The 55,121-nt window shown below is 70.0% G+C and carries 54 protein-coding genes, 5 tRNA genes and 2 pseudogenes (1 of these 61 running past the window's edge); 21 read left to right on the top strand and 40 right to left on the bottom strand.

The features are described 5' to 3' along the window. On the top strand, positions 1–265 hold the end of the coding sequence (locus ACFU5K_RS09755) for a CAP domain-containing protein (RefSeq protein ID WP_384058651.1). The gene continues 665 nt to the left of window position 1, outside the view; the window shows 265 of its 930 coding nt (coding positions 666–930); its start codon lies beyond the left edge, outside the window; it ends in the stop codon at positions 263–265. 154 nt (positions 266–419) lie between these two features. On the opposite strand, the gene mutM is transcribed toward ACFU5K_RS09755, so the two are convergent. From mutM to ACFU5K_RS09710, 9 genes are all read right to left on the bottom strand, one after another. Further along, positions 420–1,274, bottom strand: coding sequence for a bifunctional DNA-formamidopyrimidine glycosylase/DNA-(apurinic or apyrimidinic site) lyase (gene mutM / locus ACFU5K_RS09750; RefSeq protein ID WP_384058649.1), 855 nt, complete (start codon positions 1,272–1,274; stop codon positions 420–422). A gap of 76 nt (positions 1,275–1,350) precedes the next feature. Continuing rightward, on the bottom strand, positions 1,351–2,175 hold the full coding sequence (rnc, locus tag ACFU5K_RS09745; protein ID WP_384058648.1) for a ribonuclease III: 825 nt from the start codon (positions 2,173–2,175) through the stop codon (positions 1,351–1,353). A 19-nt stretch (positions 2,176–2,194) separates the two neighbouring features. Next, on the bottom strand, positions 2,195–2,368 hold the full coding sequence (gene rpmF / locus ACFU5K_RS09740; protein ID WP_003965982.1) for a 50S ribosomal protein L32: 174 nt from the start codon (positions 2,366–2,368) through the stop codon (positions 2,195–2,197). 2 nt (positions 2,369–2,370) lie between these two features. Next, positions 2,371–3,036 carry a YceD family protein gene (locus ACFU5K_RS09735; protein ID WP_384058646.1) on the bottom strand — a complete coding sequence of 222 codons (666 nt, stop codon included), beginning with the start codon at positions 3,034–3,036 and terminating at the stop codon, positions 2,371–2,373. Positions 3,037–3,171: 135 nt separating this feature from the next. Next, the gene (locus ACFU5K_RS09730) at positions 3,172–4,326 is read right to left on the bottom strand and encodes a cell division initiation protein (RefSeq protein WP_384058644.1); all 1,155 of its coding nucleotides are present in this window, start codon (positions 4,324–4,326) and stop codon (positions 3,172–3,174) included. A gap of 97 nt (positions 4,327–4,423) precedes the next feature. Then, positions 4,424–4,903, bottom strand: coding sequence for a pantetheine-phosphate adenylyltransferase (gene coaD / locus ACFU5K_RS09725; RefSeq protein ID WP_384058703.1), 480 nt, complete (start codon positions 4,901–4,903; stop codon positions 4,424–4,426). Between the two features lie 26 nt (positions 4,904–4,929). Next, a complete protein-coding gene (gene rsmD / locus ACFU5K_RS09720) occupies positions 4,930–5,514 on the bottom strand; it encodes a 16S rRNA (guanine(966)-N(2))-methyltransferase RsmD (RefSeq protein ID WP_384058642.1) in 585 nt (194 codons plus the stop codon). Positions 5,515–5,612: 98 nt separating this feature from the next. After that, positions 5,613–7,841, bottom strand: coding sequence for an ATP-dependent DNA helicase RecG (gene recG / locus ACFU5K_RS09715; protein WP_384058640.1), 2,229 nt, complete (start codon positions 7,839–7,841; stop codon positions 5,613–5,615). Between the two features lie 51 nt (positions 7,842–7,892). Then, a complete protein-coding gene (locus ACFU5K_RS09710) occupies positions 7,893–9,518 on the bottom strand; it encodes a DAK2 domain-containing protein (protein ID WP_384058639.1) in 1,626 nt (541 codons plus the stop codon). 256 nt (positions 9,519–9,774) lie between these two features. On the opposite strand from ACFU5K_RS09710, the gene rpmB reads away from it, so the two are divergent. Beyond that, positions 9,775–9,960 carry a 50S ribosomal protein L28 gene (rpmB, locus tag ACFU5K_RS09705; protein WP_003965989.1) on the top strand — a complete coding sequence of 62 codons (186 nt, stop codon included), beginning with the start codon at positions 9,775–9,777 and terminating at the stop codon, positions 9,958–9,960. Positions 9,961–10,035: 75 nt separating this feature from the next. Here the strand turns inward: rpmB and thiD are convergent, their stop codons facing one another. Together thiD and ACFU5K_RS09695 are read right to left on the bottom strand one after the other, a co-directional pair. Continuing rightward, positions 10,036–10,845: a bifunctional hydroxymethylpyrimidine kinase/phosphomethylpyrimidine kinase gene (gene thiD, locus ACFU5K_RS09700; RefSeq protein ID WP_384058638.1), complete on the bottom strand. Its 810-nt coding sequence runs from the start codon at positions 10,843–10,845 to the stop codon at positions 10,036–10,038. 10 nt (positions 10,846–10,855) lie between these two features. Further along, entirely contained in the window at positions 10,856–11,827 is a 972-nt protein-coding gene (locus ACFU5K_RS09695; RefSeq protein ID WP_384058636.1) for a thiamine-phosphate kinase, read from the bottom strand. A gap of 320 nt (positions 11,828–12,147) precedes the next feature. Between ACFU5K_RS09695 and ACFU5K_RS09690 the strand changes: the two genes are divergently transcribed. Both ACFU5K_RS09690 and ACFU5K_RS09685 read left to right on the top strand, forming a co-directional pair. Continuing rightward, positions 12,148–12,381 carry an Lrp/AsnC family transcriptional regulator gene (locus ACFU5K_RS09690; protein ID WP_056791028.1) on the top strand — a complete coding sequence of 78 codons (234 nt, stop codon included), beginning with the start codon at positions 12,148–12,150 and terminating at the stop codon, positions 12,379–12,381. A gap of 20 nt (positions 12,382–12,401) precedes the next feature. After that, entirely contained in the window at positions 12,402–12,890 is a 489-nt protein-coding gene (locus ACFU5K_RS09685) for a DUF3515 domain-containing protein (RefSeq protein WP_384058634.1), read from the top strand. 45 nt (positions 12,891–12,935) lie between these two features. Here the strand turns inward: ACFU5K_RS09685 and ACFU5K_RS09680 are convergent, their stop codons facing one another. The 3 genes from ACFU5K_RS09680 to ACFU5K_RS09670 are packed head-to-tail and all read right to left on the bottom strand — an operon-like array spanning position 12,936 to position 15,902. Further along, complete coding sequence (locus ACFU5K_RS09680) at positions 12,936–14,108, bottom strand: D-alanine--D-alanine ligase family protein (protein WP_384058632.1); 1,173 nt, start codon at positions 14,106–14,108, stop codon at positions 12,936–12,938. 34 nt (positions 14,109–14,142) lie between these two features. Further along, entirely contained in the window at positions 14,143–15,153 is a 1,011-nt protein-coding gene (locus ACFU5K_RS09675; RefSeq protein ID WP_384058630.1) for an NAD(P)H-dependent glycerol-3-phosphate dehydrogenase, read from the bottom strand. Further along, positions 15,150–15,902: a lysophospholipid acyltransferase family protein gene (locus tag ACFU5K_RS09670; RefSeq protein ID WP_384058628.1), complete on the bottom strand. Its 753-nt coding sequence runs from the start codon at positions 15,900–15,902 to the stop codon at positions 15,150–15,152. The genes ACFU5K_RS09675 and ACFU5K_RS09670 overlap by 4 nt, the downstream gene beginning before the upstream one ends. Positions 15,903–16,049: 147 nt before the next feature. On the opposite strand from ACFU5K_RS09670, the gene cofC reads away from it, so the two are divergent. Together cofC and ACFU5K_RS09660 are read left to right on the top strand one after the other, a co-directional pair. Next, on the top strand, positions 16,050–16,733 hold the full coding sequence (gene cofC / locus ACFU5K_RS09665; RefSeq protein ID WP_384058627.1) for a 2-phospho-L-lactate guanylyltransferase: 684 nt from the start codon (positions 16,050–16,052) through the stop codon (positions 16,731–16,733). A 10-nt stretch (positions 16,734–16,743) separates the two neighbouring features. Continuing rightward, a complete protein-coding gene (locus tag ACFU5K_RS09660) occupies positions 16,744–16,947 on the top strand; it encodes a hypothetical protein (RefSeq protein ID WP_384058626.1) in 204 nt (67 codons plus the stop codon). Between the two features lie 84 nt (positions 16,948–17,031). On the opposite strand, the gene ACFU5K_RS09655 is transcribed toward ACFU5K_RS09660, so the two are convergent. The 4 genes from ACFU5K_RS09655 to leuC form a co-directional block, all read right to left on the bottom strand. Continuing rightward, positions 17,032–17,694 carry an HU family DNA-binding protein gene (locus tag ACFU5K_RS09655; RefSeq protein WP_384058624.1) on the bottom strand — a complete coding sequence of 221 codons (663 nt, stop codon included), beginning with the start codon at positions 17,692–17,694 and terminating at the stop codon, positions 17,032–17,034. Positions 17,695–17,836: 142 nt separating this feature from the next. Beyond that, positions 17,837–18,064: a hypothetical protein gene (locus ACFU5K_RS09650; protein WP_384058622.1), complete on the bottom strand. Its 228-nt coding sequence runs from the start codon at positions 18,062–18,064 to the stop codon at positions 17,837–17,839. 104 nt (positions 18,065–18,168) lie between these two features. Beyond that, positions 18,169–18,762, bottom strand: a complete 594-nt coding sequence (gene leuD / locus ACFU5K_RS09645; protein WP_384058621.1) for a 3-isopropylmalate dehydratase small subunit — start codon at positions 18,760–18,762, stop codon at positions 18,169–18,171. A 5-nt stretch (positions 18,763–18,767) separates the two neighbouring features. Further along, a complete protein-coding gene (gene leuC, locus ACFU5K_RS09640; RefSeq protein ID WP_384058619.1) occupies positions 18,768–20,192 on the bottom strand; it encodes a 3-isopropylmalate dehydratase large subunit in 1,425 nt (474 codons plus the stop codon). A gap of 173 nt (positions 20,193–20,365) precedes the next feature. Here leuC and ndgR point away from each other — a divergent pair, with 173 nt between their 5' ends. Continuing rightward, positions 20,366–21,082, top strand: coding sequence for an IclR family transcriptional regulator NdgR (gene ndgR / locus ACFU5K_RS09635; RefSeq protein ID WP_003966003.1), 717 nt, complete (start codon positions 20,366–20,368; stop codon positions 21,080–21,082). 409 nt (positions 21,083–21,491) lie between these two features. Here ndgR and ACFU5K_RS09630 read toward each other — a convergent pair. The 9 genes from ACFU5K_RS09630 to ACFU5K_RS09590 all read right to left on the bottom strand — a co-directional run bounded on the left by ACFU5K_RS09630 (position 21,492) and on the right by ACFU5K_RS09590 (position 25,580). Then, a tRNA-Glu gene (locus tag ACFU5K_RS09630) sits at positions 21,492–21,564 on the bottom strand. A gap of 20 nt (positions 21,565–21,584) precedes the next feature. Beyond that, positions 21,585–21,656: transfer RNA gene (locus tag ACFU5K_RS09625), tRNA-Gln, on the bottom strand. A 12-nt stretch (positions 21,657–21,668) separates the two neighbouring features. Further along, positions 21,669–21,741 (bottom strand) — tRNA-Glu (locus tag ACFU5K_RS09620). A gap of 86 nt (positions 21,742–21,827) precedes the next feature. Beyond that, positions 21,828–21,900: transfer RNA gene (locus tag ACFU5K_RS09615), tRNA-Glu, on the bottom strand. Between the two features lie 18 nt (positions 21,901–21,918). Further along, positions 21,919–21,990: transfer RNA gene (locus ACFU5K_RS09610), tRNA-Gln, on the bottom strand. Between the two features lie 85 nt (positions 21,991–22,075). Further along, on the bottom strand, positions 22,076–22,786 hold the full coding sequence (locus ACFU5K_RS09605) for an HAD family hydrolase (protein ID WP_384058617.1): 711 nt from the start codon (positions 22,784–22,786) through the stop codon (positions 22,076–22,078). Positions 22,787–22,924: 138 nt separating this feature from the next. After that, the gene (gltX, locus tag ACFU5K_RS09600) at positions 22,925–24,397 is read right to left on the bottom strand and encodes a glutamate--tRNA ligase (protein ID WP_384058615.1); all 1,473 of its coding nucleotides are present in this window, start codon (positions 24,395–24,397) and stop codon (positions 22,925–22,927) included. Then, a complete protein-coding gene (locus tag ACFU5K_RS09595) occupies positions 24,390–25,166 on the bottom strand; it encodes a fumarylacetoacetate hydrolase family protein (RefSeq protein ID WP_327114127.1) in 777 nt (258 codons plus the stop codon). Before ACFU5K_RS09595 ends, gltX begins: the two co-directional genes overlap by 8 nt. A gap of 231 nt (positions 25,167–25,397) precedes the next feature. Further along, the gene (locus tag ACFU5K_RS09590) at positions 25,398–25,580 is read right to left on the bottom strand and encodes a hypothetical protein (RefSeq protein WP_384058613.1); all 183 of its coding nucleotides are present in this window, start codon (positions 25,578–25,580) and stop codon (positions 25,398–25,400) included. A 608-nt stretch (positions 25,581–26,188) separates the two neighbouring features. Here ACFU5K_RS09590 and ACFU5K_RS09585 point away from each other — a divergent pair. The 8 genes from ACFU5K_RS09585 to ACFU5K_RS09550 all read left to right on the top strand — a co-directional run bounded on the left by ACFU5K_RS09585 (position 26,189) and on the right by ACFU5K_RS09550 (position 36,648). Further along, complete coding sequence (locus ACFU5K_RS09585; RefSeq protein WP_384058611.1) at positions 26,189–29,836, top strand: nitrate- and nitrite sensing domain-containing protein; 3,648 nt, start codon at positions 26,189–26,191, stop codon at positions 29,834–29,836. Positions 29,837–29,845: 9 nt separating this feature from the next. Beyond that, positions 29,846–30,259 (top strand): roadblock/LC7 domain-containing protein, encoded by a 414-nt coding sequence (locus ACFU5K_RS09580; protein ID WP_006127850.1) that lies wholly within the window; start codon positions 29,846–29,848, stop codon positions 30,257–30,259. A 135-nt stretch (positions 30,260–30,394) separates the two neighbouring features. After that, complete coding sequence (locus ACFU5K_RS09575) at positions 30,395–30,802, top strand: DUF742 domain-containing protein (protein WP_003966010.1); 408 nt, start codon at positions 30,395–30,397, stop codon at positions 30,800–30,802. After that, positions 30,783–31,370: an ATP/GTP-binding protein gene (locus ACFU5K_RS09570; RefSeq protein WP_351276111.1), complete on the top strand. Its 588-nt coding sequence runs from the start codon at positions 30,783–30,785 to the stop codon at positions 31,368–31,370. The genes ACFU5K_RS09575 and ACFU5K_RS09570 overlap by 20 nt, the downstream gene beginning before the upstream one ends. Before the next feature lie 348 nt (positions 31,371–31,718). After that, entirely contained in the window at positions 31,719–34,916 is a 3,198-nt protein-coding gene (locus tag ACFU5K_RS09565; protein WP_384058610.1) for a nitrate- and nitrite sensing domain-containing protein, read from the top strand. A 10-nt stretch (positions 34,917–34,926) separates the two neighbouring features. Continuing rightward, positions 34,927–35,340, top strand: a complete 414-nt coding sequence (locus tag ACFU5K_RS09560) for a roadblock/LC7 domain-containing protein (RefSeq protein WP_327114137.1) — start codon at positions 34,927–34,929, stop codon at positions 35,338–35,340. Between the two features lie 89 nt (positions 35,341–35,429). After that, a complete protein-coding gene (locus ACFU5K_RS09555; RefSeq protein ID WP_384058608.1) occupies positions 35,430–36,086 on the top strand; it encodes a DUF742 domain-containing protein in 657 nt (218 codons plus the stop codon). Further along, positions 36,067–36,648 carry an ATP/GTP-binding protein gene (locus tag ACFU5K_RS09550; RefSeq protein ID WP_014048542.1) on the top strand — a complete coding sequence of 194 codons (582 nt, stop codon included), beginning with the start codon at positions 36,067–36,069 and terminating at the stop codon, positions 36,646–36,648. The genes ACFU5K_RS09555 and ACFU5K_RS09550 overlap by 20 nt, the downstream gene beginning before the upstream one ends. A gap of 103 nt (positions 36,649–36,751) precedes the next feature. Here ACFU5K_RS09550 and ACFU5K_RS09545 read toward each other — a convergent pair whose 3' ends face one another. Both ACFU5K_RS09545 and ACFU5K_RS09540 read right to left on the bottom strand, forming a co-directional pair. Further along, complete coding sequence (locus ACFU5K_RS09545) at positions 36,752–36,955, bottom strand: acyl-CoA carboxylase subunit epsilon (RefSeq protein ID WP_384058606.1); 204 nt, start codon at positions 36,953–36,955, stop codon at positions 36,752–36,754. Positions 36,956–37,018: 63 nt separating this feature from the next. Beyond that, positions 37,019–38,602, bottom strand: a complete 1,584-nt coding sequence (locus ACFU5K_RS09540) for an acyl-CoA carboxylase subunit beta (protein ID WP_384058604.1) — start codon at positions 38,600–38,602, stop codon at positions 37,019–37,021. Positions 38,603–39,318: 716 nt separating this feature from the next. Between ACFU5K_RS09540 and ACFU5K_RS09535 the strand changes: the two genes are divergently transcribed. Both ACFU5K_RS09535 and ACFU5K_RS09530 read left to right on the top strand, forming a co-directional pair. After that, complete coding sequence (locus ACFU5K_RS09535; protein WP_384058602.1) at positions 39,319–40,545, top strand: glycoside hydrolase family 64 protein; 1,227 nt, start codon at positions 39,319–39,321, stop codon at positions 40,543–40,545. A 123-nt stretch (positions 40,546–40,668) separates the two neighbouring features. After that, positions 40,669–41,991, top strand: coding sequence for an amidohydrolase family protein (locus ACFU5K_RS09530; protein ID WP_384058600.1), 1,323 nt, complete (start codon positions 40,669–40,671; stop codon positions 41,989–41,991). A gap of 101 nt (positions 41,992–42,092) precedes the next feature. Here the strand turns inward: ACFU5K_RS09530 and ACFU5K_RS09525 are convergent, their stop codons facing one another. Next, a complete protein-coding gene (locus tag ACFU5K_RS09525) occupies positions 42,093–42,617 on the bottom strand; it encodes a hypothetical protein (RefSeq protein WP_384058598.1) in 525 nt (174 codons plus the stop codon). Between the two features lie 237 nt (positions 42,618–42,854). Between ACFU5K_RS09525 and ACFU5K_RS09520 the strand changes: the two are divergent. Continuing rightward, positions 42,855–43,454: pseudogene (locus ACFU5K_RS09520) on the top strand (YceI family protein); the annotation flags it as partial. Between the two features lie 110 nt (positions 43,455–43,564). Here the strand turns inward: ACFU5K_RS09520 and ACFU5K_RS09515 are convergent. Genes ACFU5K_RS09515 through ACFU5K_RS09505 form a run of 3 tightly spaced genes read right to left on the bottom strand, consistent with a single transcriptional unit; the run spans position 43,565 to position 45,693 of the window. Next, a complete protein-coding gene (locus tag ACFU5K_RS09515) occupies positions 43,565–44,197 on the bottom strand; it encodes an SAM-dependent methyltransferase (RefSeq protein WP_384058596.1) in 633 nt (210 codons plus the stop codon). After that, complete coding sequence (locus tag ACFU5K_RS09510; RefSeq protein ID WP_384058594.1) at positions 44,194–45,231, bottom strand: NAD(P)/FAD-dependent oxidoreductase; 1,038 nt, start codon at positions 45,229–45,231, stop codon at positions 44,194–44,196. The genes ACFU5K_RS09515 and ACFU5K_RS09510 overlap by 4 nt, the downstream gene beginning before the upstream one ends. A 15-nt stretch (positions 45,232–45,246) precedes the next feature. Continuing rightward, positions 45,247–45,693: an ATP-binding protein gene (locus tag ACFU5K_RS09505; RefSeq protein ID WP_384058592.1), complete on the bottom strand. Its 447-nt coding sequence runs from the start codon at positions 45,691–45,693 to the stop codon at positions 45,247–45,249. 112 nt (positions 45,694–45,805) lie between these two features. Between ACFU5K_RS09505 and ACFU5K_RS09500 the strand changes: the two genes are divergently transcribed. Genes ACFU5K_RS09500 through ACFU5K_RS09490 form a run of 3 tightly spaced genes read left to right on the top strand, consistent with a single transcriptional unit; the run spans position 45,806 to position 46,889 of the window. Then, the gene (locus ACFU5K_RS09500; protein ID WP_384058591.1) at positions 45,806–46,279 is read left to right on the top strand and encodes a Scr1 family TA system antitoxin-like transcriptional regulator; all 474 of its coding nucleotides are present in this window, start codon (positions 45,806–45,808) and stop codon (positions 46,277–46,279) included. After that, positions 46,279–46,629, top strand: coding sequence for a DUF5753 domain-containing protein (locus tag ACFU5K_RS09495; RefSeq protein WP_384058589.1), 351 nt, complete (start codon positions 46,279–46,281; stop codon positions 46,627–46,629). The genes ACFU5K_RS09500 and ACFU5K_RS09495 overlap by 1 nt, the downstream gene beginning before the upstream one ends. Further along, positions 46,626–46,889, top strand: coding sequence for a DUF397 domain-containing protein (locus ACFU5K_RS09490; protein ID WP_384058587.1), 264 nt, complete (start codon positions 46,626–46,628; stop codon positions 46,887–46,889). Before ACFU5K_RS09495 ends, ACFU5K_RS09490 begins: the two co-directional genes overlap by 4 nt. 76 nt (positions 46,890–46,965) lie before the next feature. Here the strand turns inward: ACFU5K_RS09490 and ppk2 are convergent, their stop codons facing one another. The 7 genes and pseudogenes from ppk2 to ACFU5K_RS09455 form a co-directional block, all read right to left on the bottom strand. After that, entirely contained in the window at positions 46,966–47,916 is a 951-nt protein-coding gene (gene ppk2 / locus ACFU5K_RS09485) for a polyphosphate kinase 2 (protein WP_384058585.1), read from the bottom strand. Between the two features lie 164 nt (positions 47,917–48,080). Beyond that, positions 48,081–49,487 (bottom strand): hypothetical protein, encoded by a 1,407-nt coding sequence (locus tag ACFU5K_RS09480; protein WP_384058583.1) that lies wholly within the window; start codon positions 49,485–49,487, stop codon positions 48,081–48,083. A gap of 260 nt (positions 49,488–49,747) precedes the next feature. Continuing rightward, positions 49,748–51,355: a citramalate synthase gene (cimA, locus tag ACFU5K_RS09475; protein ID WP_384058582.1), complete on the bottom strand. Its 1,608-nt coding sequence runs from the start codon at positions 51,353–51,355 to the stop codon at positions 49,748–49,750. 452 nt (positions 51,356–51,807) lie between these two features. Next, complete coding sequence (locus tag ACFU5K_RS09470; protein WP_384058580.1) at positions 51,808–52,911, bottom strand: branched-chain amino acid aminotransferase; 1,104 nt, start codon at positions 52,909–52,911, stop codon at positions 51,808–51,810. A gap of 292 nt (positions 52,912–53,203) precedes the next feature. Continuing rightward, positions 53,204–54,247, bottom strand: coding sequence for a 3-isopropylmalate dehydrogenase (locus ACFU5K_RS09465; RefSeq protein WP_384058578.1), 1,044 nt, complete (start codon positions 54,245–54,247; stop codon positions 53,204–53,206). Positions 54,248–54,351: 104 nt separating this feature from the next. Next, positions 54,352–54,480 carry a hypothetical protein gene (locus ACFU5K_RS09460; RefSeq protein WP_384058576.1) on the bottom strand — a complete coding sequence of 43 codons (129 nt, stop codon included), beginning with the start codon at positions 54,478–54,480 and terminating at the stop codon, positions 54,352–54,354. 279 nt (positions 54,481–54,759) lie between these two features. Next, positions 54,760–55,009, bottom strand: a pseudogene (locus ACFU5K_RS09455) (hypothetical protein); the annotation flags it as partial. Between the last annotated feature and the right edge of the window lie 112 nt (positions 55,010–55,121).

The following is a 55,121-nucleotide window of genomic DNA, read 5'->3' as shown; positions in this document are numbered from 1 at the left end:
CGAGGACATGGCCGCGCGGGACTTCTTCGGCCATACCGACCCGGACGGGGCCACCCCCTGGGACCGCGCCGCGGCAGCCGGGGTCGAGGGTCTCGGCGGCGAGAACATCGCGCGGGGCCAAGCCGACGCGCAGGCAGTGATGGATGCCTGGATGAGCAGCGACGGCCACCGCGCGAACATTCTCAACTGCGACTACACGACGCTCGGCGTCGGTGTGCACCTCGGTGCCGGCGGCCCTTGGTGGACACAGGACTTCGGCTTCTGATCCGAGTCCGCGCACAGCGGGACCACGTGCGCGCCCGCCCCTGTGGCCTGCGGGGGCGGGCGCAGCGAGATCATCGAGGCCCGGGACCGGTACGACGCGGCGCGAGGGGTCTGAATCCCGCCGCTCGCCCGGGAAATCCACGGCCCACGGTGGCTCAGACCCGCGGCGGGCGCTGGCAGCGGGGACAGAAGTAGCTTGAGCGGTTCATCCACGGCCTGCGGCGGATCGGCGTCCCGCACCGGTGGCAGGGTTCCTCCTCGCGTCCGTACGCGTCCAGTGACCGGTCGAAGTAGCCGGACTGGCCGTTCACGTTGACGTAGAGACTGTCGAAGCTGGTCCCGCCCTGCGCCAGGGCCTCCCGCATCACATCGCGGACATGGCCGAGCAGCTCCGCCGTCCTCGGCCGGGTCAGGGTCGCCGTCGGCCGCTCGTAGTGGAGCCGGCTGCGCCAGAGCGCCTCGTCGGCGTAGATGTTGCCGACCCCGCTGATCAGGGACTGGTCGAGCAGTGCCCGCTTGACCGTCGTGCGGCGCAGGCGCAGTGCCGCGTGGAAGGCCGTGTCGTCGAAGGCCGGGTCGAGAGGGTCCCGGGCGATGTGCGCGATGACGTCGGGCAGCCCGTCCGGGGTGTTCCCGTGGAGCGACAGCCCACCGAAGGTCCGCTGGTCGACGAAGCGCAGCTCGGTGCCGAGGTCGTCGTCGAAGCCGATGCGGATCCGCAGGTGCTTCTCGTCCGCCGCCTCGGTGGGCTGCACGAGGAGCTGACCGCTCATGCCGAGGTGGCCGAGCATCGACGAGTCCGCCTCGTCGAGAGGGACCCAGAGGTATTTCCCACGTCGCAGCGCCGTGCCGAAACGCAGACCGCGGAGCCGCGCGGAGAAATCGGCTCCGCCCGCGAGGTGCCGGCGGACCGCACGCGGATGCAGCACCTCGACGTCCTCGACGGTTCGACCGGACACCCAGCGCTCCAGACCGCGCCGTACGACTTCGACCTCGGGCAGTTCAGGCACGGCGGGCACTCCTTCGCGGGGAACGGGACAGCGAAAACCCCCCGGTGCACATGGCACCGAGGGGCTCCCGGACGGGTCAGGCCGGAGCGGCGTCCGAATGCGGCGACGGGTCGGCAGGGGTGTCGGCGACCCCTCCGTCGGCAGCCGCCTTCGCCGCTGCCTCCCGTGCTTCCGCGGCGGCGCTGATCTCGCGCCAGGCGGACTCCGCCGCCTGCTGCTCCGCTTCCTTCTTGCTACGGCCGGTGCCGGTGCCGTACGAGACACCACCGACGCGAGCAGCAGCAGTGAAGGTCTTCTCGTGATCGGGGCCGGTCTCCGTGACGAGGTACTCGGGGACGCCGAGGCTCTCGCTCGCGGTGAGCTCCTGGAGACTGGTCTTCCAGTCCAGGCCGGCTCCGAGGCTCGAGGACCTGTCGATCAGCGGGTCGAAGAGCCGGTGTACCAGCTCCGAGGCCGCGCCGAGGCCCTGGTCGATATAGACGGCGCCGATCACCGCTTCGAGGGTGTCGGCGAGGATGGAAGCCTTGTCCCGGCCACCCGTGCCCTCTTCACCGCGGCCGAGCCGGATGAAGGAGCCGAGTTCGAGGCCGCGGCCCACTTCCGCAAGTGCACGCGAGTTGACCACCGCGGCCCGCAACTTGGCCAACTGGCCTTCGGGCAGATCGGGGTGGGTGCGGTACAGCGTGTCCGTGACCACCAGGCCGAGCACGGAATCCCCGAGGAACTCCAGCCGCTCGTTGGTGGGCAGACCGCCGTTCTCGTATGCGTACGAGCGATGGGTCAGCGCACGCACCAGAAGGGCGGACTCGAGGTGATACCCGAGCCGCCCTTCCAGAAGCGTGTGGGACGAGGCTGTGTTGATGTTGTCTGCCTGCTTCTTGGCGCTGGACAACTCAGACATCGGGCCTCTCACCAGCCGCTCAGACCTCGAGGACCTGGCGCTTGTTGTAGGTGCCGCAGCTCGGGCACGCAATGTGCTGGAGCTTCGGCTCCTGGCAACGCTCGCACGAAACCAGGGTGGGGACCGCAGCCTTCCACTGCGACCGGCGGTGGCGCGTGTTGCTGCGCGACATCTTCCGCTTCGGAACAGCCACGGCTACTTCTCCTGCTTCTCGTCGACGCCAGGTTCGGCGCCGCCCATGTTGTCCTTCTCGCCGTCCTGAACGGTCTCGGCGAGTCCTTGCAGTGCCGCCCAACGCATGTCGACGGCATCGTGGTGGTGGCCCGGATTCTCGTCCAGCCTGACTCCGCATTCGGAGCACAGACCGGCACAGGACTCCTTGCACACCGGCTGCAGCGGCAGTGCGAGCACCACCGCGTCACGCAGCACAGACTCGAGGTCGAACAGGCCGTCCTCGAGGAAGAACCTGTCCTCGTCGTCCTCGGCGTCGTCGACCGGGTCCGCGGTCCTGCTGCGGTTCCGGTCATCGGCGTCAGGGTACGAGAACATCTCCTGGAAGTCCGCTTCGACCTCGAAGGCCAGCGGCTCCAGACACCTTACGCACTCCCCCTCGGCCGTCGCACGGGCGGTGCCTGTGACGAGCACCCCTTCCATGACCGATTCGAGGCGGAGGTCCAGCGCCACCGGCGCCTTCTCCGGCACGCCGACGACCCCGTCGATACCTAGGTCCTTCGGTGCTTCCGCCGTGCGGGTCAGCCGCTTCTGGGTACCCGGACGCCGGCCCAGCTCGCGCGTATCGAACACGAGAGGGCTGCGGTGGTCGAGGTGGCCGTTCAGGGCTTTTCCTGCTTTCGAGATCATGTGCGTGGTGCGGTTCGGGAGGGCCACCCCTCTCCGGACGGAAAGAGGGCAGCCTGGATCGCGGACATACGCGCGACCGAACAGCCAGGATACTGGACGTACCGCCCAGCTCCCAATCCGGTCCGGTCCACCCCCTCAGTGGCCCTGTTCGTACCGGCGCAGCTGCTCCAGGTCGATCATGCTCGTGTCGAAGAGGCTGGTCTCGTCCAGCTCGCTCTCGCCCTGCTGCGCGGGCACCTGGCCCTGCTGGGGCCAGTACTCCTGCTGCTGGTTCGGGTCGTACGCCTGCTGGTACGCGTACGGGTCGGGCTGCTGCTGATAGCCGTAGCCGTCCTGGGGCTGCTGCTGGTCCTGGTAGCCGTACGTCTGCGCGTACTGCGGCTCGGATCCGGCCTGGGCGGGAAAGCCCGTCTGCGCGGGGTCCTGGTAGCCGGTCACCGGCGCGTAGTCCGGCTGGACCGGCTCCGCGTAGGACGGCTGGACGGGCTCCGCGTAGGACGGCTGGACGGGCTCCGCGTAGGACGGCTGCCGCGGCAGCTGCTGCGGCTCGGGGGTGGCGAGTTCCGCGAGGCCCGCCCAGTGGTCCTCGTCGCTGGTGTGCTGTCCGCCACCCGCGGCGTCCTGGGCGGCCATGTGCGCGCCGAGGTCGTCGGTGGCGACCCGGCCGTGCAGCTTCTGCCTGCCCCGGCCGACGGCTTCCAGCGTCTTGGCGAGCACCGCCTCGAACGCACCGAGCTTGGTGTCCACGTAGTCGTCCGCGCGCCGCCTGAGCGTCTCGGGGTCGGCGCTGCGCTCGGGGGCCTCGGCGAAGTCGGGGTCCTGGTAGCCCTGCTCGTCGAGGCCCTCGCCGCGCCCGAGGAGTTTCTCCCGGCCCCGGTCCACGGAGCCGATGGTCTTGGTGAGGACGACCTCGAAGTTGGCGAGCTTGCTGTCGACGTATTCGTCTGCCTCCGCGCGGACCTCGTCGGCCTCCCTGCGGGCCTCGGACAGGATCCGGTCGGCCTCCGCCTGGGAACGCTGGGCCACCTCCGTGCCCGAGATCAGCGAACCGCGCTCGGCGTGGGCGGACTCGATGATCCGGTCGGCCTCCTGCCGGGCCTGTTCCACGAGCTGCTCGCGGCCGCCGATGAGCTCCTGGGCGTGGGCGAGCGAGCCGGGAAGCGCCTCGCGCACCTCCTCCAGCAGCGCGAGCAGCTCGGCCCGGTTGACCACGCAGGACGCCGACATGGGCATGGACCGGGCGTTCCCGACCGTTTCGACGATCTCGTCGAGCTTCTTCTGCACGTCCACCGTGTGCTCGCCACTCTCTGCCGCTGTTGGAGACGGACGGGACGACTGTAAGGCCAGTCGCCTCCCGTCCGACACCTGGTGACGGTCGGTCAGCGCATCACTTCACGCCGAGCCGCTCCACGAGCGCACGGTGGACCGTGGGAGGCAGCAGGTGGGCCACGTCGCCGCCCCAGGTGGCGACCTCCTTGACCAGGGAGGACGACAGGAAGCTGTAGGTCGGGTTGGTCGGCACGAAGAGCGTCTCGACCCCGGAGAGGCCGTTGTTCATCTGGGCCATCTGCAGCTCGTAGTCGAAGTCGCTGACGGCTCGCAGGCCCTTCACGATGGCGGGGATGTCGCGCTGCTTGCAGAAGTCGACCAGCAGGCCGTGGAAGGACTCGACCTGGACGTTGCCGAAGTCAGCCGTGACCTCGCGGATCATCTCGATCCGCTCGTCGACCGTGAACAGACCCTTCTTGGACTGGTTGATCATCACGGCGACGTGCACGACGTCGTACAGCTTCGAGGCTCGACCGATGATGTCGAGATGTCCGTTGGTGATGGGGTCGAACGACCCCGGACAGACGGCGCGGCGCAACGTGGTTCCCTCGCTCTCCGGTGCGGTCATCGTGCGTCTTCGCACGTAGAGGCGGCGCGACCGTACCAAAGCGTGGCCTCGCCGTAGCGGCGGGCCCGTAGCGGCTCGAAACCGTCGGGCCAGCCGAATTCGCCGCCTCTCGTGCTCCGTTCCACCGTGACGAGGGCATCGCCCGTGAGCCAGCCCTGAGTGCGGAGTGTGAGCAGGATCTCCCGGAGATCGTCGTCGGTGACGGCGTACGGCGGGTCGAGGAACACCACGTCGTACGGCTCCGAGGGCGCGGGCCCCGTGACGATCTGTTCCGCCCGCCCGGCACGGAACTCCGCGCCGGGCAGACCGAGCGTCCGGATGTTCTCGCGGACGGTACGCGCCGCCTTGGCGTCGGCCTCCACGAGCAGCGCATGGGCGGCTCCGCGGGAGAGGGCCTCCAGGCCCACGGCGCCGGAGCCGGCGTACAGGTCCGCGAGGCGGATGCCGTCGAGGGTGCCGAGGAGCGCCGCCCAGGTGGAGAACAGGCCCTCGCGCGCACGGTCGGACGTGGGGCGGGTGCCGGTGCCTGGCGGGACGGCCAGGCGGCGTCCGCCGGCCGAGCCGGCGATCACGCGGGTCATGGGTGTCTGGTCCTCGGGTCGCGGGCGGCACACAGGACGGGACGTGTGCCGTGCTCTCCACGATATGGCGTCCCCGGATTTCCGCCCGGTCACCCCCGTCACCCCTTGTCGAGGTACTGCTCCCGGTCCTTGTCCAGCAGCGCGTCCAGCGCGATGCGCAGTTCGGGCAGCCGGTCGAGCTCCGGGTCGTCCGCGACGACCCTCACCGCCTCCTCGCGGGCCGCCGCGATGACCTCCTCGTCGTCGATGACGCTGAGCACCCGCAGGGAGGACCGGACGCCGGACTGGGCCTGGCCAAGGACGTCGCCCTCGCGCCGCTGCTCGAGGTCGATCCGGGAGAGCTCGAAGCCGTCGAGGGTCGCGGCGACCGCGGAGAGCCTGGCCCGGGCGGGGCTCGCCTCGTGGGCCTCGCTGACCAGCAGGCAGAGGCCGGGGGCGCTGCCCCGGCCGACGCGGCCCCGGAGCTGGTGCAGCTGGGACACCCCGAAGCGGTCGGCGTCCATGATCACCATGGCGGTGGCGTTGGGGACGTTCACCCCGACCTCGATGACCGTGGTGGCGACGAGGACGTCGACCTGGCCGGCGGCGAAGCGCCGCATGACGTCGTCCTTGTCGTCGGGCGGCATCCTGCCGTGGAGGACCTCGATGCGCAGACCGCTCAGCGGGCCCCTGGCGAGCTGTGCGGCGATGTCCAGCACGGCGAGCGGCGGCCGCTTCTCGGCGTCGTCCTCGGGGGCGGCCTGCTTCTTGCCCGCCTTTCCCTTCTTCTCGGCCGCCTCGTCCGCGTCGTCGCCGATGCGGGGGCAGACGACGTACGCCTGGTGGCCGTTCCCGACCTCCTCGCGGACCCGTTCCCAGGCGCGGTCCAGGAAGTGGGGCTTGTCCTTGGCGGGGACGACGTGACTGGCGATCGGGGAGCGTCCGGCCGGGAGCTGGTCGAGTACGGAGGTCTCCAGGTCGCCGAAGACGGTCATCGCGACCGTGCGCGGAATGGGTGTGGCCGTCATGACGAGGAGGTGCGGGGGCTGCTTGCCCTTGGATCGCAGGGCGTCGCGCTGCTCCACCCCGAACCGGTGCTGCTCGTCCACGACGACCAGGCCGAGGTCGTGGAACTTGACCTTGTCCTCGATCAGCGCGTGCGTGCCGATGACCAGCCCCGCCTCGCCCGTGACCAGGTCGAGCAGCGCCTGCCGGCGGGCCGCGGTGCCCATGGACCCGGTGAGCAGGACGACCTTGGTGCCCAGGTCGGAGCCGCCCAGCATCCCTCCTTCCGCGAGCTCGCCCATCATCTCGGTGATCGACCGGTGGTGCTGCTGGGCGAGCACCTCCGTGGGGGCGAGCATCGCGGCCTGGCCGCCCGCGTCGACGACCCGGAGCATGGCCCGCAGCGCGACAAGCGTCTTGCCGGAGCCGACCTCGCCCTGGAGCAGGCGGTGCATCGGGTGTTCCGTCGCCAGGTCGCCGAAGATCTCCTCGGTGACCTTCTGCTGTCCTTCGGTGAGGGTGAAGGGGAGCGTGGCGTCGAAGGCGTCGAGCACCCCGTCGGGGACGGGCTTCCTGGCCACCGCGGGAAGCTGGGTGTCGGCGTACCTGCGGCGGGCGAGGGCGACCTGGAGGACGAAGGCCTCGTCCCAGCGCAGCCGGTCGCGCGCGGCCGCGACGTCCGCCCTGGTCTGCGGACGGTGGATCCTGAGCAGCGCCTCGGGGAGCGGGACGAAACCCCGCCCCTCGCGCAGCGCGAGGGGCAGCGGATCGACGGCCTCCTGCGCGCTGGGCAGGACGGTGTCGACGGCCTTGGCGATCCGCCAGGAGTCGAGTTGCTTGCAGGCGGGGTAGATCGGCAGCAGCCGGCCCGCGAAGGCGTCGACGGCCTCGGCCACGTCGGCCTCCTCGTCGCCGTCCTGCACGTCCAGGAGCTGGTACGTGGGATGGGCGAGCTGCATCTTGCGGTTGAACACGGAGGCCTTGCCCGCGAACATCGCGCGCCGCCCGGGCAGCAGCTCCTTGTGGGGTTTGTGGACGCCATGCCCGAAGAAGACGAGCTGGAGCCTGCCGCTGCCGTCGGTGAGGGTGACTTCGAGCCGCTTGCCCCGGCCGTTGTTGAACATCATGATCCGCGCGTCGGCGACCTGGGCGACGACCGTGACGTGCTCGTCCAGCGGGAGGTCCGTGAGCGCCGTGAGCCGGCCCCGCTCCTCGTACCGTCGCGGATAGTGGTGGAGCAGGTCACCGACCGTGTGCAGGTCGAGGTGTTCGGCCATCACCTTCGCGGTGGCTCCGCCGAGCAGCTTCTTCAGGGGTTCATCGAAAGCGGACACGCGGTCCATTGCACACCACGGCACTGACAGATGTCGCCGGGCGCGGCGCGGGGCGCAGCGTCACTCGACGCCGATCAGCAGGGGCGCGGTCTGGTGGCCGCCCCGGTAGACGACGGTGTCGACGGCCAGGTAGCCCTCGCGCACGTACGCGCTCAGGGCGTCGGCGAGGGTGTCGGGGACGTCCTCCCCCAGGACCAGGGTGACGAGTTCACCGCCTGCCGACAGCATCCGGTCGAGGACGGTGCGGGCGGTGCCGGGCACGTCCTCGCCGATGACGGCGACGTCCCCGTCGATCAGCCCGAGGATGTCGCCGGCCTGGCAGATCCCCGCCATCGTCCACGACTGGTGCTCGGCCACGGCCAGTTCGGCGTACCGGGTGGCACCGGCCGCCGCGGTCATGGCGACCACGTCCTCGTCGAAGCCGCGGCCCGGTTCGTGGACGGCGAGGGCGGCGATCCCCTGGACGGCGGCGCGGGTGGGGACCAGGGCGACGCGGATGCCCTCGGTCCTCGCCTGTTCGGCGGCGGCGGCCGCCGTGTGGCGCAGCTGGGCGTCGTTGGGCAGCAGGACCACCTCGCGGGCGTGGGCCCGGCGGATCGCGTCGACCAGTTCGCCGCTGGCGGGCGGCTCGCCGGGGCGGGCCAGCACGGTCGTCGCCCCGGCCTCGGTGCAGAGGCCGGAGAGTCCGTCGCCGGGAACGACGAGGACCACCGCGCGCTGGGCGGGTTCGCGGTGGGCGCGGACCCGGCCTGCGGCGAAGTGCGTGATCCGGATCCGGTAGGGCCGGCCGGCCTCGACGCCGGCCTCCACGGCCGCCCCGGCGTCGTCGACGTGGACGTGGACGTTCCACAGTCCGTCGCCGCCGACCACGACGAGCGAGTCCCCGAGGTCGTCCAGCCGGCTCCGCAGCCTGGCCACGGCGTCGTCGGTCGCCTCAAGCAGGTAGATGACCTCGAAGGCGGGGCCGCCTGCCGGGTCCGTCTCCGCACATTCCCCGGTAAGCGGCAGCACGTCCGGGGGCGCCGGCCGGACGCTGCGCTCCGGGGCCCGTCCGCAGACGGCTTCCAGCAGGGCACCGAGCACGGCGACCAGGCCCTGTCCGCCCGCGTCCACGACACCCGCGCGTCCGAGGACGGCCAACTGGCCGGGGGTGGCGGCCAGGGCCGCGACGGCGCCTTTGTACGCCGCGTCGAGCACGTCCCCCAGACCCGCGCCGGCCGACGCGGCCCCGGCCGCCTCGGCGGCGGCGGTGGCGACGGTGAGCACCGTGCCCTCGACGGGATGGGCGACGGCCTTGCGCGCCGCGGCGGCGGCCTCCGCCAGGGCGGCCCGCAGGTGAGGTGCGTCACCCGCCTCGGCCAGCACTCCGGCCATACCGCGCAGCAACTGGGCCAGGATGGTGCCGGAGTTCCCACGGGCGCCGATGAGCGCGCCGTGCGCCATGGCCCGCACGGCGTCGGCGGGGGCGGGGAGTGTGGAACCCGTCTCATGGGCGGCGAACACCGCCTCGACCGCCGCCGTCGCCGACTCGACGGTCAGGTACAGGTTGGTGCCCGTGTCCCCGTCGGCGACGGGGTAGACGTTGATGGCGTCGATCGCCGCACGCTCGCGGCCCAGGGCCTCCAGAGCCAGTGAGCACCAGGTACGCACCGCGACGGCGTCGAGAACGTCGTGGGACTGCGGCACCTTTGGTCCTCCTTGGGACTGCCGTGGGGGGCTGGCTGCACCGCAGAGTAGTCCTCGCCCGCAGGTCCGGCGGGCGCAGGTACGGGGAGGAGGGGCCGGTAAGCCGTGGTAGTTTCGTATCTCCGACGCAGCCGTTGTATGCTGCTCCGGTTGCCCGACGAAAGTCGGGACATTCCTCCGGTACCGCCACTTCAGTAAAATGATTCAGGCGCGCCGGAATTCACTGTAAGTGCATCTGAAGTCTTTGGAGTGACCCGTGGCTGCCAACTGCGACGTTTGCGGCAAGGGGCCGAGCTTCGGCAACAGCATTTCGCACTCGCACCGCCGTACGTCCCGTCGCTGGAATCCCAACATCCAGCGCGTGCGTGCAGTGGTCGGTCGGACGCCGAAGCGGCTCAACGTCTGCACCTCGTGCATCAAGGCCGGCAAGGTCGCGCGCTGACGTCCCCGTCGTAGCGCAGCCTTCCGGTTGCCCAAAAAGCCGGTCCACCTCGGTGGACCGGCTTTTTGCTGTCCTTCACCGCGCGGACCGCACCGACCAGCCGTGATCGACAGGGCCGATGCCACCACCCAGCGCGAAGCCGGCCCGGATCGCGCCGGTGACGTAGTCCTTCGCGCCCCTCACGGCCGTCGGCACGTCCTGGCCGCGGGCGAGTCCGCACGCGATGGCGGAGGCGAGGGTGCAGCCCGTGCCGTGGGTATGCCTGTTGTCGTGCCTCGGTGCGCGCAGCCAGTGCTCCTCGGTCCCGTCGGTCAGCAGGTCGACGGCGTCACCGGGCAGATGGCCGCCCTTGATCACGACCCAGCGGGATCCGTACGAGAGGACCTCGGCGGCGGCCTCGCGCATTCCGGCCTCACCGGCGACCGTGATGCCGGTGAGCTGGGCCACCTCGTCGAGGTTCGGGGTGGCGACCGTGGCGAGGGGCAGCAGTTTCGTGCGTACGGATTCGAGCGCCTCGGCGGCGAGCAGGGCGTCCCCGTGCTTGGAGACCCCGACGGGATCGACGACGACGGGGGCACGCGTGCCGGCGACGAGTTCGGCGACGGTCTCGACGAGTGCGGCCGATGCCAGCATGCCCGTCTTGACGGCCTGGACGCCTATGTCGTCGACGACGCTCCGGTACTGGGCGCGCACGGCTGCCACCGGGAGTTCCCAGGCGCCCTGCACGCCCAGCGAGTTCTGGGCGGTCACGGCGGTGAGCACGCTCATCCCGTGCGTGCCGAGGGCCAGCATCGTCTTCAGGTCGGCCTGGATGCCCGCACCGCCGCCGGAATCGGATCCGGCGACGGCGAGGACACGGGGCGGTGCGGCTGCGGGTGCTGTCATGCCCCGGAATCTACGGGGCGTCCTCGATGGACCCGAAATGGTCCCAGCCGCCCTTGCTGGTCCACGGGGCCCCGTCGACGGTCACCTGAGGGAGCGCCGACGGGTTGAGGACCTCGCCGATCACCCTCCAGCGGGCGGGGAGCTTCACATCGGCGGGGAACGTCGCCACGATCGCGTGGTCTTCTCCCCCGGTCAGTACCCACTGCAACGGGTCGACCCCGACGGCCTGCCCGATGTCCGACATCTGCGAGGGGATGTCGATGAGCCCCGAGCGCAGGTCGATGCGGACCTTGCTGGCCTCCGCGATGTGCCCGAGGTCGGCGACGAGCCCGTCGCTGACGTCCGTCATGGCCGTGGCTCCGAGTCCGGCCGCCGCCGGGCCGGCGTGGTACGGCGGTTCGGGGCGCCGGTGTGCCTCGACGAAGGCACGCGGTGAGCGGAACCCGCGGGAGAGCACGGCGAATCCGGCGGCGGACCAGCCGAGCCAGCCGGTGACGGCGACGACGTCGCCGGGCCGGGCTCCGGCACGGGTGACGGGTTCGTGGTTGCGCAGGTCACCGAGCGCGGTGATCGCGACGGTGATGGTGTCGCCGCCGACGACGTCACCGCCGACCACCGCCGCGCCTGCGACCTGGCATTCGTCACGCAGCCCGTCCATCAGCTCCGCGGCCCAGGTGACCGGGAGGTCGGCGGGTACGACGAGGCCGAGGAGCAGCGCGGTGGGCACGGCGCCCATGGCCGCGATGTCGGCGAGGTTCTGGGCGGCCGCCTTGCGGCCGACGTCGTACGCGGTGGACCAGTCGCGGCGGAAGTGCCGCCCTTCCAGCAGGATGTCCGTACTGGCCACGACCCTGCGGTCGGGAGCGGCCACGACCGCGGCGTCGTCGCCGGGTCCCAGCCGTACCGCCGGAGTGGTGGTGAGCCGGGAGGTGAGCTCTCTGATGAGCCCGAACTCCCCCAACTCGCCCACGGTTCCCTTCACCGAGTCTCACCTCTCATGTATCGCACCGGACACCTGTCCGGGCTGCTTCAGCGGCCGGAGGTCCGGGCCGTGGACGGACGGCCCGGGGGAACCGGTGGCCCCGGGCCGTGCGGGCGTCACCGTCCCCCTTCCGCCCCGGTGGGCTTGCGGTCGCGAGCCCCAACTGCTGTCGGTACCGTCAAGAGATACGTCAACATCTGTGGTGCGTACGCCACGCTGTGGGCGTCAACCGGTCCGCAGGTCTCCCCTCGGCCCGTGGCGACGCGATAACGTGGCGTCCCTTTCCCCCACATGATCCTCGTGGCCGCCCTGGAGGTTCCGTGGTACAGGCGTACATCCTCATTCAGACCGAGGTGGGCAAGGCGTCGATCGTCGCCGAGACCATCGCAAAGCTCCCAGGAGTGATTCAGGCAGAGGACGTCACAGGCCCCTACGACGTGATCGTGCGCGCGCAAGCCGACACGGTCGACGCCCTCGGTCGCATGGTGGTCGCCAAGGTCCAGCAGGTGGACGGCATCACGAGAACCCTGACCTGCCCGGTCGTCCACCTCTGACCCCTGTCTACGCTGGCCCGGTGACCCGCACCCGCCGCCTGCTTCCCGGACCTCGTGTCCTGTCCACGTCCGCCGCCCTGTTCGTGCTGGCCGCGGCGGGCTGTTCCGCCGGCAGTTCCCAGCCCTCCGTGGCGGTACCCACTCCGTCGCCGGAGGCCGCCGGATACTGCGAGGCACTGCACGGGGAACTGCCGGAGACCGTCGCCGGTCTGGAACGGAGCGATCCCTCACCGGAGTCGGAACTGACCGCCGGCTGGGGGGACGGGGCGATCGTACTGCGCTGCGGTGTCCCGCGGCCCGCGAGGATGGATGATTCCCAGTCCAAGGCCGTGGAGGCGGACGGCGTCAACTGGCTGCTGGAGCAGCGCGACGGCGACGGCCCGCGGTTCACGACCACCTATCGCAAGGCGTACGTCGAGGTGACGCTCGGGCCGGAGTTCACGCACGACGTCACCCCGCTGTCGTCGTTCGCGGCACCGGTCGAGAAGACGGTGCCCGACAGCCTCTGAGGGGCTTCGAGGGCTGTCCCCCGGCGGGAACAGCCCTCATGGGGCTCAGCGCAGGCCGGTGGGGCGGTTCAGCGCGGCCTGGATCAGCCGGTCGACCAGTTCCCCGTAGCTCACACCGCTCTCCTGCCACATGCGCGGGTACATGGAGATCGGGGTGAAGCCCGGCATGGTGTTGATCTCGTTGATGACGAACGTGCCGTCCTCCGTGAGGAAGAAGTCGGCGCGCACCAGGCCCTCGCAGGAGGCGGCCTCGAAGGCGTCCACGGCGAGCCGCCGCACCTCGGCGGTCTGCTCCTCGGTGAGCGGCGCGGGCACCAGACCGGCCGCCGAGTCGATGTACTTCGCCTCGAAGTCGTAGAAGTCGTGTGCGGTGACCGGCGGGATCTCGGCGGGGACGCTCGCGCGCGGTCCGTCCTCGAACTCCAGCACGCCGCATTCGATCTCGCGGCCGCGCAGCAGGGACTCCACCAGGAACTTGGGGTCATGCCGGCGGGCCTCCTCGATCGCCTCGTCGAGTCCGGAGGGGTCGTCGACCTTGGTGATGCCCATGGAGGAGCCGCCGCGGGCGGGCTTCACGAAGAGCGGCCAGCCGTGTTCGGCGGCGAACTCCATGATGCGCTTGCGGGCAGCGGGGCGGTCGGACTCCCACTCCCGGGGGCGGACGACCTCGTACGGGCCGACCGGCAGCCCGAAGGAGGTGAACACCCGCTTCATGTACTCCTTGTCCTGGCCGACGGCAGAGGCCAGGACTCCGGCGCCGACGTACGGCACCCCGGAGAGCTCCAGAAGTCCCTGGAGCGTGCCGTCCTCGCCGTACGGGCCGTGGAGCATGGGGAAGACGACGTCGACCTCGCCGAGCGCCGTGGGAACGGCGCCGGGTTCACCGACGACGACGTCACGGTTGCCGGGGTCGACGGAGAGCGTCACCACTCCGCGGGCGGACTCGGCCAGCTGGTCCACGTCCGGGACCTGCCGGTCGGCGATGGCCATCCGAGCCGGGTCGTCGGACGTGAGGGCCCAACGTCCGTCCCTGGTGATGCCGATCGGCAGGACGTCGTACTTCGTCCGGTCGATGGCGCTCATGATGGCGCCCGCCGTGACGACCGAGATGCCGTGTTCGGAGCTCCGGCCGCCGAACACGACGGCCACGCGCGGCTTGCGGCCCTGCTCGGCGCCGAGGGGGCTCTCGCTGCTCTGGGGGAGGTTCTGGCTGCTCATATCGCGATGAGCGTACCTGCTGGTAGAGCCCGAGTCAGCGCCGCTCGGGCTTGGCGCTGCGTGACATCAGCTCCTTGAGCGCGACCACCGGCGGCTTGCCCTCGTGGACGATGCCGACGACCGTCTCGGTGATCGGCATGTCGACACCGTGCCTGCGCGCCAGATCGAGCACCGATTCGCAGGACTTGACGCCTTCGGCGGTCTGCTTGGTGACGGCGACGGTCTCCTGGAGCGTCATCCCGCGGCCGAGGTTGGTTCCGAAGGTGTGGTTGCGCGACAGCGGGGACGAGCAGGTCGCCACGAGGTCGCCGAGTCCGGCGAGTCCGGAGAAGGTGAGCGGGTCGGCGCCCATGGCGATGCCCAGGCGGGTGGTCTCGGCGAGGCCCCTGGTGATGAGCGAGCCCTTGGTGTTGTCGCCCAGGCCCATGCCGTCGGCGATGCCCACGGCGAGGCCGATGACGTTCTTCACGGCGCCGCCGAGCTCGCAGCCCACCACGTCGGTGTTGGTGTACGGCCGGAAGTACGGGGTGTGGCAGGCGGTCTGGAGACGCTGGGCCACGCTCTCGTCCGCGCAGGCGACGACGGCAGCGGCGGGGCGGCGCTCGGCGATCTCCTTGGCGAGGTTGGGGCCCGTGACGACGGCGATGCGGTCGGCGGTGACCTTCGTGACGTCCTCGATGACCTCGCTCATCCGCTTGGCGGTGCCGAGTTCGACGCCCTTCATGAGGGAGACGAGGACCGTGCCGGCCTCCAGGTGCGGGGCCCAGTCCGCGAGGTTGGCGCGCAGTGTCTGGGAAGGCACCACCAGGACGGCGAAGTCGGCGCCGCGCAGCGCCTCCGCGGCGTCCGTGGTGGCCCGGATCGAGGCGGGGAGCTCGATTCCCGGCAGGTATCCGGGGTTGGTCCGGGTGGTGTTGACCGCCTCGGCGACCTCGGCCCGGCGCCCCCAGAGGGTGACCTCGCAGCCCGCGTCGGCGAGGATCATGGCGAAAGCCGTACCCCATGAGCCGGTTCCGAGGACGGCCGCTTTGGCGGGGTGCGTCACGTGGATCCCTTTCCCTCTGCCTTGCGCCGCTGTTCAGCACGGGCCTTGCGGTGATCGTAGAGCTCGGCGGGCGCCTTCTCTCCGCGCACGTCCTCGAGCTGGGCGGTGATCGCGGCCATGATGGTCTCTGTCGCCTGGCGCAGCACGTCGGGCGTCGGGTCGAGGCCGTAGTAGCTCGAGAGGTCGACCGGCGGCCCGGCCTGCACCCGCAGGGTCTTGCGGGGGAACAGCCGGAGCTTGTTCTCCTTCGCGTAGGGCGGCATCGCGAGGTTGGCGCCCCACTGGGCGACGGGGATGACGGGAGCCTTGGTCATCAGCGCGACGCGGGCGGCGCCGGTCTTGCCGGCCATCGGCCACATGTCGGGATCGCGGGTGAGCGTGCCCTCCGGGTAGAAGGCGACGCATTCACCGCGTTCCACGGCGGCGACGGCGGCCCGGAAGGCGTCGAGCGCGTTGGTCGTCTCGCGGTAGACGGGGATCTGGCCGGTGCCGCGCAGCATCATTCCGACGAACGGAGTCCTGAACAGTCCGGCCTTGGCGAGCAGCCGCGGCACGCGCCCGGTGTTGTACTGGAAGTGCGCGTAGGACAGCGGGTCCAGATACGAGTTGTGATTGACCGCGGTGAGGAATCCGCCCTCGGCCGGAATGTGTTCCATTCCCCGCCAGTCCCGCTTGAACAGAACCACCAGGGGCGGTTTGGCGATCACCGCAGCCAGGCGGTACCAGAAGCCGATTCTACGGCGGGACACTCGGAGGCCTTCCTCTAGGACTGAGCTGCTGCGCGGCTCGCGGCGATGCTCCCTGCCCCGGGCCCCTGCTGTGTGGAGAACACGGTACGCCTCACCCGTGGGGGCGGGCCGCCGGGTTGTCGTACCGGCAGGCGAGAATAAATGCTGATGCGTCACGAGAGGGAGATCGCCACGAACACCGACCTGACCGGCCCCTGGTCCCTGGTCGTCCCGTTGAAGCCGCTGGCCAGGGCCAAGAGCAGGCTGGAAAGCGCGGTGGGCGGGGATCTGCGTCCCCGCCTGGCCCTGGCGTTCGCGCAGGACACCGTGGCGGCGGCGCTGGCCTGCCCGGCGGTGCGCGATGTGGTGGTCGTCACGGACGATCCGGTGGCCGGTGCGGCGCTGGCGGCCCTCGGTGCCCGCACGGTGGCGGACACCCCCGCCGCAGGTCTCAACGCGGCGCTGGAACACGGTGCGCGGTCGGTGCGCGGCCGCAGGCGTGGTGCGTCGGTGGCGGCGCTCAACGCGGATCTCCCCGCACTCCGTCCGCATGAATTGGCTCGCGTGCTCGATTTCGCTGCGGCATTTCCCCGTGCATTTGTTCCCGACGCCCAGGGAATCGGAAGCACATTTCTTTCCGCGGTACCCGGAGTGGAATTGCATCCCGCTTTCGGCGGTCCGTCCAGGGAGCGGCATCTCGCGTCCGGCGCGGTGGAGATCACATTGTCCGGCCTCGATTCGGTCCGCCGGGACGTGGACACGGGCGGCGATCTGCGGGCGGCGCTCGCGCTGGGCGTCGGGCGGTTCACCACGGGTCTTGCGGCCCCTGTGGCACCGGCCGCCGACCGATAGGCTGCCGTTCATGCAGGCGACTTCGTTCACGTACGACCCCGGAACCCGCAGCGGCAGCGTTCTTCTCGACGACGGCACTCCGGTGGACTTCGGTGCTCCGGCGTTCGACGCGGGAGGGCTGCTTCTGCTCCGTCCGGGGCAGCGGGTGCGGATCGAGACCGAGGGTGAGGGCACGTCGCTGCGCATCACCCTGGTGACGCTGCAGACGCTCTGAACGGCCTCCGGACAGCCCGCGGGCCGGGCTCCCCGAGGGGAGCCCGGCCCGGCGCGTATGAGGAACGAGCGGTGCCGCCCGGTCTCACTTCTTGCGTGCGGTGACCTTCTTGGCTGTGGTCTTGCGTGCCGTGGTCTTCTTCGCGGGCGCCTTCTTCGCCGTGGTCTTCTTGGCGGGCGCGGTCTTGGCCGCTACGGCCTTCTTCGTGGCGGTGGCCTTCTTCGCCGGAGTCGCCTTCTGCGCCGTCGCCGTGGTCTTCTTCGCGGCCGCCGTGGTGGTCTTCTTCGCCGGCGTCGCCTTCTTCGCAGCCGCCGTGGTCTTCTTCGCGGCCGCCGTGGTCTTGCGGGCCGTGGCCTTCTTGGCGGTGGCCTTCTTCGCGGCGGCCTTCGCCGTCGTGCGGGTGGAAGAACCGCCCGAGAGGCTGCCCTTGGGCGCCTTCTTCACGGCCACCTCGCCACCCTTGGGAAGCTTCTTGGAGCCGCTGACCAGGTCCTTGAAGCCCTGTCCCGCTCGGAAGCGGGGCACCGACGTCTTCTTGACCCGGACGCGCTCACCCGTCTGCGGGTTGCGGGCGTAGCGGGCGGGGCGGTCGACCTTCTCGAACGAGCCGAATCCGGTGACCGAGACCCGGTCACCGCCGACAACGGCACGGACGATGGCGTCGAGTACCACATCGACAGCGTCCGCGGCCTGCTGACGGCCGCCGACCTTGTCGGCAATCGCTTCTACGAGCTGCGCCTTGTTCACGTCTTCCCCTTCGGAGACATTGCCCGAACGAAACTGTTCAGGCTTTTTCGCACGTTAGGCAGATATATACCGCAAATCAAACACGAAACGGGCTAATCACCCTAGTGCCGCAACGAAGTCGACCGCTGCGCTGGCCGCAGAGTCAGTCACCTTCGGGGAATCGGCCCTCATCGAGGTCCTTCATCAACCGGTCCAGACGCCGTGCCGCGCCTGGGAGATCGTGCTTAGCCGCGGCCGTGACGACCATCAGCTTCCGGGACAGCGCCATCCTTACGCCCTCCGGGACTTGCAGTGCGCGCACCTTTGCGTGCGCTTCCTTCAATCGGTCGGCGACTTGGCCGTAGAGCTCGAGTTGGCTGTCGCGTTCCATGCACCGATTGTGCCATCTGGGGCGAGTTGTCGCCCGAGGGGGTCTCAACAAGCGACTGCGCCCCCTGTCCGAGGACAGGAGGCGCAGTTCGGGAAAACCGCTGCTCAGACGTCAATCGTGCGCGGCTTGTGGGACGGCCGGGCCGCCTCGTAAGTCGCAATGTCCGCTTCGTTCTGAAGGGTGAGGCTGATGTCGTCCAGCCCGTTCAGCAGCCGCCAGCGGGCGTTCTCGTCGAGCTCGAAGTCGGCCGTGATGCCCTCGGCCAGCACCTGGCGCTTCTCGAGGTCGACGGTCACCTCGGCCGTCGGATCGGCCTCGGTCAGCTCCCAGATGCTGTCCACGACCTTCTGGTCGAGGACGACGGTCAGGAGACCGTTCTTCAGGGAGTTGCCACGGAAGATGTCGGCGAACCGGGAGGAGATGACGGTCTTGAAGCCGTAGTTCTGCAGGGCCCAGACCGCGTGCTCGCGGGAGGAGCCCGTACCGAAGTCCGGACCGGCGACCAGGACCGAGGCGCCCTTGCGCTCGGGGCGGTTGAGGACGAAGTTCCCGTCCTTGCGCCAGGCCTCGAAGAGTCCGTCCTCGAAGCCGTCGCGGGTGACCTTCTTCAGCCAGTGGGCCGGGATGATCTGGTCGGTGTCGACGTTGCTGCGCCGCAGCGGGACGACCCGGCCGGTGTGTGCGGTGAATGCTTCCATGGCTCTCAGACTCCGGCGGGCGTACGGACGTCGGACAGATCGGCGGGCGAGGCCAGATGGCCCAGCACGGCGGTCGCGGCGGCGACCTGCGGGGAGACCAGGTGGGTTCGGCCGCCCTTGCCCTGCCTGCCCTCGAAGTTCCGGTTCGAGGTGGAGGCGGAGCGCTCACCGGGGGCCAGCTGGTCGGGGTTCATGCCCAGGCACATCGAACAGCCCGCGTGCCGCCATTCGGCGCCGGCGGCGATGAAGACCTTGTCCAGGCCCTCCTCGACGGCCTGCAGGGCGACCCGGACCGAACCCGGGACGACCAGCATCCGTACGCCGTCGGCGACTTTGCGGCCGTCCATGATCGAGGCCACGTTGCGCAGGTCCTCGATACGCCCGTTGGTGCACGAACCTACGAACACGGTGTCCACGCTGATCTCGCGCAGCGGCTGGCCCGCGGTCAACCCCATGTACTCAAGGGCCTTTTCGGCGGCGTGGCGTTCCGAGGCGTCCTCGTACGAAGCGGGGTCGGGGACGTCGGCGGACAGGGGTGCGCCCTGGCCCGGGTTGGTGCCCCAGGTGACGAACGGCGCGAGCGACGGGCCGTCGATGACGACCTCGGCGTCGAAGACGGCGTCGTCGTCGGTGCGCAGCGTCCTCCAGTACTCCACCGCCGCGTCCCACTCCTCGCCCTGGGGCGCGTGGTCACGGCCCCGCAGGTAGTCGAAGGTGGTCTCGTCCGGGGCGATCATGCCCGCACGGGCACCGGCCTCGATCGACATGTTGCAGATCGTCATCCGGGCCTCCATCGAGAGCTTCTCGATGGCGGATCCGCGGTATTCGAGGATGTAGCCCTGGCCGCCGCCGGTACCGATCCGGGCGATGATGGCCAGGATCAGGTCCTTGGCGGTGACGCTGTCGGGGAGTTCGCCCTCGACGGTGATCGCCATCGTCCGGGGGCGGGCCAGGGGCAGCGTCTGGGTGGCCAGGACGTGCTCGACCTGGCTGGTGCCGATACCGAAGGCCAGCGCGCCGAACGCGCCGTGGGTGGAGGTGTGCGAGTCGCCGCAGACGACCGTGGTGCCCGGCTGGGTCAGGCCCAGCTGCGGTCCGACCACGTGCACGACGCCCTGCTCGACGTCTCCCAGCGGGTGCAGCCGGACTCCGAAGTCCGCGCAGTTCTTGCGCAGGGTCTCCAGCTGGGCGCGGGAGACCGGGTCGGCGATCGGCTTGTCGATGTCGAGGGTCGGGGTGTTGTGGTCCTCGGTGGCGATGGTGAGGTCGAGACGCCGGACCGGGCGGCCTGCCTGGCGCAGACCGTCGAACGCCTGCGGGCTGGTCACCTCGTGCAGCAGGTGCAGATCGATGAAGAGGAGGTCGGGCTCGCCATCGGCGCGCCGGACGACGTGGTCGTCCCAGACCTTCTCCGCGAGTGTCCTACCCATCGCTTTCCCTCCGGCCGGCGTCTTCGCCGGCCCAACTAGAGATTCGGGTGCCGCCGTCCGGACCCCCGAGCGGGGCGGTGGCTGCGAGCCCCGGTAAGGCCGCTCCTACAGGTTCGCAACTTCCGGGGAAAATTGAACTTGCGTTTCACAGAGTGAGACGCGAGTATCGTCGTATGGACAACTCTAGCGGCGTCGGCGTTCTCGACAAGGCAGCTCTGGTATTGAGCGCCCTGGAGTCCGGTCCGGCCACCCTCGCCGGGCTGGTCGCGGCGACAGGGCTCGCAAGGCCTACGGCACACAGACTTGCCGTGGCACTCGAACACCACCGCATGGTGGCGAGGGACATGCAGGGCCGTTTCATTCTCGGCCCCCGGCTGTCGGAGCTCGCGGCCGCGGCCGGCGAGGACCGCCTCCTGGCGACGGCAGGGCCCGTACTGACGCATCTGCGCGACATCACCGGCGAGAGCGCGCAGCTCTACCGCCGGCAGGGCGACATGCGGATCTGCGTGGCCGCGGCGGAGCGGCTCTCCGGCCTGCGGGACACGGTGCCGGTCGGCTCAACACTCACCATGAAGGCGGGCTCGTCCGCGCAGATCCTGATGGCCTGGGAGGAGCCGGAGCGCCTGCACCGGGGGCTGCAGGGCGCCCGCTTCACGGCGACCGCCCTCTCCGGAGTACGCCGGCGCGGCTGGGCCCAGTCCATCGGCGAGCGCGAGCCGGGCGTGGCCTCCGTCTCGGCGCCGGTCCGCGGACCGTCGAACCGCGTGGTCGCCGCGGTGTCCGTCTCCGGACCGATCGAGCGCCTCACCCGCCACCCGGGACGCATGCACGCCCAGGCCGTCATCGACTCGGCCGCCCGGCTCAGTGAGGCCCTGCGCCGCACGGGCTGAGGTCTCCCCCTCCCCGCCGGCCCCGACCTCTCCCAGGCCGCCCCAGCGCCGTGGCGGCCCCCTTCACTCCGGTGTCCCCTCCCGGATCCCCGCGGTGATTCCTCCGGGTTCCGCGGCACCCCGCCCTCCCCCGGCGCCCGGTGCGCGAAGCGGTTCGGCACTGGAGCACAGCGAACCCTCCCCCGCGCACCACTCGTTGGTCACCCCTGCGGCGATCCTCATCCGCCCGGACACCCTTTGCGATGCCGGGCGCCTCGCCCAACACGCCCGTACTGTACGGAAGATGGCAGTGTCGGATCCGAACACGTCGGAGCAGTACGCCGCGCAGGAAGCAGGCGGGGCGTCGGCAGGTGGAGACGAAAAAAAGGCCCCCACCGAGGTGAAGGGCCCTTGTCTTACTGCCGTGTTGTACCCCCGACCGGATTCGAACCGGCGCTACTGCCGTGAGAGGGCAGCGTGCTAGGCCGCTACACAACGGGGGCTTGGTTACTGCTGACTTGCGCTGGGCTACCAGGACTCGAACCTAGAATGACGGTACCAGAAACCGTAGTGTTGCCAATTACACCATAGCCCATGGTGTGACGAGTACCCCCGACCGGATTCGAACCGGCGCTACTGCCGTGAGAGGGCAGCGTGCTAGGCCGCTACACAACGGGGGCCCTAGCGATCCTCCACCCGGCGCTAGCCGGATATTCTCACCGCGAGAACGTGGGTGCGACCCAGGTGTTCTCGCGGGAAGGATCTGTACCCCCGACCGGATTCGAACCGGCGCTACTGCCGTGAGAGGGCAGCGTGCTAGGCCGCTACACAACGGGGGCTTGTTACTTGTTATTGCGCTGGGCTACCAGGACTCGAACCTAGAATGACGGTACCAGAAACCGTAGTGTTGCCAATTACACCATAGCCCACTGAAACGCAACCCCTGCGGGTGTTGTTTCTGTCTGCGCTTCCCGGCCGGATCTTTCGGCCCGCTCGGGCGGCGCAGGAAGAACATTACCTGAAGGTGTCCGGCGCTCCAAAACGGGTATTGCCCGCCAGTAGCCCGGGGAGTTCGCCCAGGCCCGTGATCCGGACGAGTTCGGGCCGCCCGCCCCTGCCCCTGCGGTCCAGCCAGATCCCGGTCAGTCCGGCGGCCACGGCTCCCGCGGCGTCGATGTCGGGCTCGTCCCCTACGTAGACCACCTCGTGCGGATCGAGCTCCATGGCCTCGCAGGCGGCGTGGAAGGCCCTGGCGTCCGGCTTGTAGACACCCAGCTCCCGCGCGCACAGCAGGACCTCGAAGCGGTCACGCACGCCGAGCACCCGCAGCTTGCGCTCCTGGTGCTCGACCGAGGAGTTCGACAGCACGGCGTGCCGGTGCGTGTCCTCCAGCGCGTCCAGCACGGGCACGGTGTCGGGGAAGAGCACCCAGGACCGCTCGTAGTGCCCGGTGTAGCGGGTGAACCAGGCGTCGGCCTCCCGGTCGCTCAGCTCGCGGCCGAGGAAGTCCCTGACCCGGTCCCTGCGGTGTGCGTGCCAGTCGGACTCGCCGGTGGCGACCCGGGCCCAGTGGGCAGAGGTGATGCTCATCCACCGCGCGTGGTGGTCCTCGCCGTCGTCGGGGAGACCCTCGGCCCGCAGGTGCGTGAGGAAACCGGTGCGGTCCGCGCCCGCATAGTCGAAGATCGTGTCGTCGACGTCCCAGAGAACCGCGCGGATGGCCATGGAGCGAACCTACTCGCGTCGTGCGCCCGATGCGGGCCGACCGGGAACACGGGTCCTGTCGCACACACCGGCTGTCCTGGAAACGCCGGTGGGCGGTCACGGGAGTGCCCGTGACCGCCCACCGCGACACCGCGACCGCTACGCCGCGAGCTTCGCCAGCGCCGCGTCGATGCGGGCGATCGTCTTCTCGCGGCCCAGGATCTCCAGGGACTCGAAGAGCGGCAGGCCGACCGTGCGGCCGGTGACGGCGACACGGACCGGCGCCTGCGCCTTGCCGAGCTTCAGGCCGTGCTTCTCGCCGGCGGTGAGGACGGCCGTCTTGAGCGCCTCGGCGTTCCACTCGGCCGCGGTCAGCTCGGCGCGGGCCGTGACGAGCAGGGCGTCGGAGCCCTCCTTCATGGCCTTCGCCCAGGACGCCTCGTCGTGGACGGGCTCGTCCAGGAAGAGGAAGTCCACGTTGGCCGTGATGTCCGAGAGGACCGTGACGCGCGTCTGCGCGTGCGGGGCGATCTCGGCGAACTGCTCCGCGTCGAAGGCCTCGGGGGCCCAGGGCGCGAAGGGGGCCTTCAGCCAGGGGCCGCACGCCTCGGTGAAGGTCTTCACGTCGAGCATCCGCAGGTGCTCGGCGTTGATGTGCTCGGCCTTCTTCAGGTCGAAGCGCGCCGGGTTGGCGTTGACGTCGGCGATGTCGAACGCCGCCACCAGTTCGTCGCGGCCGAAGATGTCGCGGTCCTCCGCGATCGACCAGCCCAGCAGTGAGAGGTAGTTGATCAGACCCTCGGGGAGGAAGCCGCGCTCGCGGTAGAGGTTGAGCGAGGCCTGCGGGTCACGCTTGGAGAGCTTCTTGTTGCCCTCCCCCATGACGTACGGCAGGTGGCCGAAGGCGGGCGTGTACTTGGCGATGCCCAGCTCGATGAGCGCCCGGTAGAGGGCGATCTGGCGCGGGGTGGAGGAGAGCAGGTCCTCGCCGCGCAGGACGTGGGTGATCTCCATCAGCGCGTCGTCGACCGGGTTGACGAGCGTGTAGAGGGGCGCGCCGTTGGCGCGGACGATGCCGTAGTCCGGCACGTTCTCCGGCTGGACGGTGATGTCACCGCGGACCAGGTCGGTGAAGGTGATCGCCTCGTCGGGCATCCGGAAGCGCACGATCGAGGTACGGCCCTCGGCCTCGTACGCCGCCTTCTGCGCGTCACTCAGGTCGCGGCAGTGGCCGTCGTAGCCCGAGGGCCTGCCGGCGGCACGGGCGGCGTCACGACGGGTGTCGAGCTCCTCGGTGGTGCAGTAGCACGGGTACGCGTGCCCGGCGGCCAGGAGCTTCTCGGCGACGTCCTTGTAGAGGTCCATCCGCTGCGACTGGCGGTAGGGCGCGTGCGGGCCACCGGTCTCGGGGCCCTCGTCCCAGTCGAGGCCGAGCCAGCGCATCGAGTCGAGCAGCTGCGTGTACGACTCCTCGGAGTCGCGGGCCGCGTCGGTGTCCTCGATGCGGAAGACCAGGGTGCCCTGGTGGTGCCGGGCGAAGGCCCAGTTGAAGAGAGCCGTCCGGACCAGGCCCACGTGGGGGTTACCGGTCGGGGAGGGACAGAAACGTACACGGACAGGGGGGTTAGCCACGCTTGATCACCTTGTTGGTGAGAGTGCCGATGCCTTCGATGGTGACGGCGACCTCGTCGCCGACGTGCAGGGGTCCGACGCCCGCGGGGGTCCCCGTGAGGATCACGTCGCCCGGGAGCAGCGTCATGGCCTCCGTGATGTGGACGACCAGGTCCTCCACGGAGCGGATCATGTCGCTGGTCCGGCCGAGCTGTCGCTGCTCGCCGTTGACCGTGGCCTGGATGGCCAGGTTGCCGGGGTCGACGTCGGTCTCCACCCAGGGGCCGAGCGGGCACGCGGTGTCGAAGCCCTTCGCCCGGGCCCACTGACTCTCGCGACGCTGGACGTCGCGGGCGGTGACGTCGTTGGCACAGGTGTAGCCGAAAATGACGTCCTTGACCCGCTCGCGCGGGACCTCGCGGCACATGCGCCCGATCACCACGGCGAGTTCCGCCTCGTGGTGCAGTTCGTCGGAGAACGAGGGGTACTCGATGGCGTCGCCCGAGCCGATCACCGAGGTGGTGGGCTTGAAGAAGGCCACGGGGACGTCCGGGACCTCGTTGCCCATCTCGGCGGCGTGTTCCGCGTAGTTACGGCCGATGGCCACGACCTTGTTCGGAAGCACGGGCGGAAGCAGCCGGACCTTCTTCAGCGGGACCTTGGTCCCGGAGAGTTCGAAGTCGGCGTACGGGATGCCCTTGATGATGTCGAGGACGAGGCTGTCGGGGCTGTCGCCCTCGACCGCGCCGAAGGCGACATTGCCGTCGATGGAGAACCTGGCGATGCGCACGGGAAGCTGTAGCCCCTCACTTGCTGGCTGAAGACTGACGCTCCAGGCTATCGCCTCGCCCGGCGGGCTCCGCCCCCATGACGGGCGTCGTCCGGGCGTGCCGACGCGGGCGCGCGAAAGCCCTCACAGCGGGGCTGCGAGGGCTTCGGGCCCGGGGGCTTTCGGTCCGACGGCGCGAGCGGGTCGGCGCGGAGGCCACCTGGGCAAACGGCGCGGGCGTCGGGCCGCCAGTCAGCGGGCTGCCGCGACCGGGGCTTCCATGAGGATGGTGCGGCGGGGGTTGGCCGTCTGGGTCGGCAGGTCGACGGCGTGCTCCGGCTGTTCCGGCGTGTGCAGTGTCCCGGCGCCGTCGAGGTGCGCCAGCGTGGTGCGCCGGGGGTTGGCAATGTTGCGGAACGTCATCGTCGTCTTCATCTGCCGTATGGGCCCTTGCCGCTGGGGCGCCACCAGGAGGGGCGCCGGTTGTCGGATTCGCTATCCCTGTAAAGCGTCAGGCTAAACATCCGATTCCCCGCCCGGGCCGGGAAGAGACGTCGATCATCATGTGAGTTTGCTCACGAAGTGAGCGACAAACCGCCCATCGCGGACAGTGGATCGCGTGAGGCGAAGCGGACAATCCGTCACTGAATCTGTCATTCCGCTCCCGATCATGTCGTCTGGGACACCCGTCAGCCCCATCAGAGGCACCCCTATTCACCCCATTTGACCCTGAACACGATCCACGCCTTGTTACTCACCCATCACACCGTGTCATACAGGTCACAGCCCGGTACGTGGGCCTTGTTGGAGATCCTCCACTGTGCTGGAATTCCACGCACCGCCGCGGGTTTCAGGCCCAGCGCGCAGGGGCGCAACGCAGCGCCGAGTGGCGGCGGGAGGGGGAAGTACGCCGGTCACTCACGACCACCATGGGGCGCGTCCAGCGCCCCACGACGCCGACACCGTCCTGCCGCGCCACGCGCGGAGGGACGCCTGGTCCAGAGGTTGCGACGCTAGTGCAGGGACGTTTCAAGAGGGATGGCATGGGGTCGCCCCAGCCCCGCCAGGGCCGAGGGGAAGCTCCGGCGGATCAGGAGCCGCGCGGCGGGAACGACCGCGGTTCCTCACCCCAGCACGCCCAGAATTCCCAAAGCCCCGCTGGTGACGGTGGCGACCAGGCGCAGCGCACGGGATCCCAGGGCGGCACCGGTGCGGACGCCACGGCGCCCCTCAAGCCGGCGGGCCCCAGCAACACCGGCTCACGCATAGCCCTGCGCAACTGGCGCATCAGCACGCGACTGGTCTCCCTGCTCGCCCTCCCCGTGGTCGCCGCGACCACCCTGGGCGGACTGCGCATCAACGAGTCGATGAACGACATCGACCAGCTGGAGCACATGCAGCTGCTCACCAAGATGACCAAGCAGGCGACCGCTCTCGCCGACGCGCTCCAGTACGAGCGCGACAAGTCGGCCGGTCCGCTGTCGAGCGGCGTGAAGGCGACCGACTTCCAGGTCACGGAGCCCCGCAAGCGCACCGACCGTGCCAAGGCGGCCTTCCTCGCCGCCACGGACGAGATCGACAACACGCAGGGCGACGCGGCGCTGGACAGCATCCGCGCGAGCGTCGGCCAGATCAGCAACCAGCTCGGCAACATCACGGGCATCCGCAAGGACGCCTACGCCGAGGACTCGCCGAGCCTCAACACGGTCGACCAGTACAGCCAGCTGATCACCTCTCTGCTGAGCCTCTCCCAGGACATGGCGCAGGCCACCAGCAACCCGGAGATGATCAAGCGCACCCGGGCCCTGGCCGCCTTCTCCTCCTCCAAGGAGTACGCCTCGGTCGAACGGGCGATCATCGCCGCCGCCCTCCCCGGCGGCGACAGCACCAAGACACACCTGAACGACAACGACAAGGCGTTCGGCCGCAACGCGCTCCACAAGGCCGACACGACACTCCAGACGTTCGAGTCGACCTACGAGTCGACCGGCAAGAGCTCTTCCGATCTCCTGGCGCCGCTGGACAACGGCAACCCGGAGATCAAGGCCGCCGACATGTACGCGAAGAAGGTGCTCGACAGCCCACTGGGCATGGAGGGCAACAAGCCTCGTACGTACATGGACTGGTTCGACCAGAGCTCCAACAAGATCCAGGCCATGAAGACCATCGAGGCGACCCTCCTCGGTGACATGGAGAGCAAAGCCCGCGAACTGCGTGACGAGTCCCAGCGGGACGCCATCCTCAACGGTGCGATCATCCTTCTGGTCCTCGGCGTGTCGCTCGTCGGTGCCTTCGTCGTGGCGCGGTCCATGATCCGCTCGCTGCGCCGCCTGCAGGACACCGCGACCCGGGTCGCCCAGGACCGTCTGCCCGAGCTGGTCAAGCAGCTCTCCGAGACGGACCCGCAGGACGTCGACACCTCCGTCGAGTCGGTCGGTGTCCACTCCCGCGACGAGATCGGTAAGGTGGCCGCGGCCTTCGACGACGTGCACCGCGAGGCGGTCCGACTGGCCGCCGAGCAGGCGCTGCTGCGAGGCAACGTCAACGCGATGTTCACCAACCTCTCGCGCCGCAGCCAGGGCCTCATCCAGCGTCAGCTGTCGCTCATCTCCGAACTGGAGTCCCGCGAGGCCGACCCGGACCAGCTGTCCTCGCTCTTCAAGCTCGACCACCTCGCGACCCGTATGCGCCGGAACGGTGAGAACCTCCTCGTCCTCGCGGGCGAGGAGCCCGGCCGCCGGTGGACCCGGCCCGTGCCGCTGGTCGACGTGCTCCGTGCCGCCGCCTCCGAGGTGGAGCAGTACGAGCGCATCGAACTGGCCGCGGTACCGGCCACCGAAGTGGCCGGCCGCGTCGTCAACGACCTCGTGCACCTGCTCGCCGAGCTCCTGGAGAACGCCACGTCGTTCTCCTCGCCGCAGACCAAGGTCCGGGTCACGGGTCACGCGCTGCCCGACGGCCGTGTGCTCGTCGAGATCCACGACACCGGCATCGGCCTCTCCCCCGAGGACCTGGCCGCGATCAACGAGCGGCTGGCCTCGCCGCCGACCGTGGACGTCTCGGTGTCGCGCCGCATGGGTCTGTTCGTGGTCGGCCGTCTGTCCCTGCGTCACGGCATCCGGATCCAGCTGCGCCCCTCCGACTCCGGTGGTACGACCGCGCTCGTCATGCTGCCCATGGAGGTCGCGCACGGCGGCAAGCAGCCACCGAAGCAGGGCAAGGGCCAGCAGGGCGGCGCCCCCGGCGGACTCCTCGCGGGCGGCGCTCCCGGCGGCGGACAGCGTCCCGGTCTCGGAGGTCCCGCGGGGGCTCCCGCCAAGGGCCTGGGCTCGTCCGCTCCGCTCGGCCAGGTCGGTGCGGGTTCCGCGCCGCGGGCCGCGCTCCCCTCGCGCGACGGCGGACCGCGCCAGCCGCAGCAGGACAACGGCCAGCAGTTCGGCAACCAGCAGGCCCCCGGTCTCCCGGGCCAGGGCCGCGCGGAGGCACCGCGTCAGGGAGGCGGACTCTCCGGAGCCTTCGGCGGCGGTGCCCGGATGGGCGCACGCGGGCCGCAGGACGGATCGGCAGGTACGGACCCGAACCGGCCCAACCTCTTCGGCCACTCCGGATCGCAGCAGGGCCAGCAGAGCGGCCCGCCCGCGCGGCAGGCTCCGCAGCCGCAGCAGGCCCAGTTCGGCCAGGGCGCCCCGCAGCAGCCCGGTGGCCCCGACCGCCAGCTGCCGCCGTCCGGCGGGCCGCGGGCCGAACTGCCCGGCGGCAACGCGCAGCACCCGCAGCACCCGCAGACCACGAACTGGGGCACCGAGGAGCAGGGCGCCCAGCGGCGCCCGCAGCCGGACGTCCCGCGCGGTCACGAGGAGGCGGACGCCGGACGCTTCGCGCGGCCGGGCAGCTCCGCCCCGAACCAGCAGTTCAGCCCGCCGAACCAGCGCCCCCAGGTGAACGACCGTCAGGGATACGGTGCCACGGCTGAGTTCGCCCGTCCGGACTTCTCCGCGCCGCAGGCACCGCAGGTCCCGGACGCGGCGAGTACCGCGCAGTTCGCCCGCCCGGACTTCGACGCGCCTATGCCGCAGGGCCAGGGCTACGGCGCCCAGGCACCGCAGCGGCAGGACGACGCCGACTTCGGCGCACCGCGGCATCCGGCCCCTCCCGCGGCCGGCCTGCCGCAGCGGCCTGCGCTGCAGCAGCAAGAGGTACTTCCGCCCGCCGGCCCGGGTGACGGGCGCACGCCGCTGTTCGACACGCTGGAGACGAACTGGTTCCACGGCGCGCAGCAGGGCGGCCAGCAGCCGCCCGCGGCCGAGCCGCAGGCACCGGTCGCTCCCCAGCCCGTCGGGAACCCGGCTCCGCCCATGCCCAGGCGTGGTGCGGCTGACACCGGCGTCACGAGTTCCTGGCGCGCTTCGCCCAACGACGAGCTCGTGCGGCAGGCGGAGCGGGTCAAGAAGCCCGCCGCGGGCGGGATCACTACGTCCGGGCTGCCTCGCAGGGTCCCACGTGCCAATTTGGTACCGGGCACCGCCCAGCAGCAGAATCATCAGTCCGGACCCCAGGTTTCGCGTGCGCCCGATGACGTACGCGGCCGTCTGACAAATCTCCGCCGGGGCATCCAGCAGGGACGACAGGCCAACAACGGCTCGTCTACCGGCAGTTTCCATCTCGGCCCCACTCACCAGCAGGAGCGTTAGTTGAGCCCCATGAGTCAGGCCGCGCAGAATCTGAACTGGCTGATCACCAACTTCGTGGACAACACCCCAGGGGTGTCCCACACGGTGGTGGTCTCCGCGGATGGCCTGCTGTTGGCGATGTCCGAAGGTTTCCCGCGTGACCGCGCCGATCAGCTGGCGGCCGTCGCGTCAGGTCTGACGTCGCTGACGGCGGGCGCCTCCCGGATCTTCGAAGGCGGCGCCGTGAGCCAGACGGTCGTGGAGATGGAGAGGGGCTTCCTCTTCCTCATGTCCATCTCCGACGGATCGTCACTCGCCGTCCTCGCCCACCCGGACGCGGACATCGGCCTGGTCGGATACGAGATGGCCCTTCTCGTCGACCGCGCGGGGACCGTCCTCACACCGGATCTCCGCGCCGAGCTACAAGGCAGTCTGCTCCACTAGCCGGCCATGCGGCAGACGACTGACACGATCCCCCCAGGTACTACTCAAAACCCTCACCCATCCGGCCGCACGAGTCCCCCCACCGGCCACCTTCAGACGGCAAGACGACACCCTGCTGTCACGCCCGGAGGATTTATGACCCCGCCACCCGCCTCACCGGATCCGTATGGCGCACTGCACCACGCGTCGTACGACGGTGAAGGCGACCAGCCGCTGGTCCGTCCGTACGCAATGACCGGCGGCCGGACCCGGCCGCGTTACCAGCTCGCCATAGAGGCGCTGGTCAGCACCACGGCAGACCCCGCTCACCTCGGGACGCTGCTTCCCGAGCACCAGCGGATCTGCCACCTCTGCCGTGAGGTCAAGTCGGTGGCCGAGGTCTCGGCCCTGCTGTCCATGCCCCTGGGCGTGGCGCGGATCCTCGTGGCGGACCTGGCGGAAGCCGGCATGGTGGCCATCCACCAGCCGGGCAACGGAGAGGCCGGCGGCGCGCCGGATGTGACACTGCTCGAAAGGGTGCTCAGTGGACTTCGCAAGCTCTAGCGGCGGTACGGGTACGGCCCGCGCAACCACCTCGGCGAAGATCGTGGTGGCAGGGGGCTTCGGCGTGGGTAAGACCACGTTTGTCGGTGCCGTTTCGGAGATCAATCCGCTGCGCACCGAAGCCGTGATGACGTCCGCCTCCGCGGGCATCGACGACCTGACCCACACCGGGGACAAGACCACCACCACGGTGGCCATGGACTTCGGACGCATCACCCTGGACCAGGACCTCATCCTGTACCTGTTCGGCACCCCCGGACAGGACCGCTTCTGGTTCATGTGGGACGACCTGGTCCGCGGCGCCATCGGCGCCGTCGTCCTCGTCGACACCCGCCGCCTCGCCGACTGCTTCCCCGCGGTCGACTACTTCGAGAACAGCGGCCTCCCCTTCGTCATCGCCCTCAACGGCTTCGACGGACACCAGCCCTACACCCCCGACGAAGTACGCGAAGCACTCCAGATCGGCCCCGACGCACCGATCATCACGACGGACGCCCGCCACCGCGCGGACGCCAAGAGCGGCCTCATCACCCTGGTCGAGCACGCCCTCATGGCCCGGCTGAAGTAGGGCAAGTCCGAATCGATCTACGGAAGTTGCTGTAGTCACACGGGGGTGGCCTGTGTCCTTTGACACGATCCGCCCCCGTGTTCATAACATTTCGACAGTGAATTGTCCCGTCATCGCCACCCGGCGCGTACGCCCGGTGCCGCTGCGCGCACACGAGCCTCGCCTTTTGACGGGGCTCGCTCTTTATGCCCGTTTTATCTTTGACGGGCGTCACTCGGAATAACAGATTCCGACTGTTTGGAACGCGACCCATCCGCGTGCTGCAATGCCTCGAACTACCGAGTAGTACGGCCCCTGAACGATAATCCGGCACAACGTAGGTGCCGACGCCGAGAGGTTGTTGGTCGAGTGAGGCGAGGCAACGAGGGCTCCGCAGCGCAGCCGGAGCGGGGCAACTTCACCCCGCCGCGCGCCGCGGTGTCGCCTTCGGACACGTCCCAGGCGGAGCCGGCGGGTGGCAGCACCAGTCGCCTGTCACCACGCAACTGGCGGGTGCCCACCCGGCTGAACGCGATTCTCCTGATACCCGCGCTGGTCGGCCTGGTCATGGGCGGCTTCCAGGTGAAGGCGTCGGTCGACACCTGGAACGAGGCCCAGGACGCCGAGAAGACGGCGCTGATCGTACGAGCGGCCGGGGAATACGGACAGGCGCTGCTGAACGAGCGTGACCTCACCGCCCAGCCGCTGCTGTCCAACGAGCGCACCGCCTCGGAGGTCGAGGAGGTGCGTGCCACCACCGACGCGGCCGCCGCGAAGTTCGACACCGCCGTGCAGGACATGCCGGACAAGGAGGGCCTCGACCGCCGCCTGAAGCTGTTCAAGGTGGAGGAGCCGCTGCTCCCCGAGTTGCGCAAGGCCGCCTACGCCGAGGCCATGGACCCGGTGAAGACGGAAGAGGGCTACACCAAGGTCCAGCACTCGCTCATGGAGTTCTCCAACGAGCTCGGCCTGGGCACCGGCAACATCACGAGCTACGGCCGGACCGTGTACGCGCTCGAGCTGGCCAAGGCCGCAGAATCGCTTCAGCGCTCGATCGGCATGCACCTGCTGGTGCGGCCGAGCCAGGAGGAGCGCAACTTCAACGGCCAGGTCACGGCGTTCAGCTCGTACAACTACCTGGAGCAGATCGCCCTCGGTGAGTTCATCTCCGGTGGCACGGGGGCTGACGCCGCCCGGCTCAAGGAAGTCATGGCCGGCAAGGCCGCCGAGGGGGCCGAGCAGCTGAAGGCCGCCAAGGCCCAGGCGCGGGCCGCCGGGAAGCCCTTCGTCTCGCCTCCGAGCATCGACGGTTCGGTGTTCGACGGCATGGCACAGCAGATCGGCCAGGGCAAGCAGCCGGACGAGCTGAAGGCCAAGGGCATCACGCCCGAGACCTGGATGGCCGCGGCCACCGCGAAGTTCGACGGCTACACCACGGTCGAGAACGAGCTCGTGGACAAGGCGGTGACCGAGGCGGCGGAGATCTCGGCCGACGCCAGGAACGACGCCATCGTCAACGCCGCGATCGTGATCATCGCGCTGCTGGCGGCCTTCATCATCGCCGGGCTCATGGCCCGCCAGATGAGCCGCTCGATGCGTCAGCTGCGTACGGCAGCCTTCAGCATTGCCGAGCAGCGCCTCCCGATGCTGGTCGACCAGCTCTCACGGACCGAGCCCGGCCGGGTGGACACCCGTGTGCAGCCCATCCCGATCAACAGCCAGGACGAGATCGGCGAGGTGGCCCGCGCCTTCGACCAGGTCCACCGCGAGGCTGTCCGGCTCGCGGCCGAGCAGGCCATGCTCCGGGGCAACGTCAACGCGATCTTCACCAACCTGTCGCGCCGCAACCAGTCGCTCATCGAGGGCCAGCTGACCCTCATCACCGACCTGGAGAACAACGAGGCCGACCCGGACCAGCTGGAGAGCCTCTTCAAGCTGGACCACCTGGCCACCCGTATGCGCCGTAACGGCGAGAACCTCCTCGTCCTCGCCGGCGAGGAGCCGGGCCGCCGCTGGAACCAGCCGGTGCCGCTGGTCGACGTGCTGCGCGCCGCATCGTCCGAGGTGGAGTCCTACGAGCGCATCGAGCTCACCGGTGTTCCGGAGAGCGAGATCCACGGTCAGGCCGTGACCGACCTCGTGCACCTGCTGGCAGAGCTGCTGGAGAACGCGACCACCTTCTCCTCGCCGCAGACCAAGGTCCGCGTCACCGCGACCCGGCTGCCCGACGGACGCGTCATGGTCGAGATCCACGACAAGGGCATCGGCCTCACCGCCGAGGACTTCGCCGACATCAACCACAAGCTGGCCAACCCGCCGACCGTGGACGCCGCGGTGTCCCAGCGCATGGGTCTGTTCGTGGTCGGCCGGCTTGCCGACCGGCACGGCATCCGCGTCCAGCTGCGCCCCTCGGGCGAGCAGTCCGGCACCACGTCCCTGGTCATGCTGCCGGACCCCATCACCCACGGTGGCGGCGGCGAATCGTCGCCCGACGGGGACTTCACCGTCTCCTCGATCATTCCCGAGCAGCAGCAGACGCCGGCGTTCGACCCCATGCCGCAGCCGGTTCCGATGCGTACGGCGGCGGAACTCGGATTCGACGACTCGCGCTACGACACCCCGGCGGCGGACTCCCCGCAGCTGGACCCGGTCAACCGTTCGCTGATGCGTGAGGAGCGGCGTGCCGCTCTGGAGGCGCAGACGGGCGGCGAGCGCGCGGCCTTCCAGGGCGACGGCGCCCCACAGCAGGGCTTCCAGCAGGAGCAGTACGGCCAGGGCCAGTACGCCCAGGAGCAGTACGCACCGGGGCAGTACTCCCAGGGGCAGCAGGAGTACGCACAGCCCGCCTACGAGGGCGGGTACGAGTCGTACGCCACGGGGAACGGTTACCAGGAGCCGCAGCAGAACGGCTATACGGAACCCACGTATGCCGCTCAGGATGGCCGGCAGGAGCAGTACGCCGACCAGTTCGCGCCGCAGAGCGACCAATCGCACCAGGGTGAATGGGCAGCGCAGGAGTCCTACCAGGGTTCCTTCGAGTCTCAGGTGCAGACCGAAGCGGAATCCGCGGCGAGCACTCCCGCCGAGGAGCCGGAGAGCGTAGGCTTCGACCGCCCGGGACCCATCCCCGGCCCTGGTCACGATCTGACCGAAGCGGGTCTCCCGCGCCGCGGTGCGGGCCAGCAGCACTGGCAGCCGACAGGCCGCGGAAACGATCAGCCCGCGGTGCCGGAACAGCGGTCGCTGCCGGAGGCTCCGCAGCAGGAGGCGGAGACCGCCGACGGAAACGGCGACGACGACTGGCGTTCGGCGAACGACGAGCGCTGGGAGCGGGCCGAGAATCTCCGGGATCCGAAGGCGGGCGGGATCACCCCGTCCGGTCTCCCCCGGCGCGTGCCCAAGGCCAATCTGGTCGAGGGCACTGCGGAGCAGACCCAGCAGGGCGGCCCCCAGGTCTCCCGCGCCCCGGAGGACGTGCGGGGCAGGTTGAGCAACCTGCGCCGCGGCGTCCAGCGAGGACGTACCGCGGGGTCGGACACAAGTAATACCTACAACCAGGAGCGTTAGTGTGAGCCCGATGAGCCAGGCGGCGCAGAATCTGAACTGGTTGATCACCAACTTCGTGGACAGCACCCCAGGGGTGTCCCACACGGTGGTGGTCTCCGCCGACGGACTCCTGCTGGCGATGTCCGAAGGTTTCCCGCGTGACCGCGCCGACCAGCTGGCGGCCGTCGCCTCCGGTCTGACGTCGCTGACCGCGGGCGCCTCCCGGATCTTCGAAGGCGGTGCCGTGAATCAGACCGTTGTGGAGATGGAGCGAGGATTTCTCTTCCTCATGTCCATCTCCGACGGATCCTCACTCGCCGTCCTCGCCCACCCGGATGCCGATATTGGCCTGGTTGGATACGAAATGGCACTTCTCGTAGACCGTGCAGGAAGTGTTCTCACCCCGGATCTCCGCGCCGAGCTGCAGGGAAGTCTTCTTAACTAATAGACAGACAGTGCGTTTCTCGTCACCGCGCCATAAGGTGCGGTGGCGCGGCACCACTGGGATGGCGACCGGCAGTCGGAGGAGGAAACGTGGCGACACCCACAGGCGGACACCCGTACGAGGGCGGTCAGCGGGTCCCGGGTGAGCAGGGTGACAACCGTTTCAACACCCCCTCCATGCCCGGCAGACAGGGTCCGCAAGACTCTTACCAGCCGTATCAGCCATACCAGCGGTCCCAGCAGGGCGGCGACTGGCAGCAGCAGCCCGATCCCGGGTGGCCGCAGCAGCAGCCCCAGTACCAGCAGCCGCAGCACGAACAGCGGCCTCCGCAGCGGTACGAGGCGCCGCCGTCCCGCATCCAGCCCGTCCAGCGGCAGGCGCCCGCGCCCGAGAAGCCCACGGCGCACAACCCGCTGGTCCGTCCGTACGCAATGACCGGCGGCCGGACCCGGCCGCGTTACCAGCTCGCCATTGAGGCGTTGGTCAGCACCACGGCCGATCCGTCGAGGCTCCAAGGGCAGTTGCCCGAGCACCAGCGGATCTGCCGGCTCTGCATCGAGATCAAGTCGGTGGCCGAGATCTCGGCCCTGCTCTCGATCCCCCTCGGCGTTGCCCGGATCCTCGTCGCCGACCTGGCCGAGGCCGGACTCGTCGCTATTCATCAGCCCGGCGGCGACGAGGCCGCCGGCGGCCAACCAGCCGTGACACTGCTCGAAAGGGTGCTCAGTGGACTTCGCAAGCTCTAGCGGCGGAGCAGCCCGCTCCACTACCTCGGCGAAGATCGTGGTGGCAGGGGGCTTCGGCGTGGGTAAGACCACGTTTGTCGGTGCCGTTTCGGAGATCAATCCGCTGCGCACCGAAGCCGTGATGACGTCCGCCTCCGCGGGCATCGACGACCTGACCCACACCGGGGACAAGACCACCACCACGGTGGCCATGGACTTCGGACGCATCACCCTGGACCAGGACCTCATCCTGTACCTGTTCGGCACCCCCGGACAGGACCGCTTCTGGTTCATGTGGGACGACCTGGTCCGCGGCGCCATCGGCGCCGTCGTCCTCGTCGACACCCGCCGCCTCGCCGACTGCTTCCCCGCGGTCGACTACTTCGAGAACAGCGGCCTCCCCTTCGTCATCGCCCTCAACGGCTTCGACGGACACCAGCCCTACACCCCCGACGAAGTACGCGAAGCACTCCAGATCGGCCCGGACACTCCGATCCTGACGACGGACGCCCGCCACCGCGCGGACGCCAAGAGCGCCCTGATCACTCTGGTCGAGCACGCCCTCATGGCCCGGCTGCGCTGATCCCCCCGTCGCACGGCGAAGGCCCCGTACTCCTTGGAGGAGTACGGGGCCTTCGTCCGTTTCAGGGGCCCTCGGGGCCGTGGAACAGCCTCAGCGGCCGTTCTCAGCCCTGCCAGCTGTGCGGAGCACGGAATCCAGGGGTGCGCTCCAGTCGGCGCCATCCGGCCGTGTCGCGGCCACGGCGGGCGGGCGCGTCGGCGCGGCCGGCCGCACGGGCGAGGAGGACCGCGGTGATGGCGGCGAGTTCCTCGGGGCCGGCCTGGCCCTTCTCGACGCGCAGGACCGAATCGGCGGGGGTGACGCTCATGGTGGTGTCTCCGTCTTCTGGGCAGGTGGTCGCGGGCGGGCGGGGTGGCCGCTTCGGCTGCGACTACTGCGGCGGGTTGCCGTGCTTGCGGGACGGCAGGTCGGCGTGCTTGTTGCGGAGCATCTCGAGCGAGGCGATCAGCACCTCGCGCGTCTCGGCGGGGTCGATGACGTCGTCCACCAGGCCGCGCTCGGCCGCGTAGTAGGGGTGCATCAGCTCGGCCTTGTACTCCTTGACCATGCGGGCCCGCATGGCCTCGGGGTCCTCGGCGTCCGCGATCTGACGGCGGAAGATGACGTTGGCGGCACCCTCCGCGCCCATCACCGCGATCTCGTTGGTCGGCCACGCGTAGGTGAGGTCCGCACCGATGGACTGGCTGTCCATGACGATGTACGCGCCTCCGTAGGCCTTGCGCAGGATCAGCGAGATCCTCGGCACGGTCGCGTTGCAGTACGCGTACAGAAGCTTCGCACCGTGGCGGATGATCCCACCGTGCTCCTGATCGACGCCGGGCAGGAAGCCGGGTACGTCCAGCAGAGTGACGATGGGAATGTTGAACGCATCGCACATCTGGACGAAACGCGCGGCCTTCTCGGACGCCTCGATGTCCAGGACACCCGCGAGGGCCTGCGGCTGGTTGGCCACGATGCCGACGACCTGGCCGTCGAGCCGCGCCAGGGCGCAGACGATGTTGCGGGCCCAGCGCTCGTGGATCTCCAGGAAGTCGCCGTCGTCGACGAGCTCCTCGATGACCTTGTGCATGTCGTACGGGCGGTTGCCGTCGGCCGGGACCAGGTCCAGCAGGACGTCGCCGCGCCGGTCGGCCGGGTCGTCGCTCGGGTGGACCGGCGGGTTCTCCCGGTTGTTGGAGGGCAGCATCCCGATCAGGTAGCGGACCTCGGCGATGCAGGTCTCCTCGTCGTCGTACGCGAAGTGCGCGACGCCCGAGGTCTCGGCGTGCACGTCGGCGCCGCCGAGGCCGTTCTGCGTGATCTCCTCGCCGGTGACCGCCTTGACGACGTCGGGTCCGGTGATGAACATCTGCGAGGTCTCACGGACCATGAAGACGAAGTCCGTCAGTGCCGGGCTGTAGGCGGCGCCGCCCGCGCACGGGCCGAGCATCACCGAGATCTGCGGGATGACACCGGAGGCCCGGGTGTTGCGCTGGAAGATCCCGCCGTACCCGGCGAGCGCGGACACGCCCTCCTGGATGCGGGCGCCGGCGCCGTCGTTCAGCGAGACCAGCGGCGCACCGGCCGAGATGGCCATGTCCATGATCTTGTGGATCTTGGTGGCATGGGCCTCGCCCAGCGCGCCGCCGAAGATGCGGAAGTCGTGGGCGTAGACGAACACCGTCCGGCCGTCGACCGTCCCCCAGCCGGTGATGACACCGTCGGTGTACGGCTTCTTCGTCTCCAGGCCGAATCCGGTCGCGCGGTGCCGGCGCAGCTGCTCGACCTCCTTGAACGATCCCTCGTCCAGCAGCAGCGCGATGCGCTCCCGGGCCGTCAGCTTGCCCTTGGCGTGCTGCGCCTCGGTCGCCCGGTCGCTCGGTCCACGCCGGGCCTGCTCGCGCAGCGCCAGCAGTTCGGCCACGCGGCCACGCGTGTCGCTCGGCTCGGCCGGGATTTCGTCCACAACGGTCATGTACCGACCCTACGAAGCCGACAGCACAAAGCCGCCGTCCACTCCACACAGTCTCCTGCCCGGTTTCCTGGTGACACCTGACAGAATCCGGGCACCATGCAGCCCATCCGCCAGCCCGGCGGGCTTCCGCTTTGTAGGGCCTCGACAAACCCCTGGATGTGGCCCCGGACAAATGCAGGCCAGCGCGCCACGCCGCGGTTCCACCGGGGCGGCCGACCCGTGACACCACAATGGCAGAGGCCGGACCGGAACGGACCGGGGTGCACCACCCCTTGGACCAGTGACGCCTTCACCCGTGCGGCACGGACATCCGGCACGGCCCCGGGCCCGCTCGACGCCCGCGCGAGACGCCGTGGCCGCAGGACCGGCCGGCACCCGCGGAGACGCACTCACGGTCCCGCCCTCGCCCGCGAGGCGCACCGGCCGATCCGTGCGCGCCACCTTCGCGGCCCCCGATCCGCGCGCCGCATCCACCGACGCGTTCGGGCCCTGTTCACCTTACGCATCCCCATCCGGACCCGGAGTCGGGAAATCCCGCCTGGAGGCGTCGAGTTGTGAAGAACGACACCTCTCTGAGAGCGCTCTCAGTCATAACTCTTGACGCTTGCGGGAGGCGTCGCGAGAGTAGTGCGCACCGCAGACGACCTCACGGCCGCTCCTCCCCGCTCCACACCCCACAGCCCTGTCTGCGACCCCCACATCCCGGGAGTTCCCTCGTGATTTCACGCGGAACGTTCCTGACGGGCGCCGCCGCGTCGGCGACCGCGCTCACCTACCCGCTCTGGGGCAGCACCCTGAGCCCGCGCACCTCGGCCGCCGCAGCGACCTGTGAACTGGCCCTGGAGAACCGCTCGTTGCCCGGCACCGTGCACGCCTACGTCGCCGGCCACGAACAAGGCACCGACCGCTGGGTCCTCCTCCGCGCGGACGGCGGCGTCTACCGGCCCGACTCCCCCGGCGCCCCGCAGACGCCACTGCCCGTGGACTGCGCCATCCCGCTGAAGGCGGCGGGCGCCGGCTCCGTCGTCCTGACGTTGCCGCAGATGTACGGGGCGCGGGTCTACTTCGTGCGCGACGACAAGCTGGACTTCTACCTGAACCCGGGGCCGTCCCTGGTCGAGCCCGCCTTCGCGACGGCGACGGACCCCAACTACGGGCGCACCTGGTCGTTCTGCGAGTTCACCTTCAATCCCCAACAGCTGTACGCCAACATCAGCTACGTCGACCTGGTGACGGCGCTGCCGATCGGTCTGACCCTGGAGGGCGACGCGACGCACACCGTGGCTCCCCTTCCGGACGGCGCGGTCCAGCGCATCGCGGACGACCTGACGGCCCAGGCGGCAGCCGACGGGCAGCCCTGGGACAAGCTGGTCACCCGCGGACAGGACGGCAAGGTGCTGCGGGTCGTATCTCCGCAGAACCTGATGGCACCGTTCTTCGACCGGCCCGACCAGATGCCGTTCCGCGACCTGTTCACCGCGCAGATCGACCAGGTCTGGGAGAAGTACCGCTCCGCCGATCTGCGGATAGACCTGCAGGGCGGCCGGGGCACCCTGGCCGGCCGGGTCAGCGGCGACACGCTGACGTTCGAGGGCGGTCACACCTTCGTGAAGCCGACGTCGAAGGACATCTTCACCTGCAACCACGGACCCTTCACGAACAACTTGGGCGACTCCGACGACAAGAAGGCCCTGCTCGCCAGGATCGCGGCGGGCTTCAACCGGTCGATCATGCTCAGCCACCCGCAGCAGCCCAACGGGACCACGGTCGCGGACTACTACAAGGGCGCGGTGACGAACCACTGGTCACGCGTCGTCCACGCGAACTCCCCCATCGGGTACGCGTTCCCCTACGACGACGTGCGCCCCGACGGTGAGCCGGACGTCTCGGGGGCGGCGCACGACGGGAACCCGCGCCGCTTCACGGTGAGCGTCGGCTCCTGACCCGTCCCCACGCGACGCCTGCCCGGACGCCGCGGATCCGCGGTGTCCGGGCCGGGCCCTGTCCGGCACCCGTACGGCCCAGTCCGGCCTGCGGGCCCGGACCACGGGGCGGATCGTGGGCAGATGTCCTCACCCGACGAACCGCCCGCCGGGGACCCCGGTGACCTGGTTCTCCTCCAGGACCTGCGCCTGATCGACGGAACGGGGGCCCCGCCCGTACCGGATGCCGCGCTGCTGATCCAGGGGACGACGATCCGGTGGGCCGGCCCCGCCGGACTGCTGCCGGCGGACCTCTCACCGGCCGGGCGGCTGGGACTGGGCGGACGGACCGTGTGTCCCGGCTTCATCGACACCCATGTGCACTTCGCCCTGCCGGGCCCCTCGGGCAATCCCCTCCAGGGCCTGTACGAGCTGCCGACCTACCGGACGCTGAAGGTGCTGGAACGGCTGCGCGTCACGCTGGAGAACGGGGTGACGACCGCGCGGGACCTGATGGGCCTGGACGCCGGGTTCCGGCAGGCCGTCGCGGAGCGGAGGATCGCCGGGCCCCGGCTGCTGGTCTCCGTCACCATGCTCAGCCAGCGGGCCGGTCATGCCGACTTCACTCTTGCCTCCGGGATCGACGGACTCGCGGTCGCCGTCACCTTCCCGGAGACCCCGCCCAGCCTGGTCGGGTCCGTCGACGACATGCGGGCCAGGGTCCGCGACCTCGTCGCGGCCGGCGCCGACTGCGTCAAGCTGGCCACCAGCGGTGGCGTCACCTCTCCCCACGACCAGCCGGACTGGCTGGGGCTACGGCCGGAGATGATCAGGGCGGCGGTCGAGGAGGCCCGGGCCTACGGCGGCCTCCCGGTCGCCGCGCACGCCATCGGGCGTCCCGGTATCGAGGCGGCCGTACGGTCCGGAGTCACCAGCATCGAACACGGTTACGCCCTGGACGACGAACTGAGGGCGGAGATGGTGGACCGGGGCCAGTACCTCGTACCGACACTGCTGGAGACGACACAGGACCTCGACCCGGCGCGCACCTCGCCCTCCGCGTACGAGAAGGGGGTGCGCTGGCACCGGATCGCCCAGGAGTCGGTGGCACGCTCCGCCGAGGCGGGCGTCCGCATCGCCATGGGTACGGACAGCGGTCTGGCGGTGGGGCACGGCCACAACCTCAAGGAGCTGGGCCTGCTGGTGGACCTCGGGGGGCTGACCCCGATGGCGGCGATCGTCTCGGCGACCCGCGAGGCCGCCCGGCTGTGCGGTGTCGGCGAGCTGACCGGCACGCTGGAGGCCGGCAAAGCAGCCGACCTGGTGGTCACCGACGTCGACCCCTTGACCGACATCGCGGCGCTGGGCGAGCCGTCCCACATCCTGGCGGTGCTGAAGGAGGGCCGGACCGTCATCGACCGGGCCGGCGTCCTCGGTACGGGCGTCCTTCCCGCGCTCCTGCCCTGACCCGATCGCAGGGCGCGGGGTGCGGGGTGCGGGGTGGGGGGGTGCGGGATATCCCCGCTCCGACCGGAGCGGGGACACCGTCCAGCGGGGTTCTCGGCGCGTCAGCAGCCGCCGCAGTTGTAGTACGTCACGTCCCAGTGGTTGCCCTCGTCCGCGTAGACGTTGCCGGATCCGGACTTGTACTGAGGGGCGCCGTCACCACGCAGCCCGATGTAACTGAACACGCCCTTCACGTAGTTCGTCAGGCAGGTGGTCTTGGCGAAGTCGAGCTTGTAGCCGTTCCAGTGCGAGTACGTGCCACTGGCGTGGCCGGTCTCGGTGCCCCCGGTGATGTTGAGTGCGCAGCCCGTGGCGCTCTTCAGCGTCTGGGCGCCCTGGGCCGTGGCCAGGTTCAGCTGGTCGAAGGACGTGCAGGTGGAGACGTTCCGGTTGGAACACCCGCCCGAGGACGACCACGTGATGCCGGAGGAGCTGAAGCGGGAGGTCGCCTGGGAGTGGGTGAGCTTGGTGGCCGCGTGCGCCTCGGTCGCACCGCCGCCGAGGACGCCGACGCCGGGCGCGAGGAGGGCGCCGAGGACGAGGGCCAGAGCGGTCAGGGCCGAGCGGAGTCTGGGACGGGTCAGCATGGGGGGTCCTCCTGCTCATGACAAATTTCAGGGCATGGAGATACTGCCCGAGCTCTGTGCGCGTCGCCAGGGGGCAGCGGCGACATCGCGACACGCACGGCGACTTCCGGACCGGCCTGGACCCTTGATGTTGAACATTGAACAAAAAGACGCTAGAGTCAATCTCGTTGAAGGTTAAACCAATACTTCGACGGCCTGTCGTACAGAACACGTCGGAAACCGCCCCGAGGAGGAGCCATGGCTCTGTTCAACCGCAAGAACACCGCCCCGTCCACCACCGCCACCCTCGCCGTGGACCCGGCACTGGCCGCACTGACCGGCACGTACACGATCGACCCCAGCCACAGCAGCATCGGTTTCACCGTGCGCCACGCCATGGTCACGAACGTGCGTGGCTCCTTCGGTGAGCACGAGGGCACGCTGACACTGGACGGCGCGAACCCGGCAGCCTCCACCGCTTCCATCGACGTCCAGATCTCCAGCGTCGACACCGGCATCGCCGACCGCGACGGCCACCTGGTCAGCGGTGACTTCTTCGACGCCGAGAAGTACCCCCTCATGACCTTCCGCTCCACCCACGCCGAGCAGCTCGGCGGCGACTCCTACCGCGTCACCGGCGACCTGACGATCAAGGACGTCACCCGTCCGCTCGCCATCGACCTGGAGTTCAACGGGTCCGCCACCGACCCCTACGGCAACGAGCGCATCGGCTTCGAGGGCAGCGCCGACATCCTGCGCTCCGACTGGGGCCTGACCTGGAACGCCGCCCTGGAGACCGGCGGGGTCATGGTCAGCGACAAGGTCAAGCTCAGCTTCGACATCTCCGCCATCAAGGCCCCCCCCGCAGGCCTGACCCGTCCGGACCGAGCTCGCCCGCCGGCCCTCCCCTCCGGGGTAGGACGGCGGGCGCTCGGCGTCCGGCCGACGGCCCCCTCACCAGCCGGGGATCACGCCGCGCGGCGGACCTTCAGCGCGTTGTCCGTGCGGGTGGTGGGGTTGCCGTCGGGGTCGTTCTGGACCCGCTCGTGCTCCCCGCTGAGCAGTACCTCCCACTCCCCGTCCGGGAGTTCGAGGGAGGCGAGCACCTCGTCCGTCGTCGGCAGTTCCATGTCCGCGTGGCCGTGGTCCCAGGAGGGGAAGCCCGCGTGCCCGACGATCAGGAGCACACCACCGGGCGCGACGGCGTCGGCGGCCCGGCGCAGGATCCGTTCACGCGGCAGGTCCCCCATGGAGTGCAGGAACTGCGCGGAGACCAGGTCGTACTCCCCCGCCGGGAACGTGGCCCCCAGATCGTGCCACTGCCAGTCGATCCGGTCCGCGACACCGGCGTCGGCCGCGTGCACCGCCGCCCGCTCCAGGGCGACCCGCGAGATGTCGGTCGCGGTGACCTGCCAGCCCCCCCGCGCGAGCCAGACCGCGTCGGCTCCCTCACCGCAGCCGAGGTCGAGGGCGCGCCCCGGCTTCAGGTCCCCCACCTCACGGACCAGGACCGTGTTGGGCTTGCCGCTCCAGATCCGGTCGCTCTCGCGGTACCGGTCGTCCCACATCTCGGCGTCGGTCCGCGTGCTGTCCGTGGTCATCGTGTCTCCTGCAGTCCGTGACGGCGGTCCCCGAGCACGCGCTCGGTGACCTGACGCTCGGCCTCGGCCGAGAAGGGGGTGCGGCGTGCCGCGACCGCGCGGTTGGTGTCGTCGGTGACCAGGTCCATGTTGATCATCGAGGCGGCCTTGAGTCCGGCGGCGGCCGCGCCGACCACCTGCTCCATGAGGTTGGCGACGTTACCGGCCACCCACACGCCGGGCACATCGGTGGCTCCGGAGGGGTCGGCCGCGATGTACGAGCCGACCACGTGGTCACCCACGACCAGCTCGGTGGGCACCAGGCCCAGGCCGTCGAGGACCGCCGACCGCGCGGTGAAGCGCGGCTGGACCACGACCGCCCGGCGCGGGATCACGGTGCCCCCGGCCAGCCGTACGCCGGTGAGCCGGTCGTCCCCCACCTCCAGCGCCGCCACCTCGCCGTCCACCACCGCGATCCCGCGTGCGGCGAGCTGCTCGTACTCCTCGTCGCCGAAGTCGGGCTGCTCGTGCCGGAACAGCACCACGTCGTCGGACCACTGGCGCCAGAGCAGGGCCTGGTGCACGGCCATGGGGCTCACGGCCAGGATGCCCACGGCCTGGTCCCGCACTTCCCAGCCGTGGCAGTACGGGCAGTGCAGCACCTCGCGGCCCCAGCGCGCGGCCAGCCCCTCGACGGCGGGCAGCTCGTCGACGAGTCCGGTCGTCACGAGGAGGCGGCGGGCCTCGACGGCGCTCCCGTCCTCCCGTACGACCCGGAAGCCGTCGGCGAGCTTCTCCGCCGTGACCACCTCGCCCCGCTCGATCCCGGCGCCGTACCCGAGCACCTCGGCCCGGCCGGCGGCCAGCAGCTCCGAGGGCGGGGTGCCCTCGCGGCCCAGGTAGTTGTGCACGTGGGACGCGGGTGCGTTGCGCGGGCTGCCCGAGTCGATCACGAGCACGGAGCGCCGCGCCCGGAAAAGGGCCAGGGCTCCGCTCAGCCCGGCGGCCCCGCCGCCGATGACCACGACGTCGTACCGCTGATTCGTCTCGCTCATGCGAATCACCTCCTGTTACGGGAGATGGTGCGCCCGGTGTTCCGATCCGACAAACTTGCTTGCCGATCCGGCAAACTCGCACCAGACCGTCTTGCCCGGACTCCGCTCTCCCACCCCCCAGGCATCGGCGAGCACCCCGACGAGCAGCAGTCCGCGTCCGTACTCCGCGTACGGGGCGGGGCCGGACGTCTCGCGGACCTCACCGCCCCCGCTGTCGTGGACCTCGACGCGGAGCGCGTCCTTCCAGGTCAGCTGCACCCGGAATCCCCTCCCGGGCGGGACCCCGTGGACCAGCGCGTTGGTGGCGAGTTCGCTCACGCAGAGCAGTACGCCGTCGAGGTCCACCTCGCACGCCCAGTCGAGCAGCGCCTCACGCACGAACTGGCGCACGAGGGGGACGGACCTGCGCTCACGGCGGTAGAACGCTTCGCGGAAGGGGGTGAGTTGCGTTGATTCGTTCACGGGACGAGCGTCACAGAACGTCACTACTGTGGGTCACCGCGTCAGGTCGTACACCGCTTCTGTACGGGTGCTGACGGGTCCGGCGGGGTTCACGTACGGGGAGAGGCACTTCATGCACTCGGCGAAGAAGAACAAGCGGGTCACGTCCTGGCACCTCATCGGCGCGCAGCTCGCCGCCTTCCGCCGGGCGGCCGGGCACACGCAGACGTCGCTGGCCGACCGGTTCTGTGTCGGCGAGGACACGATCGCCTCGATCGAGCAGGGGCGCCGGGCCCTCCAGGCGGACTTCGCGGCGCAACTGGACGAACTGCTGGACACCAAGGGCGTGTTGCGGGTCGCTGTGTCGAAGGTGCCGCAGAAGGAGCGGTTTCCGGCGTTCGTGCAGGACTTCGTGGAGTACGAGCAGGAGGCGGTGACGCTGCTGTCCTATCAGAATCAGGTGATTCCAGGGCAGTTGCAGACGGAGGAGTATGCGCGGGCGGTATTCGCCAGTCTTTATCCACCTCTGGAAAAAGACGAGTTGCAGGAGCGCGTCGCTGCTCGTCTCGACCGGCAGCACGTGTGTTCGAACGCAAGCCCCGCCTGATGGCCAACTTCCTGATCGAGGAGTGCGTCCTGGTACGCCCCCTCGGAGGTCGGGCCGTACTCCGCGAACAGCTCGCGCATCTGAGGCGTTGCGCGGAACTGCCCGGCTTGGGCATTCAAATCATGCCTACGAGCCGAGAAACGCACGCCGCGCTCGACGGGCCGATGGTGCTGCTGGAGACCCCCGACCACGATCAGCTCGCCTACATCGAAGGGCAGCGGGTCAGCGTCCTGTTGGACGACCTCGACGAGGTCAGTGTGCTGCATCAGAAATATGGGATGCTGCGTTCGCAGGCGTTTTCCCCCGAGGAAAGCATGCAGCTACTGGACGACCTGCTTGGAGAGTCATGACTCGCGCTGCACACGCCACGACACTCACCTGGTTCAAGTCGAGTTACAGCGGCAGCGAGGGCGGCAACTGCCTCGAAGTCGCCTACGACTGGCACAAGTCCAGCTACAGCGGCAGTGAAGGCGGCGACTGCATCGAGGTCTCCGCCCACCCCGCCGCCGTGCACATCCGCGACTCCAAGGTCACCGACGGCCCCGTGCTCACCGTGCCCCCGGCCGCCTGGGCCGCGTTCCTGAGTAACGCCGCCGGCTCCGCGGTGTAGCGGGCATCCGCGTACCCCACCCGTGGCTCGCCACTCACCGGATCGGTTGGGTGACGCTACCCGGGGACACGCCGGCCTACGGGTGCTGCCCCGGGCCGTCGGTGTGGGGTGCGAGGCGGGTGGGTGAGAGGGCGGTGTCCTCCTCGCCCGGTTCCAGCAGGGTGGCGGCGGCGCCCACGACGAGTGGGTCCGGCTTGCCGACCGCGTCGGGGTCCTTCGCCGCGTAGTCGACGCGGGCCAGGAGGCTGCGCATGGCTTCGAGGCGGGCCCGGCGCTTGTCGTTGCTCTTGACGACGGTCCACGGCGCGTGCGCGGTGTCGGTCGCGCGGAACATGTCGATCTTCGCCGTCGTGTAGTCGTCCCAGCGGTCGAGCGAGTCGATGTCGGTGGGCGACAGCTTCCACTGGCGCACCGGGTCGACCTGACGGATGGCGAAGCGGGTGCGCTGCTCGGCGCGGGAGACGGAGAACCAGAACTTCACCACGATGATGCCGTCGTCGACGAGCATCTCCTCGAACACCGGGCACTGCCGCAGGAAGAGTTCGTACTCGGGCGGGGTGCAGAAACCCATGACGCGTTCGACACCGGCCCGGTTGTACCAGGAGCGGTCGAAGAACACGAGCTCGCCGGGCCCGGGCAGATGGGCCACGTAGCGCTGGAAGTACCACTGTCCCCGCTCGCGGTCCGTGGGCTTGTCCAGAGCCACGATGCGGGCACCACGCGGGTTGAGGCGCTCGGTGAAGCGCTGGATGGTGCCGCCCTTGCCGGCCGCGTCACGGCCCTCGCACACCACGACGACACGGGCGCCGGTGTCCTTGGTCCACCGCTGGAGCTTCAGCAGTTCGATCTGCAGGATGCGCTTGGTCCGCTCGTAATCCCTGCGGCTGATCCTCCGGTCGTACGGGTAGTTCTCGCGCCAGGTCCTTATCGGCCTGCCGGCATCGTCGAGCAGGACAGGCTGTTCCGGCCTGCTGGTGTCGACGGTCAGGCCGTCCAGCAGCTGCTTCTCCACCCGGTCACGGTTCATCGGACCAAGCCTGTCACCCGTTCGCCCCCCGCGCCACCAGGTGGCGCGAGGCCGCGCCGCAGCGACGGTGCGGGGAACAGCCCGCGCGGAAGGCCGCCACCCGGTGAGCCGATCCCCCGGCTGATCACGCGCCGGAGGCCGGTCGCGGCTCCGGGCCCGGTCCGTCAGAACCCGCCGCCCCCGTCGAATCCGCCGCCCCCGCCGAAGCCGCCGCCTCCGCCGAAGCCGCCGCCGTCACCGAAGCCTCCGCCGTCCCCGAACCCACCGAAGCCGGAGGAGTCGAAGTCGGACCCGGACACGTCACCGCCGCTCCAGTCACCGCCGCCGAAGTCGCCTCCGCCGTATTCGGCCGCGTAGGCGGGGGTGGAGAGCGCCGAGCCCAGCACGGTGCCGATCAGGAGGCCGGGCAGCAGCCCGCCGCCGAAGTAGCCGCCGGCCCAGGGGCCGTAGGCCGGGCCGGCCTCCCAGTACGGGCGGCGGCGGCCGTCGCCGACGTCGACCGTGCGGCTCATCGGGTCCTCGCCCTCCCGCAGCCGCGTCTGGTCGGCGCCGCAGACCGGGACCTCGCGGGCCGCTCCGCCGGCCGGAGTCCACATGACGTCCGCGACCGAGGGGCCGTGCCGCGGGTCGAAGAAGCAGGGCGGCCGGCGGGCCGGGAGTTCATGGTGCTTGCGCCGTGCGTCCAGGACGGCGAGGGAGAACCGTCCGTCCTCCAGGGCCTTGGTGACTCCGCGCACGTCGGAGGGGTGGTGGGCGTTGCCCATGCGGGACTTGGCGTCCTCGTAGGAGTCCAGCGCGCGTTCGTAGTCGGCGCGCATCGCGTCGGTGGCACCCGCCTCCCCCGGTTTGAAGTCCAGCCGGTCGAGCGTCTCGCCGTACGCGGTGATGTCCTCGTCCACGACGACGCGCAGCCTTTCGAGAGCGACCCGCTCCTCTTCCTCCTTGCGCTTCCTGTTCCGGCGGACGACCGTGAACGCGATGGCTCCGCCGGCCACGACGACGCCGCCGAGGACGATCAGACCCGCCGCCGGTACGCCGCTCGCGGAGCCGTCCCCGGCGCTGCCGCCGGACCAGGAGGCCGGGGCGCTGCCCTTGGCCTGGTCCAGCGCGCTGTCGACGAAGGCGTTGAGCTGGGTCGCGGCGTCGGTGTCCGTTCCGGGGGCCTTCACGGCCGTGGTGAGGTTCTGCACGGCCCGGGTCGGCATCACCTGCGGGTCCGCGCCCGCACTGAACCCGTCGCCGAGGCGGACCGCGTAGACGCCGGTGATACCGGTGTCGCTGCGCAGGTTCCGCAGGAGGTTGTCGGGCGGGAACTGGGACGTCGCGGGAAGCACGGCCACGAAGACCGGCTTGTCGGCGTCCTTGATCTTCTTCTCCAGGGCGGCCTCCTGCGAGGCCGTGAGCTGGCCGGCAGCCGCCGGGTCCACGTAGACCGGGCCCTGGCGCAGCGCGCGGGCCGCGTCGTCGATGGTGGAGGTGGCGGCCTGGGCGGCCGGGGACAGGGCCAGCACGGCCGCCGAGAGAATCAGCAGCAGGCAGGCCCACAAGGGGGCGAACAGCCTCTTCCGCATACTCCGAAAGTAACCCGAACGGGCGATGAATGCGTCGCCCGCCCGGGTCCCCTTCGTGCTGTTACGCGGTTTTCATGCTGTTACGCGGCGCGGTACGCCGCGCGGAGCTTCGCGACGGCACCGGTCAGGTCACCGGTGAGCAGCAGGTGGTCGGCCTCGGCGAACGGCTTGGACACCGCCGCTGTCAGCTTTCCGCCGTCCAGATCTGGACCTGTACCGGAGCCGCCAACCAGAAGTGGCGGCTCCAGTAGGGAGAGCGGTCAGTCGGTGGGCTCGACGCCCGCGCGCAGCAGACCGTAGGTGTACGCGTCCTCCAGCGCCTGCCACGAAGCCGCGATGACGTTCTCGGCCACACCGACCGTCGCCCAGTCACCAGATCCGTCGCCCGTGGTGATCAGTACCCGGGTGGTGGATTCGGTGCCTGTGCGGCCTTCCAGGATGCGGACCTTGTAGTCGACGAGCTCCAGCTTGGCCAGCTGCGGGTAGATCCGCTCCAGGCCGACGCGCAGCGCTCGGTCCAGCGCGTTGACCGGGCCGTTGCCCTCGGCGGTGGCGACGATCCGCTCACCCTTGGCCCAGAGCTTCACGGTCGCCTCGTTGGCGTGGGTGCCGTCGGGGCGGTCCTCGACGATCGCCCGCCAGGACTCGATGCGGAAGTGGCGGCGGGGCCTGCCGTCCACCTCGGCGCGCAGCAGGAGTTCGAAGGAGGCGTCGGCCGCCTCGTAGGTGTAGCCCTTCAGCTCACGCTCCTTGACCCGCGCGACGACACGGCCGACGAGCTCACGGTCGTCCCCCAGGTCGATGCCGAGCTCCTTGCCCTTCAGCTCGATGGAGGCGCGGCCGGCCATGTCGGACACCAGCATGCGCATGGTGTTGCCGACGCGCGCCGGGTCGATGTGCTGGTAGAGGTCCGGGTCGACCTTGATCGCGGAGGCGTGGAGCCCGGCCTTGTGGGCGAAGGCGGACACCCCGACGTACGGCTGGTGGGTGGACGGCGTGAGGTTGACGACCTCGGCGATGGCGTGGGACACCCGGGTCATGTCGGCGAGCGCACCCTCGGGCAGGACTGCCTTGCCGTACTTGAGCTCCAGTGCGGCGACGACGGGGAAGAGGTTGGCGTTGCCGACCCGCTCGCCGTATCCGTTCGCGGTGCACTGCACGTGGGTGGCGCCCGCGTCCACGGCGGCCAGGGTGTTGGCGACGGCGCAGCCGGTGTCGTCCTGGGCGTGGATACCGATACGGGCGCCGGTGTCGGCGAGGACGGTGGAGACGACGGCCTGGACCTGGGCGGGGAGCATGCCGCCGTTGGTGTCGCAGAGGATGACCACGTCGGCGCCCGCCTCGGAGGCGGTGCGCACGACCGCCTTGGCGTACTCGGGGTTGGCGCGGTAGCCGTCGAAGAAGTGCTCGCAGTCGACGAAGACGCGGCGGCCCTGCTCACGGAGGTGGGCGACGGTGTCGCGGACCATCTCCAGGTTCTCGTCGAGCGTGGTGCGCAGGGCCAGTTCCACATGACGGTCGTGCGACTTGGCGACGAGCGTGATCACCGGGGCGCCCGAGTCGAGGAGTGCCCGGACCTGCGGATCCTCGGCCGCCTTGCCCCCCGCCCTGCGGGTGGCGCCGAACGCGACGAGTTCGGCGTGCCGGAAGTCGATCTCCTGCCGGGCGCGGGCGAAGAACTCCGTGTCCCGCGGGTTGGCGCCGGGCCAGCCGCCCTCGATGAAGCCCACACCGAAGTCGTCCAGGTGCCGGGCAATGGTCAGCTTGTCCGCGACCGTCAGGTTGATGCCTTCACGCTGCGCACCGTCGCGCAGCGTGGTGTCGAAGACGTGGAACGTGTCATCGGGGGCCGTTGCCTTGGTGGTCATGCTGATCTGACTCCTGTCGGGTGGGCGGATCCGGACGAATCGGCTCCACTTGCCCCCATCGTCCCGCGTGCCTCGCTCCGGCCTCGGTGTGGCCGGAAAACGAAAAAACCCCTCGCGGGTGCGAGAGGTCTGCGCGCGGGTCTGGGGCACGATGTCCGTTCCGTACGTGGTGGTACGGGACGGTCACTGCGGACCGGCGCGCCTGCTGCCGGTAATCATGGCGAACGAGGACACGCGAGCAGTCTGGCACAGCAGCGCCACCGGGTCCCGGGCCGTCTCAGGATGCGGGCGTGACGTCCGTCGCAGGCGGGATGCCGCCGGGAGGCGTGAGGGTCTCGTCCACGTAGCCGCGCATGTGGCCCAGGACCTGCTCGCGGGACTCGTACCGGTCCGGGTGCGGCGAAGGCCGCGCCCCGGTGGGGGCGCGGCCTTCGTGCGACGGGACTCGGGGATCAGCCGAGACGGTGCATCCAGCCGTGGGTGTCCTCGGCGATGCCGCGCTGGATGTCCAGCAGGCGCTCGCGCAGTTTCATGGTGACCTCGCCGGGCGTGCCGTCGCCCTGCGTCCACTCGCCGTCGGCGGACTTCACGGTGCCGACGGGGGTGATGACGGCGGCGGTACCGCAGGCGAAGACCTCGGTGAGCGTGCCGTTCGCGCTGTCGTCGCGCCACTGGTCGAGGGAGACGCGACCCTCCTCGGAGGTGTAGCCGAGGTCCCGGGCGACGGTGAGGAGGGAGTCACGGGTGACGCCCGCGAGCAGCGAGCCGGTCAGGGAGGGGGTGACGATCCGCTTGCCGCCGTCCTCCTGCTCGTACACGAAGTAGAGGTTCATGCCGCCCAGTTCCTCGACCCACTTGTGCTCGACGGCGTCGAGGTAGGCGACCTGGTCGCAGCCCTTCGCGGCGGCCTCGGCCTGCGCGAGGAGGGAGGCGGCGTAGTTGCCGCCGGTCTTGGCGTCGCCCATGCCGCCGGGGACGGCGCGCACCCGGTCCTGGGAGAGCCAGATGGAGACCGGCTTCACGCCGCCGGGGAAGTACGCGCCGGCGGGAGAGGCGATGACGAGGAAAAGGTACTCGTTGGCGGGCCGCACGCCCAGGCCGACCTCGGAGGCGATCATGAACGGGCGCAGGTAGAGCGACTCCTCACCGCCGTGCCCGGGCACCCACGCCTGGTCCTGCCTGACGAGGGCGTCGCAGGCTTCGATGAACGTCTCGACCGGAAGCTCGGGCATGGCGAGCCGGGCGGCGGAGCGCTGGAAGCGCGCGGCGTTGGACTCCGGACGGAAGGTGGCGACCGAGCCGTCGGGCTGCCGATAGGCCTTGAGCCCTTCGAAGATCTCCTGCGCGTAGTGCAGGGTCATGTTGGCCGGGTCGATCGAGAGCGGTCCGTACGGCACGAGCTGGGCGTCGTGCCAGCCGCGGCCCTCGGTCCAGCTGATCGTCACCATGTGATCGGTGAAGTAGCGGCCGAATCCGGGGCTGACCAGGATCGCCTCGCGCTCCGCGTCGGACAGCGGGTTCGAGGAGGGCTTGAGCTCGATCGTGGGCGTCGTCATGAGTGCGTGTCCTTCACCGGTCTTGTGTGTGATGGACCGCGACCACGCCCGCCCTCCCGGCCACTGCCGGGCGGTTCGTAGGACGTCCGAGCTCCACCGCGAGCCGCGGTCCCGCGTTCGATTATCTCCCGGGGGCGGCTCTGCACGAAATGACGTGTTCGGTACAGACTCGGTACGACGTGTGCGGCGACGCGAAAAACGCGGTCCAGGGTCGATGGTGGCACCCGGAGACCGCGAGGTGAAGCCGCCGGGTGCGCTTGCGACCCGGCGGCTTCGAAGTGGAGTCGTCGGGTCAGCTCGCTACCCGTACCGCGAGCGCGTCGCCGATCTCGTCGGTGGTGCGGGCGTTCTGTCCGTCACGCTCCGCGAGGTCGGCGGAGACGGCCTCCTCGATGCGCACGGCCTCGGCCTCGTAACCGAGGTGGCGAAGCAGGAGGGCGACGGAGAGGACCGTGGCGGTCGGGTCCGCCTTGCCCTGGCCCGCGATGTCGGGCGCGGTGCCGTGGACCGGCTCGAACATGGACGGGAAGGCACCCGTCGGGTTGATGTTGCCGGACGCGGCCAGGCCGATGCCGCCGGTCACGGCCGCGGCCAGGTCGGTGAGGATGTCACCGAAGAGGTTGTCGGTGACGATGACGTCGAAGCGCTCCGGCTGGGTGACGAAGAAGATCGTCGCGGCGTCGACGTGCAGGTAGTCGGTGGTGACCTCGGGGTACTCGGCCGCGACCTTGTCGAAGATGTTCTTCCACAGGTGGCCGGCGTACACGAGGACGTTGTTCTTGTGGACGAGCGTCAGCTTCTTGCGCGGGCGGCCGGCGGCACGCGCGAAGGCGTCACGCACGACACGCTCGACACCGTGGGCCGTGTTGACGCTGACCTCGGTGGCGATCTCGTGCTCCGTACCGGTGCGCAGCGAGCCGCCGTTGCCCGTGTACGGGCCCTCGGTGCCCTCACGGACGACGACGAAGTCGATCTCGGGGCGGCCGGCCAGCGGCGTCGCGGTGTTCGGGAAGAGCTTCGACGGCCTCAGGTTGATGAAGTGGTCGAAGGCGAAGCGCAGCTTCAGCAGCAGCCCGCGCTCCAGCACACCCGACGGTACGGACGGGTCTCCGATGGCGCCGAGCAGGATGGCGTCGTGGCCCTTGAGGGACTCCAGCTCCGCGTCCGGGAGGGTCTCACCGGTGCGGTGCCAGCGCTGGGCGCCGAGGTCGTACTCCTTGGTCTCCAGCTTCACGTCCTGCGGGAGAACAGCGTTGAGGACCTTGAGGCCCTGGGTGACGACCTCCTGGCCGATACCGTCGCCGGGGATCACTGCGAGATCGATGCTGCGAGACATGGACGCAGCTTAGCCGCCCGTCCCACCCCATGACATTCGCTGTCCACGATGCGGACAGCGGATGTCATGGGGTGCGTACGCCACGGGGTGGGACCAGGACGTGCTCAGTGACCGGTCGACCCGCCGTTGTCACGGCGGTCGAGGGCCCGCTGCAGGGCCGCGGCGGCGTTCTTGCGGTCCGAGTCGGCGGGGCGGGAGGTGTGGCGGACGCGGCGGACAGTGGTCTGGGCCATGAGGGATCGACTCCTTGAGATCGCGTGGATTTCGAGATCAGGACTTCACGACGGATATCGAGATCGGGATTTCGAGGCGCCGGAGGGGACGGGGAGCTGATACCGCAGGGATTGCCTGCTTCGGGGCACGCTCACGACCGCCCATCGCTGGATCAGCGATTCGTTCGGCTCCTACAACGCTAGGACACCCGAGGCCGTCTGTCTCTACAGATACTCGGACTTCCTACTATCTGAGACGGCGCCACGAGCCGGAGGTGCTACGCGAGCCGCCCGTGGCCGTCAGAAGTGAACGGTGAGCTGGGCCTGGATGTGCGCGCGCAGGACGCCGGCCATGTCCGTCCCCAAGTCGCCGAGCAGCCACTGGACCTGGAGGCCGTCCATCAGCGCGATCCACGTCGTCCCGGCGTTCGAGCACCGCGAGCGGCAGCGCCTCCTTGGTCGGCAAGTGGTGCAGCAGTCCGGTGTGCGAGATGCCGCACCGGGTCGCGGTCACCTGCGGGGAGGCACCCCGGTAACCGGCCTCCCCGAACCCGGGAGGCCTCAGTCGTTCAAGATCCCCGAGCCGTGGGATCGGTCACCAACCTCCATGGCCAGAACAACTAGGACCGGATCGGCGCCGGCCGCGGCCCCGCGGGGCCGCG

It is taken from the genome of Streptomyces sp. NPDC057428 (genome assembly GCF_042803195.1).
Classification (GTDB): domain Bacteria; phylum Actinomycetota; class Actinomycetes; order Streptomycetales; family Streptomycetaceae; genus Streptomyces.
This window is presented reverse-complemented; position numbering and strand designations above follow the sequence as displayed.

What these genes read in the sequence shown, in the direction of transcription:
- rnc (WP_384058648.1), bottom strand. Translation starts at nt 2,175, where the DNA reads ATGTCTGAGTTGTCCAGCGCCAAGAAGCAGGCAGACAACATCAACACA.
- ACFU5K_RS09735 (WP_384058646.1), bottom strand. Translation starts at nt 3,036, where the DNA reads ATGATCTCGAAAGCAGGAAAAGCCCTGAACGGCCACCTCGACCACCGC.
- rsmD (WP_384058642.1), bottom strand. Translation starts at nt 5,514, where the DNA reads ATGACCCGCGTGATCGCCGGCTCGGCCGGCGGACGCCGCCTGGCCGTC.
- recG (WP_384058640.1), bottom strand. Translation starts at nt 7,841, where the DNA reads ATGGACCGCGTGTCCGCTTTCGATGAACCCCTGAAGAAGCTGCTCGGC.
- thiD (WP_384058638.1), bottom strand. Translation starts at nt 10,845, where the DNA reads ATGACAGCACCCGCAGCCGCACCGCCCCGTGTCCTCGCCGTCGCCGGA.
- ACFU5K_RS09680 (WP_384058632.1), bottom strand. Translation starts at nt 14,108, where the DNA reads ATGAGCAGCCAGAACCTCCCCCAGAGCAGCGAGAGCCCCCTCGGCGCC.
- cofC (WP_384058627.1), top strand. Translation starts at nt 16,050, where the DNA reads ATGCGTCACGAGAGGGAGATCGCCACGAACACCGACCTGACCGGCCCC.
- ACFU5K_RS09660 (WP_384058626.1), top strand. Translation starts at nt 16,744, where the DNA reads ATGCAGGCGACTTCGTTCACGTACGACCCCGGAACCCGCAGCGGCAGC.
- ACFU5K_RS09650 (WP_384058622.1), bottom strand. Translation starts at nt 18,064, where the DNA reads ATGGAACGCGACAGCCAACTCGAGCTCTACGGCCAAGTCGCCGACCGA.
- leuD (WP_384058621.1), bottom strand. Translation starts at nt 18,762, where the DNA reads ATGGAAGCATTCACCGCACACACCGGCCGGGTCGTCCCGCTGCGGCGC.
- leuC (WP_384058619.1), bottom strand. Translation starts at nt 20,192, where the DNA reads ATGGGTAGGACACTCGCGGAGAAGGTCTGGGACGACCACGTCGTCCGG.
- ndgR (WP_003966003.1), top strand. Translation starts at nt 20,366, where the DNA reads ATGGACAACTCTAGCGGCGTCGGCGTTCTCGACAAGGCAGCTCTGGTA.
- ACFU5K_RS09605 (WP_384058617.1), bottom strand. Translation starts at nt 22,786, where the DNA reads ATGGCCATCCGCGCGGTTCTCTGGGACGTCGACGACACGATCTTCGAC.
- ACFU5K_RS09590 (WP_384058613.1), bottom strand. Translation starts at nt 25,580, where the DNA reads ATGAAGACGACGATGACGTTCCGCAACATTGCCAACCCCCGGCGCACC.
- ACFU5K_RS09585 (WP_384058611.1), top strand. Translation starts at nt 26,189, where the DNA reads ATGGGGTCGCCCCAGCCCCGCCAGGGCCGAGGGGAAGCTCCGGCGGAT.
- ACFU5K_RS09580 (WP_006127850.1), top strand. Translation starts at nt 29,846, where the DNA reads ATGAGTCAGGCCGCGCAGAATCTGAACTGGCTGATCACCAACTTCGTG.
- ACFU5K_RS09575 (WP_003966010.1), top strand. Translation starts at nt 30,395, where the DNA reads ATGACCCCGCCACCCGCCTCACCGGATCCGTATGGCGCACTGCACCAC.
- ACFU5K_RS09560 (WP_327114137.1), top strand. Translation starts at nt 34,927, where the DNA reads ATGAGCCAGGCGGCGCAGAATCTGAACTGGTTGATCACCAACTTCGTG.
- ACFU5K_RS09545 (WP_384058606.1), bottom strand. Translation starts at nt 36,955, where the DNA reads ATGAGCGTCACCCCCGCCGATTCGGTCCTGCGCGTCGAGAAGGGCCAG.
- ACFU5K_RS09540 (WP_384058604.1), bottom strand. Translation starts at nt 38,602, where the DNA reads ATGACCGTTGTGGACGAAATCCCGGCCGAGCCGAGCGACACGCGTGGC.
- ACFU5K_RS09530 (WP_384058600.1), top strand. Translation starts at nt 40,669, where the DNA reads ATGTCCTCACCCGACGAACCGCCCGCCGGGGACCCCGGTGACCTGGTT.
- ACFU5K_RS09525 (WP_384058598.1), bottom strand. Translation starts at nt 42,617, where the DNA reads ATGCTGACCCGTCCCAGACTCCGCTCGGCCCTGACCGCTCTGGCCCTC.
- ACFU5K_RS09515 (WP_384058596.1), bottom strand. Translation starts at nt 44,197, where the DNA reads ATGACCACGGACAGCACGCGGACCGACGCCGAGATGTGGGACGACCGG.
- ACFU5K_RS09510 (WP_384058594.1), bottom strand. Translation starts at nt 45,231, where the DNA reads ATGAGCGAGACGAATCAGCGGTACGACGTCGTGGTCATCGGCGGCGGG.
- ACFU5K_RS09500 (WP_384058591.1), top strand. Translation starts at nt 45,806, where the DNA reads ATGCACTCGGCGAAGAAGAACAAGCGGGTCACGTCCTGGCACCTCATC.
- ACFU5K_RS09495 (WP_384058589.1), top strand. Translation starts at nt 46,279, where the DNA reads ATGGCCAACTTCCTGATCGAGGAGTGCGTCCTGGTACGCCCCCTCGGA.
- ACFU5K_RS09490 (WP_384058587.1), top strand. Translation starts at nt 46,626, where the DNA reads ATGACTCGCGCTGCACACGCCACGACACTCACCTGGTTCAAGTCGAGT.
- ppk2 (WP_384058585.1), bottom strand. Translation starts at nt 47,916, where the DNA reads ATGAACCGTGACCGGGTGGAGAAGCAGCTGCTGGACGGCCTGACCGTC.
- ACFU5K_RS09480 (WP_384058583.1), bottom strand. Translation starts at nt 49,487, where the DNA reads ATGCGGAAGAGGCTGTTCGCCCCCTTGTGGGCCTGCCTGCTGCTGATT.
- cimA (WP_384058582.1), bottom strand. Translation starts at nt 51,355, where the DNA reads ATGACCACCAAGGCAACGGCCCCCGATGACACGTTCCACGTCTTCGAC.
- ACFU5K_RS09470 (WP_384058580.1), bottom strand. Translation starts at nt 52,911, where the DNA reads ATGACGACGCCCACGATCGAGCTCAAGCCCTCCTCGAACCCGCTGTCC.
- ACFU5K_RS09465 (WP_384058578.1), bottom strand. Translation starts at nt 54,247, where the DNA reads ATGTCTCGCAGCATCGATCTCGCAGTGATCCCCGGCGACGGTATCGGC.
- ACFU5K_RS09460 (WP_384058576.1), bottom strand. Translation starts at nt 54,480, where the DNA reads ATGGCCCAGACCACTGTCCGCCGCGTCCGCCACACCTCCCGCCCCGCC.